Genomic DNA, 55,852 nt, shown 5'->3' on the forward strand with positions numbered 1-55,852 from the left:
CTTGTCGAAGCACTCCCAGGCGCTGCATACAGCCCAGACGTCTCGCTCGACCCCTGCCAGGACTGACAACTGCCAATCCACAGTGCCTATTAGGCCTACAGTTCTCGCGGGTTCCGCGCCTACCTGCGTAAACGCGGGATCGCCCACACCATCCCGGAGAAGGACGACCAGCGCCGGCATCGCCGCAACCGCGGCCGGCGAGGTGGCCGACCGCCAGGCTTCGACCGCGAGACCTACCGCCGACGCAACACCATCGAACGCTGCTTCAACCAGCTCAAGGCCTACCGCGGCATCGCCACCAGATACGAGAAGACCGCCACCTCCTACGAAGCAGCGGTCACACTCGCGTCGCTCCTGCTCTGGGCAAGATCCGTTTGAAGACGGACCCTAGAAGACCGACTCCGCCTCGTCCATCCGGTCCTTCGGCACCGTCTTCAGCTCGGTCACCGCCTCCGCGAGCGGCACCATGACGATGTCGTTGCCGCGCAGCGCGGTCATCCGCCCGAACCGGCCCTGGTGCGCGGCCTCCACCGCGTGCCAGCCGAAGCGGGTGGCGAGCACCCTGTCGTACGCGGTCGGGGTGCCGCCGCGCTGGACGTGGCCGAGGATGACCGGCTTGGCCTCCTTGCCGAGCCGCCGCTCCAGCTCGTACGCCAGTGCCGTACCGATGCCCTGGAAGCGCTCGTGGCCGAACTGGTCGATCTCACCCTTGCCGTAGTCCATGGTGCCCTCGGCGGGGTGGGCGCCCTCGGCGACGCAGATCACCGCGAACTTCTTGCCGCGGGCGAAGCGCTCCTCGACCATCTTCACGAGATCGGCCGGGTCGAAGGGACGCTCCGGCAGACAGATGCCGTGCGCGCCCGCCGCCATGCCGGACTCCAGCGCGATCCAGCCAGCGTGCCGGCCCATGACCTCGACGACCATCACGCGCTGGTGGGACTCGGCGGTGGTCTTGAGGCGGTCCATGGCCTCGGTGGCGACACCCACCGCCGTGTCGAAGCCGAACGTCCGGTCGGTCGACGAGATGTCGTTGTCGATCGTCTTCGGCACGCCGACCACCGGCAGACCGGCGTCGCTCAGCATCCGGGCCGCCGTCAGCGTGCCCTCGCCGCCGATCGGGATCAGCGCGTCGATGCCGAAGTCGCTGACGATGTCGGCCGCGTTCTCGCAGGCCTCGCGCAGGCGGTCGCGTTCCAGGCGGGAGGAGCCGAGGATGGTGCCGCCGCGGGCCAGGATGCCGCTGACCGCGTTCAGGTCGAGGCTGCGGTAGCGGCCGTCCAGCAGGCCCGCGTAACCGTCCTCGAAGCCGATGACCTCGTCGCCGTAGTTGTCGACCGCGCGGTGCACGACCGACCGGATCACGGCGTTCAGGCCGGGGCAGTCGCCACCTGCGGTGAGAACTCCGATGCGCATCGTGCTGTGTCTCCAGGTCGCTGTTGATACCGGTGAGCCACTGCCGATTGTTTCACGTCCCTCAGTCCCTCAGCACGACGACGTCTTGACGGGCGCCTTATCTACGGCCAGAGGTATTGTCAAGAGGGTTCTGCTCACCTCGGTGGGCGATTTTTGTGACGCAGACGAAGACGAAGACGAAACGGAGAGCACGCGTGACGCGCAGCGTGTACGTGACCGGTATCGACCGTGGCGACGGCCGCCAGGTCGTCGAACTGGGAGTCATGGAGCTCCTGACCCGGCAGGTGGACCGCGTCGGCGTCTTCCGCCCCCTCGTCCACGACGGGCCCGACCGCCTCTTCGAGCTGCTGCGCGCCCGCTACCGGCTGTCCCAGGACCCGGCGACGGTCTACGGCATGGACTACCACGAGGCCTCCGCGCTGCAGGCCGAACGGGGGACGGACGAGCTGGTGTCCACGCTCGTCGGCCGGTTCCATCGCGTCGCGCGGGACTACGACGTCGTCCTCGTTCTCGGTACCGACTTCGCCGACACCCAGCTCCCGGACGAGCTGTCCCTCAACGCCCGGCTCGCCAACGAGTTCGGCGCCTCGGTCATCCCCGTCGTGGGCGGGCGGAAGCAGACCGCCGAGTCGGTGCTCGCCGAGACCCGCAACGCCTACCGCGCCTATGACGGGCTGGGCTGCGACGTCCTCGCCATGGTCACCAACCGGGTCGCCCGCGAGGACCGCGACGAGATCGTCCGGCGGCTGACGGACCGGCTGCCCGTGCCCTGCTACGTCCTGCCCGACGAACCGGCCCTGTCCGCCCCGACGGTTGCCCAGATCTCGCAGGCCCTGGGCGGCAAGGTGCTGCTCGGCGACGACTCGGGGCTGGCCCGTGACGCGCTCGGCTTCGTCTTCGGCGGGGCGATGCTGCCGAACTTCCTGGGCGCCCTGACCCCCGGCTGCATGGTCGTCACCCCCGGCGACCGCGCCGACCTGGTCGTCGGATCGCTCGCCGCGCACAGCGCCGGCACCCCGCCGATAGCAGGCGTCCTGCTCACCCTGAACGAGGTGCCGAGCGACGACATCCTCACCCTCGCCGCCCGCCTCGCCCCGGGCACCCCGGTGCTGTCGGTGCCCGGCCTCAGTTTCCCCACCGCCGAGCAGTTGTTCTCCCTGGAGGGCAAGCTGAACGCGGCCACCCCGCGCAAGGCGGAGACCGCGCTCGGCCTGTTCGAGCGGTACGTGGAGACCGGTGATCTGCTGAAGCGGGTGAGCGCCCCGAGCAGCGACCGGGTGACGCCGATGATGTTCGAGCACAAGCTGCTCGAGCAGGCCCGCTCCGACATGCGGCGGGTCGTGCTGCCGGAGGGCACCGAGGAACGCGTGCTGCACGCCGCCGAGGTGCTGCTGCGCCGCCGGGTCTGCGACCTCACGCTGCTCGGCCCCGTCGACCAGATCCGCAAGAAGGCCGCCGACCTCGGCATCGACCTCGGCGACGCCCAGCTGATCGACCCGGCCACCAGCGAGCTGCGCGACGCCTTCGCCGAGAAGTACGCGGCGCTGCGCGCCCACAAGGGCGTGACCGTGGAGCTGGCCTACGACGTCGTCTCCGACGTGAACTACTTCGGCACCCTGATGGTCCAGGAGGGCCTCGCCGACGGCATGGTGTCCGGGTCGGTGCACTCCACGGCGGCCACCATCCGCCCGGCCTTCGAGATCATCAAGACCAAGCCGGACGCGAAGATCGTCAGCTCGGTCTTCTTCATGTGCCTCGCCGACAAGGTGCTCGTCTACGGCGACTGTGCGGTCAACCCCGACCCCAACGCCGAGCAGCTCGCCGACATCGCCATCCAGTCGGCGTCCACGGCCGCCCGGTTCGGTGTGGAGCCGCGGATCGCGATGCTGTCGTACTCCACCGGTACGTCCGGCTCGGGCGCCGACGTCGACAAGGTGCGCGAGGCGACCGAGCTGGTCCGCTCGCGCCGGCCCGACCTGAAGATCGAGGGGCCGATCCAGTACGACGCCGCCGTGGAGCCGACGGTCGCCGCGACCAAGCTGCCCGGGTCCGAGGTCGCGGGGCAGGCCAGCGTGCTGATCTTCCCCGACCTCAACACCGGCAACAACACCTACAAGGCCGTGCAGCGCTCGGCCGGCGCGATCGCCGTCGGCCCGGTGCTCCAGGGTCTGCGCAAGCCGGTCAACGACCTGTCCCGGGGCGCCCTCGTCCAGGACATCGTCAACACCGTCGCCATCACGGCGATCCAGGCCCAGTCCTCCGACCAGAAGGCATCCCAGCTGTGAGCTCCTCCCGCGTCCTCGTCCTCAACTCCGGCTCCTCGTCGGTGAAGTACCAGCTGCTCGACATGCGCGACAGCAGCCGGCTCGCGGTGGGCCTCGTCGAGCGGATCGGCGAGGAGACCTCACGCCTGAAGCACACCCCGACGGGCGCCGAGACCCGGGAGTGGACGGGCCCGATCGCCGACCACGAGGCCGCCCTGAAGGCCGTGTCGGCGGAGCTGGCCAGGGACGGCCTCGGCCTCGACTCGCCCGAGCTGGCGGCGATAGGCCACCGGGTCGTGCACGGCGGGAAGCACTTCACCGAGCCGACGGTCGTCGACGACACCGTGCTCGCCGAGATCGAGCGGCTGATCCCGGTCGCCCCGCTGCACAACCCGGCCAACCTGACCGGCATCCGTACGGCCCAGGCACTGCGCCCCGACCTGCCCCAGGTCGCCGTCTTCGACACCGCGTTCCACACGACGATGCCGGAGTCGGCCGCCCGCTACGCGATCGACGTGCAGACCGCCGACGAGCACCGCATCCGGCGCTACGGCTTCCACGGCACCTCGCACGCCTACGTCTCCCGGGCCACGGCCCAGCTGCTCGGCAGGGCCCCCGAGGACGTGAACGTCATCGTGCTGCACCTCGGCAACGGGGCGTCCGCCTCGGCGGTCAGGGGCGGGAAGTGCGTGGACACCTCCATGGGGCTGACGCCGCTGGAGGGGCTCGTGATGGGTACGCGTTCCGGAGACATGGACCCGGCCGTCATCTTCCATTTGATGCGTGTTGGCGGAATGTCCGCCGACGAGATCGACACTCTTCTCAACAAGAAGAGCGGGCTGATCGGTCTGTGCGGGGACAACGACATGCGGGAGATCCGCCGCCGGATCGACGAGGGTGACGAACAGGCGCAACTCGCCTTCGACATCTACATTCACCGCCTGAAGAAGTACATCGGCGCCTATTACGCGGTACTCGGCCGGGTGGACGCGATCGCGTTCACGGCCGGGGTCGGCGAGAACGCGGCGCCCGTGCGGGAAGCTGCGGTGGCGGGCCTGCAGGAGCTGGGCCTGGCGGTGGACAGCGAGCTGAACGCCGTACGCGGCGACGCACCGCGACTGATCTCGCCCGAGTCCGCCAGGGTGGCCGTGGCGGTCGTGCCGACCGACGAGGAACTGGAGATCGCGACACAGACGTACGCGCTGGTAAAGGGGTCACAGAACCTCACCTGAGCGGCATCCCGCCCTTTTGTATTTTCCGCCAGACGGAATATTCCGCAGCGAAACAAACCGATAGGATCGCCCCCATGCGCCGTTCGAAAATCGTCTGCACTCTCGGCCCCGCGGTCGACTCCCACGAGCAACTGGTCGCGCTGATCGAGGCCGGCATGAACGTGGCCCGCTTCAACTTCAGCCACGGCACGCACGCCGAGCACCAGGGGCGGTACGACCGGGTCCGGGCCGCCGCCAAGGAGACCGGCCGGGCCATCGGTGTCCTCGCCGACCTGCAGGGCCCGAAGATCCGCCTCGCCACCTTCGCCGAGGGGCCGGTGGAGCTGGTGCGCGGTGACGAGTTCACCATCACCACCGAGGACGTCCCGGGCGACAAGACGATCTGCGGGACGACCTACAAGGGTCTGCCCGGCGACGTCGCGCGCGGCGACCAGATCCTGATCAACGACGGCAACGTCGAGCTGAAGGTGCTGGACGTCGAGGGCGCGCGGGTCAGGACGATCGTCATCGAGGGCGGCGTCATCTCCGACCACAAGGGCATCAACCTGCCCGGCGCGGCCGTCAACGTCCCGGCGCTGTCCGAGAAGGACGTCGAGGACCTGCGCTTCGCGCTGCGCATGGGCTGCGACCTGGTGGCCCTGTCCTTCGTCCGGGACGCCAAGGACGTGCACGACGTCCACCGGGTCATGGACGAGGAGGGCCGCCGCGTCCCGGTCATCGCCAAGGTGGAGAAGCCGCAGGCGGTGGCGAACATGGAGGACGTCGTGATGGCGTTCGACGGTGTGATGGTCGCGCGCGGCGACCTGGCCGTCGAGTACCCGCTCGAGAAGGTCCCGATGGTGCAGAAGCGCCTGATCGAGCTGTGCCGGCGCAACGCCAAGCCGGTGATCGTGGCGACCCAGATGATGGAGTCGATGATCACCAACTCCCGGCCGACCCGCGCCGAGGCCTCCGACGTGGCCAACGCGATCCTGGACGGCGCCGATGCGGTCATGCTGTCCGCCGAGTCGAGCGTGGGCGCGTACCCGATCGAGACCGTCAAGACGATGTCGAAGATCGTCCAGGCGGCCGAGCAGGAGCTGCTGTCCAAGGGGCTCCAGCCGCTCGTCCCGGGCAAGAAGCCGCGCACGCAGGGCGGTTCGGTCGCCCGTGCCGCCTGCGAGATCGCGGACTTCCTCGGCGGCAAGGGCCTGGTGGCGTTCACCCAGTCCGGTGACACGGCCCGTCGGCTGTGCCGCTACCGCGCCGCCCAGCAGATCCTGGCGTTCACCACGGACGAGTCCACCCGCAACCAGCTGACGCTCAGCTGGGGCGTCGAGTCGCACGTCGTACCGTTCGTGAACAGCACCGACGAAATGGTCGACCTGGTCGACCAGGAGATCGCCAAGCTCAACCGCTTCGACCCGGGTGACATCATGATCATCACCGCCGGTTCGCCCCCCGGCGTCCCCGGCACCACCAACATGGTCCGCGTCCACCACCTCGGCGGCGGCGACCGCGACTGACGCGCGTACAGCGGCCTCCATACGGCACTGAGGGCGCCCCCTGCGACCAGGGGGCGCCCTCAGTTGTTGCGGCTCCCGAACGGGCTTTGCGGGGCGCTCAGTCGGTGACGTACTGATGCAGCCCGGGCACGTGCAGGGTCCCGCCGAACTGGCCGGCCTGCTGGACCTTCACGTTGGTGAAGTAGATCAGCGGGATGTTCAGCGGCGGCGGGTGCTCCGGGTCGAACGTGACCGGGATCAGGCCCAGCAGGTTGCCGGAGATGCTCTCGGTGTACATCACCGTCTGGCCGTCGCGGATGGTGGACGTCGAGCCCTCGGCCGCCTGCACGTGGTACGTCTTGCCGGACTGCTCGTCCTTCACCGTCTGGTGCAGGTCGCCGATGTCGGTGCCGTCCGATATGACGTACTTCAGGACCTTCTTGACCGTGCCGTTGGCGGTCTTCACCTCGACGATGCCCTGATAGTCGGCGCCCTTCAGCAGCAGCGAACTGGCGTCCAGGAACCAGGGATCGTCGGGCAGCGGCACGGGGTTGTCGACGCCGCCCTCCTCGTCGGTGGCGACCGGGCAGTCGTCCACGTCCGTGGTGGAGCTCGCCGAGGGGCTCGGGGTCGGGGAGGCGGTGGCCTCCTGCGCGGCCTCGCCCGCGTCCTCGGCCGCCTCGGACGCCGTACCGGTGGCGTCCTCGACGGTGTCCTCGACCGTGTCGGTGACCTTGTCGGTGGTCTCCTCGACGGGGTCGGACGTGTCCTTGCCGGCGTCCTCGGTGCTCCCCGAACTCCCCGACGACGGGGCCTCGCTCGCGCTCGGACCCGCCGAGGCGGACGGGGACGGCGTCGGGCTCGCGGTCTCCTGGCCGGCGCCGGTGATGGTGTCGACGACGCCTGTCACCGCGTCGCCGATGGTCTCCAGCACGCCCTTGTCGCTCTCGGACGGCGACGGTTCGGCGGTGGCGCCACCGGCCGGCTCGGACTCCCTGCTCTCCGACGCGGAAGGCGACGGCGTGGGCTCGGCCTCGTCGTCGGCACCTGAATCCGACGAAGAGTCGCTGCCCGAACTCCCTGAAGAGGACGACGAGTCCGAGGATCCCGCGTCCGACGACGCCGACGGGCTCGGCTCCGCCTCGTCCGCGGACGCGCTCTCGCTCGCCGACGCGGAGGGCGACGGCGTGGCCGACTCGGAGGAGCCGTTCTCGGCCTCCTCCAGGGCGGCGACGCAGTCCTTGTACTCGTCGGCCGTCAGGCTCCGGGAGGCCGGCTGGTCCTCGGCGAGGGCGAGCTTCGGTGTGAACCCCATCCCCATGAGGACCGCCGTGGGCATCGCCGCGAGGGCTATCGCCTTGCCGGCCGGCATGTGGAACCTGGTGAACAGCGGCTTCTTGGGTGCCGCGTGGCGCGGCCCGGTTCTCACACGGGACTCGTCCACTTCAGTCCCGTGGGTCACCTCGTCAGCCGGCACTGTGCCTCCCGTTCGCCTCGTTGCCGGGGCTCGTTCCTGACAGATCGTTGGACTTGTCCACCCCGTCCGCGACTGCGGTGCCCGGCGCTACCGCGCCCTCGGGGGCACCGCCCGTTCCCTTGGTGTCCGCCTGCGCCTGCTCCGGCGCGGGCGGCGCGCCCTCGACCCATGCCACGGCCATCGCGCCGCCGACGAGGGCCAGCAGGAAGCCGATGAGGAAACCGCCGAGGTTGGACACCGGGATGGACACCAGCGCCAGCAGGATCGCCGCGACACCCGCGAAGGTGCGGACGTGCTTCTGGAACCAGAGGCTGAAGCCCAGGACGACGAGCAGCACGCCGATGATCAGGGATCCGGCACCCGCGGTGGTGGCCATCGCCAGCGTCAGGTGGCCGATCTGGAGGTTTGCGTACGGGAAGTAGGCGATGGGGAGTCCGCCGAGCATGACGAACAGGCCGGCCCAGAAAGGCCTTGTGCCCCGCCAGGCGCGGAAGTTCCGCCGAAAGACCCGGAGGTAGTGCTCGTCGTGGCCGGGCGCGGCAGGAGTCTCGGCGCTCATGGAAAACAGCTCCCTGGAACGGCGTTGCTGTGGTGGAGAGATGTACTGCGTGCAGATGCGGTGCAGTGGGGGCGGAGAGTGGACGGGCGGGGGCGCCATCGGCTCCCCCGCCCGTCAGAGAGTGCCTAGTAGCACTCCTTGACACCCGTCGACAGCGACATCTTCAGGCCGCTGAGCTTGAAGGTTCCGGCGGTGGTCGCCCACGCCGTCTGCTTCACGTCGGTCAGGGTGACCGAGTCGGCCTGCTGGGCGAACCCGTAGGGGTTCGACTGCTCGCCGCCGCCCTTCATGCCCGGACCCTTGCTGGCGTCCTTGGCGGCCACACCGATGTCGATGCCCCGGAACGTCGCGTCGGCCTCGAGCTGGGCGACGTCGATGTACAGGTTCTCGGCCTTGACCGGAGTGGCACCGTCGCCGGCCCGCAGGATCAGGCTGACGTTCCCGAGCACCGGAATGTTCGGGGTGACGACCGACTGGCACAGGCTCTTGATGGTCGCCTGCTTGAACGCCGAGACGGCGACGGGGTGAACCGTCTTCTTGCCGTCGAGCGTGTAGCCCTCGTCAAGGGCGCCGTACTGCGAGAAGCCCGTACCGTCGAGCTGCTTGGTCGTGACCTTGAACGACTGGCCGGAAACGCTGAACGACGCGGCCAGAGCGCCCTGAGCGAGTGCGACACCTATGCATGCCGTGGCGGCAACGCTGGGCACCATGACCACAGCGAACCGCTTCCATCTGGTCCCACCACGCACCTGGGACTCCATATTTCCTCCTTCTCGGACGTACATCTCCTGGCACCCGGCTCGCCCTCGGACGACGGCTCAGCGGGGCAGGGATGGGAGAAGTGCTACGTCCTCGGGAAGGAGAGCGCCTGCGCTCGGCGGCGCGAACCGCGCCCGAATCACCGGCGATCACCCCCGAGCGACAACCACTGGTCGCGCCTGACACGCATCACGCACAACCTTGCTGGACAGGCTTCGCGGTGGGCGAAGACCCCCCTGTCCAAGAGCCGGCGCCACTGCCGTCGACTCTGCTCGGTGGGGACCCAGGAAATCCCGTGACCCGACCGGCTGTCGGGGTGCGGGAATGGACCGAGCGTCGCCGATCGTGGTGCATTCTCGCCGCCCGCACAAGGGGGTTCGTTACTCACTAGTAACGGCCGGATAACCGAACAACGACCCCTCGGTCTCGCTCAGCGACGCTGGGTGGCAACCAGGGCGAGGACAAAACTATTGATCGCTGGACAGAATCCGACAGATCAACGCCCGCGACTTACTCGCAGTAACAGCGGCCGCGATTACCAAGATTTGGTAAAGCGCGGCCGCAGTGGTCCTCCGTCGGCAGTTCCGTCACTCGGGCACCAGCCGCCTCATGGCGCCGGGAGGCCCGTGGAACGGGTCCTCCGCCCCGCTTAGAACAGGGCGCGGGCAAGCGCCCGGCGGGCCGCGGTCACCCGCGGATCGTCGGCGCCGACCACCTCGAACAGCTCAAGCAGCCGCAGGCGTACGGCATCCCGGTCCTCGCCCGCCGTACGCCGCACGGTGTCGATGAGCCGCCCGAACGCGTCCTCGACATGACCGCCCACCAGGTCCAGGTCGGCGGCGGCGATCTGCGCCTGCGCGTCGGCCGGCTTCTCGGCCGCCTCCTTGCGCACCCGCTGCGGGTCCAGGCCCTGCACCCGCTGGAGCAACTCCGCCTGCGCCAGGCCGAGTTTGGCCTCCGGGTTGCCGGGGTCGTCGGCGAGCACGTTCCTGTACGCCTGGACGGCCCCGCCCAGGTCGCCCGCGTCCAGCGCCTGCGCCGCCGCGTTCAGCAGGGCGTCGTACGGCCCGGCCGGCACCTGCGCGGGAGCGGCCTGGCCACCCGGCTCGGCCTCCGGGTCGACGGTCAGGCCGGTCAGCCCGAAGCGCTGCTCGGCGACCGTCACCAACTGGTCGAGGGTCTGCCGGATCTGCGCCTCACCGGCCGCCCCCTGGAAGAGCGGCAGCGCCTGGCCCGCGACGACGGCGAAGACCGCCGGGATCCCCTGGATCCCGAACTGCTGCATCAGCATCTGGTTGGCGTCGACGTCGATCTTGGCGAGGACGAAGCGGCCGTTGTACTCGACGGCGAGCCGCTCCAGGACGGGGCTGAGCTGCTTGCAGGGCTGGCACCACTCGGCCCAGAAGTCGATGACGACCGGGACCTCGGCGGAGCGCTGCAGGACGTCTTGCTCGAATCCGGCCTCGTCGACGTCGATGACGAGATCGGCCGGGGAGACGGCCCCGCCCCCGCCCTTCCGGGCCGCTTCGGCGCGCGCCTGCTCCGCCTTCGCCTTGGCCTCTTGGGCCGCCTTCATCGCGGCGAGGTCGACGACGCCGCTCATGGACATGTTCCGTGGCTGCATGCGTCTATCCTCCCCCGTTCCCGCGCGTGTGTGAAAAACGCTGTGAAAGCCGGACCCGGAAGGGTGGCCGACTGCGTGGTCTGCGGCGCCGGGTCCCCACCCCACGCCCTGTGGTCGTCGCTCGCGTACGCCGTCCACGAGCTTTCGCTACGAGTCGTAGCGTAATGCCACGCAGGGCCCCCGCGGCACCACCGCCCGGTGATCTCCCTCACTACCCTGCAGAACCGGCCAGTTAGGGTCGGGGGATGCAGAGCCGCACCCCCGCCAGCCGCACCGGACGCCCGCGCAGCGTCGCCGCCGACACCGCGATTCTGGCCGCAACCCGGGCGGCTCTGGTCGAACTGGGCTGGTCCAAGCTCACCTTGGGAGATGTGGCGACGCGGGCCGGGGTTGCGAAGACGACGCTGTACCGCCGCTGGGCAGGCAAGAACGAACTGGTCGTCGACGCGGTGGCGGAACTCTTCGACGAACTGCGCCTGCCCGACCGCGGTTCACTGGCCGCCGACATCGAGGGCGTCGTCCTGCAGTTCGCCGCGATCCTGGCCCGCCCGGAGGCCAAGAGCGGCCTGATGGCGGTGGTCGCGGAGTCGACGCGCGACGAGGCGCTGCGCGAGCGCATCCGCACGTCGATCGTCGACCGCCAGAAACGCCTGGTCCTGGAGGGCCGCGCCCGCGCCCAGGCACGCGGCGAACTCCCCCCGGAGACGGACCCGGCGGAATCGGCCCGCACGGCGGACCTGATCTTCGACATGGTCGCGGGCGCGGTGGTCCACCGCACCCTGGTGAGCGCAGAACCGGCGGACGAGGAATGGGTCCAAACCTTCACACGGGTGCTGCTGCACGGCCTGACGCCGTAGCCGTACGTAGCTGCGGGCAGTCGTGCCTCCCCCAGTGCCTTAAGGGCCTGGGGGGACCCCCAGGGCGGCACGGGTGGGCGCAGCGGCACCCCGCAACGCCGGGCTGCGCACCCCACCCCCGCCCAGCCCCAACGCCGGGAACCTCAGAAGCCGGCAGGCTCGGTGTACACCCCCCACTCATCCCGCAGCACCCCACAGATCTCCCCCAGCGTCGCCTCCGCCCGCACAGCATCCAGCATCGGCTCGATCATGTTGGCCCCGCCCCGCGCAGCCGCAACCATCGCGTCCAGCGCGGCACGCACGCCCGCATCGTCCCGTCCCGCACGCCGCGCGCCGAGCACCCGCACCTGCTCCCGCTCCACCTCATGGCTCACCCGCAGAATCTCCAGATCCCCGGTGACAGACCCGGTGTGGACATTCACGCCCACCACCTTCTTGTCCCCCTTCTCCAGAGCCTGTTGGTACCGGAACGCGGACTCCGCGATCTCCCCGGTGAACCACCCGTCCTCGATCCCCCGCAGAATCCCGGAGGTGATCGGCCCGATCGGGTGCCGCCCGTCGGGGTGCGCCCGCAGCCCCCGCTCCTTGATCTGGTCGAAGATCTTCTCCGCGTCGGCCTCGATCCGGTCGGTCAGCTGCTCGACGTACCACGAACCGCCCAGCGGATCGGCCACGTTGGCGACGCCGGTCTCTTCCATGAGCACCTGCTGGGTACGCAGCGCGATCTCCGCCGCCTGCTCACTCGGCAGCGCAAGCGTCTCGTCGAGCGCGTTGGTGTGCAGCGAGTTCGTGCCGCCGAGCACCGCCGCCAGCGCCTCCACGGCCGTACGGACGACGTTGTTGTACGGCTGCTGGGCGGTCAGCGAGACTCCGGCGGTCTGCGTGTGGAAGCGCAGCCACTGGGCCTTCTCGGACTTCGCCCCGTACACGTCCCGCATCCAGCGCGCCCAGATCCTGCGCGCCGCCCGGAACTTGGCGATCTCCTCGAAGAAGTCGACGTGCGCGTCGAAGAAGAAGCTCAGCCCCGGCGCGAAGACGTCCACGTCCAGCCCGCGCGACAGCCCCAGCTCCACGTACCCGAAGCCGTCCGCCAGCGTGTACGCCAGCTCCTGCGCGGCCGTCGACCCGGCCTCCCGGATGTGGTAGCCGGAGACGGACAGCGGCTTGTAGGCGGGGATGCGCTCGGCGCAGTACTCCATCAGGTCGCCGATGAGGCGCAGATGCGGCTCGGGCTGGAAGAGCCACTCCTTCTGCGCGATGTACTCCTTGAAGATGTCCGTCTGCAGCGTGCCGTTGAGGACGCCGGGGTCGACGCCCTGGCGCTCGGCGGCGACCAGGTACATGCAGAAGACGGGGACCGCCGGACCGCTGATCGTCATCGAGGTGGTGACGTCGCCGAGCGGGATATCCTTGAACAGCACGTCCATGTCGGCCGCAGAGTCGATCGCCACCCCGCAGTGGCCGACCTCGCCGAGCGAGCGCGGGTCGTCGGAGTCGCGGCCCATGAGGGTCGGCATGTCGAAGGCGACCGAGAGCCCGCCTCCGCCGTTGCCGAGGATCATCTTGTAGCGCTCGTTGGTCTGCTGCGCGTTCCCGAACCCGGCGAACTGCCGGATGGTCCACGTACGCCCCCGGTAGCCGGTCGGATAGAGGCCGCGCGTGAAGGGGTACTCCCCCGGCCAGCCGATCCGCTCGAAGCCTTCATAGGTGTCCCCGGGCCGGGGACCGTACACCGGCTCCACGGGGTCCCCGGAGAGCGTGGTGAAGTCGGCCTCGCGCTTGCGCGCGGCGTCGTACCGGGCCTGCCAGCGTCGGCGGCCCTCCTCGATGGCGTCAGCGTCCATACCCTCCAATTTACTTGGACGTCCTAGTAAATGTCGACGGCAGCGGGAGGATTCAGCGGAACGCCCTGGTAACCCGGGGGAAAGGGGCCGCCGTACGCGCGGGCGTACGGCGGGGTGCTCACGCCTTCGCGGGCGCCGGCGCGTCCTGGGCGACCTCGGCCTCCAGCTCGCCCGAGATCTTCCGCTCGACGAAGAAGGCGGCCGTCGGGATCGTGCCCGCCAGCAGGACCCACAGCTGCTTGCCGACCGGCCACTTCGCCTTGGAACCCAGGTCGAAGGCGAAGACCAGGTAGACGACGTAGAGCCAGCCGTGCGCGATGGAGACGACACGGGTGGCGTCCGCGGCACCGTCGATGTCCAGCACGTACTTGCCGATCATGCACAGGCACAGCAGAACCAGGAGCACACCGGTGACGTAGGCCATGACGCGGTAGCGGGTCAGCACGCTCTTTTTCATGCGGTCGAGCGTATCCGCCCGTTCCGGGCGATCTTTCCCCGGGTCACTGCTCCTCGAAGTCGTGCGCGGCGATCCGCAGCGGGCGCAGCATCGCGAAGATCTCGTTGCACTCCTCGGCGTCGTACACGCCGAGTCCGAAGTCCATCGCCATCAGGTCGCGGGTGGCCGCCTCGACGACCTCGCGGCCCTTGTCCGTGATGACGGCGAGCGTGCCGCGGCCGTCGTTGGGGTTGGGGCGCCTGTCCACCAGGCCGGACTTCACCAGGCGGTCCACGGTGTTCGTCACGGACGTCGGATGCACCATGAGGCGCTCGCCGATCTTCGACATCGGCAGCTCGCCGGCCTTGGAGAAGTTGAGCAGCACCAGCGCCTCGTAGCGCGCGAAGGTCAGCCCGTACGGCTTGACGACCGCGTCGACCTCGGCGAGCAGGATCTGGTGCGCCCGCATGATCGAGGTGATCGCAGCCATGGACGGCACGTTGCCCCAGCGCTGCTTCCAGAGCTCGTCGGCGCGGGCGATGGGATCGAAGGGAAGGCTGAGCGGCTTCGGCACGACACCAGACCTTACCGGCCGGTCATATCACGGTCAGCCCCGTCTCGCCCTTCGGTCGAACTCGTCAGCCCGCGGGCACGTACCGCGTCGAGCCACGGGCAGTCGTGCCGCCGTAGCTGCGGGCAGTCGTGCCTCCCCCCAGTGCCTTAAGGGCCTGGGAGGTGCCCCCAGGGCGGCACGGGTGGGCGCAGCGGCACCCCGTCAGCGCCGGGCTGCGCCACCCACCCCCGGCCAGCCCCCACGCCGCACAGCAAACACGGTCAGCGGCGGCCCGTCGCCCGACGGCTATTCCGCGAGGTACCGCTCCACCGTCTCCACCTTGGACGTGAGTCCGTCCGTCACTCCCGGCCGGATGTCCGCCTTGAGCACCAGGGACACGCGCGGCGCCCGCTCCTCCACGGCAGCGACAGCCCGCCTGACGACGTCCATGACCTCGTCCCACTCACCCTCGACCGACGTGAACATCGCGTCGGTACGGTTCGGCAGCCCCGACTCACGGACCACCCGGACCGCCTCGGCGACATGCTCCCCGACGTCCTCGCCGACCCCCAGCGGCGTCACGGAGAAGGCGACGATCACGCGTTCACGGTCCCTTCCTTGCGGGCGCGGGACGCGATCACGGCGTTCTCGGCCTCACGCTTGAGCATGCGCTCGGCGAAGAAGCCGCCGGTGGGCAGCACGGAGAGGACGAAGTAGAGCGCAGCCCGGCCGAAGGGCCACTTCGCGCGGTTCCAGGCGTCCGCCCAGAACAACACGTACAGGATGAAGAGGAAGCCGTGGACCGCGCCCATCAAGGGCACCGCGTTGAAGTCCGTGGTCCGCTTCAGCACCGAGCAGACGAGCAGGATGAGGAAGGACACGGCCTCCGGAGCCGAGACCAGACGGAGGCGGCGGAGGGCGGTGGCGGTCTTGAGGTCCACGGGTCACCTTCGGTGGGAGAGTCTTCGTCGCTTTGTGAACGGACGCACAAACGCTCGGCCATTGTGGCAAACGCCGTCCGGACGCCGGATTGGGGGGCCGCCCCCTAAGGGGCCCGCCGGGTCGTCTCACTCCACAGGCCCTGTCGGCAGGTCCCCTCGGCGGTTACCGTCCAAGCGTGGCGATGTTCCGACTTCAAGGCAGCAAGGTGCTCGCCGTCGACATGACCGGGGACGCCGTGAGGGCGAAGAACGGCTCGATGGTCGCGTACGACGGACAGATGGCCTTCAAGAAGATGAGCGGCGGCGGTGAGGGCATCCGGGGGATGGTGACCCGGCGGATCACCGGTGAACAGATGACCATGATGGAGGTGAAGGGGCACGGGACCTGCTGGTTCGCCGACCGTGCCTCCGAGATCAACCTCGTCGGCCTCCGGGGGGAGAAGCTGTACGTGGAGTCGAGCAATCTGCTGGCGACCGAGGCCGGCCTGCGCACGGGCACGTCGTTCACGGGGCTGCGCGGCGCCTCACAGGGCAACGGGCTGTTCACGACCACCGTCGAGGGGCACGGTCAGGCGGCGATCATGTCGGACGGGCCGGCGGTCGTGCTGCGCGTGAGCTCGCAGTACCCGCTGACCGTCGACCCGGGCGCGTATGTCGCGCATCAGGGGAACCTGCGGCAGTCCTTCCAGTCCGGTGTGACATTCCGCACGTTCATGGGGGAAGGCGGCGGCGAGGCCTTCCAGATCCGGTTCGAGGGGGACGGGCTCGTCTACGTCCAGCCGAGCGAGCGGAACACGATCGCGGGAGACGTGTGACATGGCCTTCCGTGAGATCAACTCCAGGATGGTCGAGGCGACCGTCATGCCGGGGCAGCGGCTGTTCAGTCAGCGCGGCGCCATGCTCGCCTACAAGGGCGAGGTGACCTTCACGCCCAACATGAGCGGCGGCCAGGGCGGGATCATGTCGATGATCGGGCGCCGGGTCGCCGACGAGGACACCCCGCTCATGACCGTCGAAGGCAGCGGCACCGTGCTCTTCGGGCACGGTGGCCACCACGTCCAGGTGATCAACCTCGCCGGCGACACCCTCTACGTCGAGGCAGACCGGCTCCTCGCCTTCGAGGGCACCCTCCAGCAGGGCACCATGTTCATGGGCTCGCAGGGCGGCGTCATGGGCATGGTCCGGGGGCAGGTCACCGGGCAGGGGCTGTTCACCACCACCCTCAAAGGGCACGGGTCCGTCGCTGTCATGGCCCACGGCGGCGTGTTCGAGGTCCCGATCACCCCGCAGCGTCCCGTGCACGTCGACCCCCAGGCCTACGTCGCCCACCACGGCGACGTGCGCAACAAGCTGTCGACCGCGCTGGGCTGGCGGGACATGGTGGGCCGTGGCTCCGGCGAGGCGTTCCAGCTGGAGCTGAGCGGCAGCGGTGCGGTGTACGTCCAGGCGTCGGAGGAGAAGCTTTGACCACCCATCCCGGAACCGGTCCCGTCGTCCACGACCCGGCGACCCTGCCCGCCGACGACAACGTCAACGCGTACACCTTCTGCGTGGAGCTCAAGGGGACCCAGTGGTTCCTGCAGAAGGGGAAGATGATCGCCTACTACGGCTCGATCGACTTCAACGGCATCGGGCACGGCCGACTCGACCGACTTGTCCGTACGTCCTTTCATTCGCCTCTGCACGCGAGCGACTGGGTGGTGGCGGAGGGCTCGGGCAAGATGCTCCTCGCCGACCGGGCCTTCGACGTGAATTCGTATGACCTGGAGGACGGCAATCTGACCATTCGCTCGGGCAACCTGCTCGCTTTTCAGCCAACTCTCGCACTCAAGCAGTCGATCGTGCCGGGCTTTCTGACACTCATCGGAACCGGAAAGTTCGTGGCCGCATCTAACGGTCCGGTGGTGTTCATGGATCCCCCGATCCGGGTGGATCCGCAGGCGCTCGTCGGCTGGGCCGACTGCCCGTCTCCGTGCCACCACTACGACCATGGCTACATGACGGGCGTAATGGGCGGTCTACGTGCACTGACGGGCCTCGGCGGGGCCTCTGGAGAGGAGCATCAGTTCGAGTTCGTGGGAGCCGGCACCGTGCTGCTCCAGTCGTCCGAGGCACTGATGGCGGAGCAGGCCACGGGGGCGACTCCGCAGCAGGCCGGGGTACCTGGTGGCGGCGGGGTGACCGGAGGGCACGGATCGCAAGGCGGCGCACCGCGTTTTCCCGGACAGCTCGGAGACCTCCAGCGTCGCTTCGGGCTGTGAGCGGTAGTCTGCGGAGTGTGACGTCGAACGCGTGCGCACCGTCACACCACCCTCATTAGTTCGCCTTTCAACTTTCTTAGGTAGACTTCATTCATGGAGACCGAAACGGCCACGCGCTGGCTGACCGATGCAGAGCAGTGTGCCTGGCGCACCCACCTGGAGGTCAACAGGCTGTTGACGTACCAGCTCGAAAAGGACCTGCAGCCGTTCGGCCTGACGATGAACGACTACGAGATTCTGGTGAATCTCTCCGAGTCGGAGGACTTCCGGATGCGGATGAGCGACCTCGCCTCCGCCACCCTCCAGTCCAAGAGCCGTCTCTCGCACCAGATCACCCGCATGGAGAACGCCAACCTGGTGCGCCGGGAGAACTGCGAGTCCGACCGGCGCGGACTGTACGCGGTCCTCACCGAGCACGGCATGGAGACGATGCAGAAGGTCGCGCCCCACCATGTGGCGTCCGTGCGCAGGCACTTCATCGACCTGCTGTCACCCGAGGCACTGACGGAGCTCGACAAGGCCCTCAAACCCATCGCGGAACACCTGCGCGGGCACCGCGGCCGCCCCTGACCGGGAGGCGTCACCGGGCGAGCGGCAGGCGGAGTTCGAACTGGGCTCCGCCTGCCGGTGCGTCCTGGACCGTGAGCGTGCCGCCGTGGCGGGTGGCGACATCGCGGGCGATGGCCAGGCCCAGCCCCGCGCCGCCCTCGTCCCGGCTGCGGGCCGCGTCCAGGCGTACGAACCGCTCGAAGATCCGCTCCCGGTCCGCCGCGGGCACCCCGTCGCCGTCGTCGGCCACCTGCAGCACGGCCCGGTCCCCCTCCCGGCGTACGACCACGGTGACCGCAGAGCGGGCGTGCCGCTGGGCGTTGTCCAGCAGATTGGCCAACACGCGCCCCAGTTGACCGCGGGATCCGGCCACTTCGAGGGACCCGGCCCGGACCGTCACGTTCTTCCGGCCCGCGGCCTCCTCCCGTGCCAGCGCGGCGAGATCGACCCGGGCGTCGCTGATGGGCCGCTCCCCCGCGTCCAGCCGGGCGAGCAGCAGCAGATCGGCGGCGAGCCGCTGGAGCCGTACGGTGTCCGCCACGGCCCCGTCGAGGTCCAGCAACTCCGGATGCGCGGCGGCCACTTCGAGCTGGGTGCGCAGGGACGCGATGGGGCTGCGCAGCTCGTGCGAGGCGTCGGCGACGAACCGCCGCTGGCGTTCCACCGAGGTCTCCAGCGCGGCCAGCGTCTCGTTGGTGGTGCTGGCGAGCCGGGCGACCTCGTCGTGGGTGTCCGGTTCGGGGACCCGCCGGGAGAGGTCCTCGGAGGCGGTGATTTCGGCCATCTCGCGCCGGATGCCCTCGACCGGTCGGAGCGCGCGCCGGGTGACCAGCCAGGTCACGCCTGCGACGACCCCGAGCAGCAGTGGGAAGCCGATCAGCATGGCGGTCAGCGCGGTGTCGACGGCGTTCTGTTCGGCGGCCAGCGGGGCACCGGCGTACACGGTGAACGTGCCCCGGTCGGGCACCTCGACCGGCACGGCGGCGAAGCGGTAGTCCGCCGTGGTGCCGTCGACCGTCGCCGAGCCGTCGGTGAGGCTCGCCTCCTCGCCGATCTCACCCGGACGGAGGGTGGCGCTCCCCGTCGAGCCGTCGTCGTCATCGTCGTCGTCATCCTCGTCGTCGCCGGGGGCGCTGGTCGTCGGGGCCGACGGCCGGGGCTGCGGGCGCACCGCCCCGGTTCCCGTGCCGCTGATCCGCTCCAGGTCCTCGGTGGCCGCGACCAGCGTGCCGTCCTCGGCGACGACCTGGACCGGCCGGTCGTCGTCGTCCAGCGACAGCTGGTCGGAGGTCCTGCCGCCCGCGAGGTCGGCGGCGACCTCGCGGGCCGTGCGCTCCGCCTCGGTCCCGGCCTGCTCGGTCAGGTTGGAGTACAGGGAGATCAGTACGGCGGCCCCCGCGGCGACCAGGGCCAGGGCGACGACGAGCGTGGCGGCGAGCGTGGCCCGGACCCGTACGGAACCGAACAAACGCCTCATCTCGGCGCCTCCAGACGGTAACCGGCGCCGCGGACCGTGCGGATGAGCCCGGCGCCCAGCTTGCGGCGCAGGGCGCTGACGTACACCTCGACGATGTTCGGATCGCCCTCGTACGCGAAGTCCCAGACGTGCTCCAGGATCCCGGCCTTGGACACCACCTCACCGGCCCGCACCGCCAGGTGCTCCAGGACGGCGAACTCCTTGGCCGTCAGGGCGATCTCGTCCCCGTCCAGGGCGACCCGGCGGGCGGCGGTGTCGACGCGGAGGGCACCGAGGTCGAGGACGGGCGAGGCGCCGTGCCGGCCGCGGCGGCGCAGCAGCGCCCTGACCCGGGCGACGAGGACGACGTACGAGAACGGTTTGGTCAGGTAGTCGTCGGCGCCGGTGTCCAGGCCCTCGGCCTCGTCGTACTCGCCGTCCTTGGCGGTGAGCATGAGGATGGGCACGTCGTTGCCGGCGGCGCGCAGGGCGGAGCAGACGCGGTAGCCGTTCATGCCGGGGAGCATGATGTCGAGCACGATCAGGTCGTACGGCGACTCGCTCGCCCGGTGCAGTCCTTCCAGGCCGTCGTGGACGACGTCCACCGCGTAGCCCTCCGCCGTCAGACCCTTGGCCAGGGACAGGGCGAGGCGTTTTTCGTCCTCGACGATCAGTAGGCGCATGCCCCCCAGGGTCGCAAACCGAACCTGAAGCGATCTTCAGGGAGCTTCAGGCGGGCTTCAGCTTCCGTGGCGCAGGTTGGTCCATGTCGGAAGAGCGCAAGCCCAATTGGGGGAGGAACAGCCATGAAGCGCAACATTGTCATCGCGGCCGTGACCGCAGCCGCCGTGGTCGGTGGTGGGTCCGCACTGGCCTTTGCGGGCGGTGGTGGGGGCGGCGCCTCGGCCACGCCGACGGCACCGGCCTCGGTCACGGTGAACGGCTCGAGCACCGGCGGGGTCGACGACGACCGGGGGGACGACCGGGACGACGACGCGGCCAAGGGGGGCGGCAGGCTCACCGCCGCGCAGGTGATCGACGCCGCGTTGAAGGCGGCGCCGGGGACGGTTGTGTCCGTCGACCTCGACGACGATGACGACGACGGGGACGACCGCCGTGGCTGGGAGGTCGAGGTCCTTGGTCGGGGTACCACCTCGTACACCGTGAACGTGGATGCGTCGACGGGCCGGATTCTCGGCACCCACACCGCCGACGACGATGCCGACGACCGCGCGACGGTCAGGGGCGCCGCCGTCACCGCCAAGGAAGCCGCCGAGGCGGCGTCTGCCAAGGGGGTCGTCACGTCGGTCGACCTGGACGACGACGGGGCGGTGAGCTGGGACGTGGAGGCCACCGACTCCTCGGGCATGGAGCGGGACTGGAACGTCGACCTGAAGAGCGGGGCGGTTACGGCGGATCTGGGGGACGGGGACGACCGGGACGAGCGTTCCGGTCACGACCGGGTCCAGGGGGACGACGACCACGACGATGACGGCGACCGGGGCGACGACCGCGACGACGACTGACGGGCGTGGGGTGCGGGGGCTTGCGAGGTGTGTTCGCCCCCGCCGCCCCTGTCCTTCCCGTCCCTGGGGGCTGCGCCCCCAGACCCCCGCTTCGGCCTGAACGGCCTCGTCCTCAAGCTCCCCCGGAGGGGGCACCCCCAACGGGCTGGGTGTCACGTTGCGGTCGTCAGGCCGCGCACCAGTTCGTCCGCCGCTCGGTACGGGTCCAGCTCCCCGGCGACGATGCGTTCCGCCAGTGTGCTCAGGCGGTGGTCGCCGTGGAGGTCGCCGATGCGTTCGCGGAGGGCTGTGACGGCGATGGTCTCCACCTCGCGCGCGGCGCGGGCCAGGCGGCGTTCGGCCAGGACGCCTCGCTCCTCCATCCATGCGCGGTGCTTCTCCAGGGCCTCGACGACCTCGTCGATGCCCTCGGCGCGGGCGGCGACCGTCTTGACGATCGGGGGCCGCCAGTCGCCGGGGCCGCGGGACTCGCCGAGGCCCAGCATGTGGTTCAGTTCCCGGGCGGTGGCGTCGGCGCCGTCCCGGTCTGCCTTGTTGACGACGTACACGTCGCCGATCTCCAGGATTCCGGCCTTCGCCGCCTGGATGCCGTCGCCCATGCCGGGGGCCAGGAGGACGACGGAGGTGTCGGCCTGGGAGGCGATCTCGACCTCCGACTGGCCCACGCCGACCGTCTCGACCAGGATCACGTCGCAGCCCGCCGCGTCCAGGACGCGGATCGCCTGCGGCGCGGCCCAGGCGAGGCCGCCCAGGTGACCGCGGGTGGCCATCGAGCGGATGTAGACGCCGGGGTCCGAGGCGTGCTCCGACATGCGGACGCGGTCGCCCAGCAGGGCGCCCCCGGAGAAGGGGGACGACGGGTCGACGGCCAGGACGCCGACCCGCTTGCCCTGCTTGCGGTAGGCGGTGACGAGGGCCGACGTGGAGGTCGACTTACCGACTCCCGGCGAGCCCGTGAGACCGACGACGTATGCGTTGCCGGTCAGCGGGGCCAGTGCCGCCATGACCTCCCTGAGCTGCGGGGACGCCCCCTCCACCAGGGAGATCAGCCGGGCCACGGCCCGCGGCCGGCCTTCCCTGGCCTGGGCCACCAGTGTGGAGACGTCCTGCATCACAGCTCCGTTCACGAGACAGTCGGCGACCAGCCGCTCAGGCCTTCGGTACCCGCACGATCAGCGCGTCACCCTGACCGCCGCCACCGCACAGGGCAGCCGCGCCGACCCCGCCGCCGCGCCGCTTCAGCTCCAGCGCCAGGTGCAGCACCAGACGGGCACCGGACATCCCGATCGGGTGACCCAGGGCAATGGCGCCGCCGTTGACATTCACCTTTTCGGTGGATACCCCAAGGTCCTTCATTGACTGCACCGCGACGGCGGCGAAGGCCTCGTTGATCTCGATCAGGTCCAGGTCGGAGACCTCCAGGCCCTCCTTCTTCAGGGCGTGGAAGATGGCGTTGGAGGGCTGGGACTGGAGGCTGTTGTCCGGACCGGCCACGTTGCCGTGCGCGCCGATCTCCGCGATCCACTCCAGGCCGAGCTCCTGCGCCTTGGCCTTGCTCATGACGACGACCGCGGCCGCGCCGTCCGAGATCTGCGACGACGAACCCGCCGTGATCGTGCCGTCCTTCGAGAACGCCGGCCGCAGCTTCGCCAGCGACTCGGCCGTCGTCTCCGCGCGGATGCCCTCGTCCTTGCTGAAGACGACGGGCTCGCCCTTGCGCTGCGGGATCTCCACCGGGGTGATCTCGGCCTCGAAGATGCCGTTCTTCTGGGCGGCGGCTGCGCGCTGGTGGGACAGGGCGGCGATCTCGTCCTGCTCGGGGCGGGCGATGCCGAGGCGCGTGTTGTGCTTCTCGGTCGACTCGCCCATGGCGATGCCCTCGAAGGCGTCGGTCAGGCCGTCGTACGCCATGGCGTCGAGCATCTCCACCGCGCCGTACTTGAAGCCCTCGCGGGACTTCGGCAGCAGGTGGGGGGCGTTGGTCATGGACTCCTGGCCGCCGGCGACGATCACGTCGAACTCGCCGGCGCGGATCAGCTGGTCGGCGAGCGCGATGGCGTCGAGGCCGGACAGACACACCTTGTTGACGGTGAGCGCCGGGACGTTCATCGGGATACCGGCCTTGACGGCGGCCTGGCGGGCCGGGATCTGCCCCGCCCCCGCCTGGAGCACCTGGCCCATGATCACGTACTGCACCTGGTCGCCACCGATCCCCGCACGGTCGAGGGCGGCCTTGATCGCGAAACCGCCGAGGTCGGCTCCGGAGAAGGTCTTCAGCGAGCCGAGCAACCGCCCCATGGGCGTCCGCGCGCCCGCGACGATCACCGAGGTCGTGCTGTTCGTTCCAGTCATGAGCTGCGATCCCCTTACCGGCCTGCACGGGCCGAGGAGTGAACGAGGGTTTACTTCGAATGTACTGACCAGTACTTAACCCGTCATCGGCCTTTCGGTGTGATCGCGCGCACGTTGCGTAACCACCTCCGGCGCGCTGCACTGATTCCATGCTGACGCGAATCGACCACATCGGGATTGCCTGCCACGACCTCGACGCGACCGTCGAGTTCTACCGGGCCACCTACGGCTTCGAGGTGTTCCACACCGAGGTCAACGAGGAGCAGGGCGTGCGCGAGGCCATGCTCAAGATCAACGATACGTCCGACGGCGGCGCTTCGTACCTGCAGCTCCTGGAACCGACCCGGGAGGACTCCACCGTCGCGAAGTGGCTCGCCAAGAACGGCGAGGGTGTCCACCACATCGCCTTCGGTACGGCAGATGTCGACGGCGAGGCCGCGGACATTCGCGACAAGGGCGTACGCGTTCTGTACGAGGAGCCGCGGCGCGGCTCCATGGGGTCACGGATCACCTTCCTGCACCCCAAGGACTGTCATGGCGTACTGACAGAACTGGTCACTTCGGCGCCTGTTGAGTCACCTGAGCACTGACCCTCGTACATATGGGCCGGTAGGGTTGGGGGGCGGTCGCCGCTCTGTCCAGGGTGACCGCCATGTCCGGGGTCCGGGTTTCGGGGGACGAGCGTCGGGGCAGCAGCCCATGCTCCGTCGTTGATCTGACACCATTCCCCGGGGGCCCCGTTCGGCGGATGGACGGAGCTCGTTTGGAGAGACTTGCGACCAGGGGACGGATGGGACCGCGCAGTGCGGGGCTACGAGAGCCAGGAGCGAGAGCCGGCGGCTGACGTCGACCACCTCACTCGGTTCGAAGCCGAGATGAAACGGCTGAAGACCGAACGGGAAAAGGCGATCCAGCACGCCGAGGACCTCGGCTACCAGGTCGAGGTACTGCGCGCCAAGCTGCACGAGGCGCGGCGCACGCTCATGACCCGGCCTGCCTATGACAGCGCCGACATCGGCTATCAGGCCGAACAGTTGCTGCGCAACGCCCAGATGCAGGCCGACCAGATCCGTGCCGACGCCGAGCGCGAGCTGAGCCAGGCCCGGGCGCAGACCCAGCGCATCCTCCAGGAGCACGCCGAGCAGGCAGCCCGGTTGCAGGCCGAGCTGCACGCCGAGGCGGTGGCCCGCCGTCAGCAGCTGGACCAGGAGCTCGCGGAGCGCCGGCAGAACGTCGAGTCGCACGTCAACGAGAACGTGGCCTGGGCCGAGCAGCTGCGCGCCCGCACCGAGCAGCAGGCCCGTCGTCTGCTGGAGGAGTCCCGCGCCGAGGCCGCGCAGGCCATGACGGCCGCCCGCGCGGAGGCCGAGCGGCTGGTCGCCGAGGCACGGCAGCGGCTGCAGAGCGAGGCCGAGTCGGCCCGCGCGGAGGCAGAGCAGCTGCTGCGCCGGGCTCGTACGGATGCCGAACGGCTGCTGAACGCCGCCTCCACGCAGGCGCAGGAGGCCACCGACCACGCCGAGCAACTGCGCAGCTCCACCGTCACCGAGTCCGACGCCGCGCGCCGCCAGGCCGCCGAGCTGAGCCGGGCCGCCGAGCAGCGCATGGCGGAGGCCGAGGAAGCGCTGCGCAAGGCGCAGTCCGAGGCGGAGAAGCTCGTCACCGAGGCCAAGGAGGCCGCGGCCAAGGCGCTGGCCGGCGCCGAGGCGGCGAACGAGACCCGCACCCGGACGGCGAAGGAGCAGGTCGCCCGGCTGGTCAGCGAGGCCACCAAGGAGGCCGAAACCACCAAGGCGGAGGCCGAGCAGGTCGTCGCCGACGCCCGCGCCGAGGCGGAGAAGATCGTCGCGGAGGCCGCCGAGAAGGCCCGTACGATCACGGCCGAGGAGACCGCCGGCCAGTTGTCCAAGGCGGCCAGGACCGCCGAGGACGTGCTCAACAAGGCGTCGGAGGACGCCAAGAACACCACCAAGGCCGCCGCCGAGGAGGCCGAGCGGATCCGCCGGGAGGCCGAGGCGGAGGCGGACCGGCTGCGGGCCGAGGCGCACGACATCGCCGAGCAGCTCAAGGGCGCGGCGAAGGACGACACCAAGGAGTACCGCGCCAAGACGGTCGAGCTGCAGGAGGAGGCGCGCCGGCTGCGCGGCGAGGCCGAGCAGCTGCGGGCCGACGCGGTCGCCGAGGGCGAGAAGATCCGCGCCGAGGCCCGCAAGGAGGCCGTCCAGCAGATCGAGGAGGCGGCCAAGACCGCCGAGGAGCTGCTGGCCAAGGCCAAGGCGGACGCGGACGAGCTGCGGCAGAAGGCCACGACGGACAGCGAGAAGGTCCGTACGGAGGCCATCGAGCGGGCGACGACGCTGCGCCGGCAGGCCGAGGAGACTCTCCAGCGCACCCGCCAGGAAGCCGAGCGGCACCGCGAGGAGGTCATCGAGCAGGCCGAGGGCATCAAGGCCGACGCCGAGCGCGCCGCACGGGAGCTGCACGAGGAGACCGAGCGTGCCGTGGAGGCCCGCCGTGCTCAGGCCGCCGACGAGCTGACCCGGCTGCACACCGAGGCCGAGCAGCGGCTCGCCGCCGCCGAGCAGGCACTGACCGACGCCCGCGAGGAGGCCGCGCGGATCCGCCGCGAGGCGGCCGAGGAGACCGAGCGGCTGCGCGCCGAGTCGGCCGAGCGGATCCGCACGCTCCAGGCGCAGGCCGAGGCGGAGGCCGAACGGCTGCGCGACGAGGCCGCGTCGGACGCGTCCGCCTCCCGCGCGGAGGGCGAGGCCGTCGCCGTACGCCTGCGGTCGGAGGCGGCGACGGAGGCCGAGCGGCTGAAGTCGGAGGCGCAGGACACCGCCGACCGGCTACGGGCCGAGGCGCAGGCCGCGGCCGAGCGGCTGGCGCAGGAGGCGTCCGAGACGCTGGCCGCCGCGCAGGAGGAGGCCGCCCGGCGCCGCCGCGAGGCCGAGGAGTTCCTCGGTTCGGCCCGCCAGGAGGCCGACCAGGAGCGCGAGCGGGCCCGGGAGCAGAGCGAGGAACTGCTGGCCGTGGCGCGGGCCCGCGTGGAGGAGGCGCAGACCGAGGCCCTGCGCCTGGTCGAGGAGGCCGACCGGCGCGCCACCGAGATGGTCTCGGCCGCCGAGCAGCACGCCCAGCAGGTCCGGGACTCCGTGGCCGGGCTGCACGAGCAGGCGCAGGAGGAGATCCAGGGCCTGCGTTCCGCCGCCGAGCACGCGGCGGACCGTACCCGGCGCGAGGCGCAGGAGGAGGCGGACCGGGTCCGCGCCGACGCCTACGCCGAGCGGGAACGGGCCACCGAGGACGCCAACCGTGCGCGGCGCGAGGCGAACGAGGAGGCGGAGGCCGCCAGGGCGCTCGCCGAGCGCACCATGGCGGAGGCGATCGCCGAGTCCGAACGGCTGCGCGCCGAGGCGACCGAGCACGCCCAGCGGGTGCGTACGGAGGCCTCGGACAGCATCGCGCAGGCCGAGCAGGACGCGTCGCGCACCCGCGCGGACGCCCGCGCGGACGCCAACCGGATCCGTTCGGACGCGGCGACGCAGGCGGACACGCTCATCACCGAGGCGCGCTCCGAGGCGGAGCGGCTCACCTCGGAGACGGCCGCGGAGGCCGAGCGGGTGCGGGCCGAGTCGGTCGCCAAGGCCGAGCAGCTGATCGGGGATGCCACCGGGGACGCGGAGCGGCTGCGCGCGGAGGCCGCCGAGACGGTCGGGTCGGCGCGGCAGCACGCCGAGCGGATCCGGGCGGAGTCGGAGCGGGTCCGGGCCGATGCGGCCGCGGAGGCCGAGCGGGTGACGGCGGCGGCGCGCGAGGAGGCCGAGCGGACCCTCGACGAGGCCCGCAAGGAGGCCAACAAGCGGCGCTCCGAGGCGGCCGAGCAGGTCGACAAGCTCATCACGGAGACCACGGCGGAGGCGGACAAGCTGCTCACCGAGGCCCAGCAGCAGGCGCTCAAGACCACCGCGGACGCCGAGGCGCAGGCCGACACCATGGTGGGCGCGGCCCGCAAGGAGGCCGACCGGCTGGTCTCCGAGGCGACGGTCGAGGGCAACTCCCGGGTGGAGAAGGCCCGTACGGATGCGGACGAACTGCTGGTCGGCGCGCGCCGGGACGCGACCGCGATCCGGGAGCGGGCGGAGGAGCTGCGCGAGCGGATCACGACCGAGATCGAGGAGCTGCACGAGCGGGCCCGCCGTGAGGCCGCCGAGACGATGAAGTCGACCGGTGACCGCTGCGACGCGCTCATCAAGGCCGCCGAGGAGCAGCTCGCCAAGGCTCAGGCGAAGGCCAAGGAACTGGTGTCGGAGGCCAACTCCGAGGCCGGCAAGGTGCGGATCGCCGCCGTGAAGAAGGCCGAGGGACTTCTGAAGGAGGCCGAGCAGAAGAAGTCGGCGCTCGTCAAGGAGGCCGAGGAGATCAAGGCCGAGGCGGTCCGCGAGGCCCGGCGCACGGTCGAGGAGGGCAAGCGCGAGCTCGAGATCCTGGTGCGGCGCCGCGAGGACATCAACGCGGAGATCTCCCGTGTCCAGGACGTGCTGGAAGCGTTGGAGTCTTTTGAGGCCCCGTCATCCGGCAAGGACGGCGGAGTCAAGGCGGGCGCCGCGGTGGGCGCGCAGCGTTCGGGTGGCAAGTCGTCGGACGGGTAGTCAGGAGATCTGGTTCGGGTACCTTCTGACCTTTTGGCCAAGTCTTTCGCAAGCAGTCCGACGGTTAGCCACTCAAAAGGGGTGTCATTCTCCAGATCAAACACGCATCCGCTCGATGACACGCCGCCTTGGCCCCTAGGATTCCACCTATCACCTCACCGGTCTCATTCGACAGGAACCCCATGAGCGACACTTCCCCCTACGGCTTCGAGCTTGTGCGGCGTGGGTACGACCGCGCTCAGGTGGACGAACGTATCTCCAAGCTCGTCTCCGACCGTGACAGCGCTCTCGCCCGCATCACCGCTCTGGAAAAGCGCATCGAGGAGCTCCACCTCGAAACGCAGAACGCCCAGGCCCAGGTGAACGACGCCGAGCCGTCGTACGCCGGTCTCGGCGCGCGTGTCGAGAAGATCCTCCGCCTCGCCGAGGAGGAGGCCAAGGACCTGCGCGAGGAGGCCCGTCGCGCGGCCGAGCAGCACCGTGAGCTCGCCGAGTCGGCGTCCCAGCAGGTGCGCAACGACGCCGAGGCGTTCGCGGCGGAGCGCAAGGCCAAGGCCGAGGACGAGGGCGTCCGGATCGTCGAGAAGGCCAAGAGCGACGCCTCCCAGCTGCGCGCCGAGGCGCAGAAGGACGCGCAGTCCAAGCGGGAGGAGGCCGACGCGCTCTTCGAGGAGACCCGCGCCAAGGCCGCGCAGGCCGCCGCCGACTTCGAGACGAACCTCGCCAAGCGCCGCGAGCAGTCCGAGCGCGATCTGGCGTCCCGTCAGGCCAAGGCCGAGAAGCGCCTCGCCGAGATCGAGCACCGGGCCGAGCAGCTGCGCCTGGAGGCCGAGAAGCTGCGCACGGACGCCGAGCGCCGCGCCCGCCAGACGGTGGAGACGGCCCAGCGCCAGGCCGAGGACATCGTGGCCGACGCCAACGCCAAGGCCGACCGGATCCGTTCGGAATCCGAGCGCGAGCTGGCCGCCCTCACCAACCGCCGCGACTCCATCAACGCGCAGCTGACCAATGTGCGCGAGATGCTGGCGACCCTCACGGGCGCCGCGGTGGCAGCGACCGGCGCCCCGGCGACGGAGGACGAGCCGATCTCCCGCGGGGTTCCGGCGCAGCAGACCCGGTAACCGGTCGGAATACGCCGTCTGAACATCTGCGAAGCCCTCTGCCACTCCGGTGGCAGGGGGCTTTGCACCGTTTTAGCGTTGCCGCATGATCGAGCTTGAGGGACTGACCAAGCGTTACGGCGAAAAGGTCGCGGTCAACAACCTCACCTTCACCGTCAGACCCGGCATGGTCACGGGCTTCCTCGGCCCCAACGGCGCCGGCAAGTCGACCACCATGCGGATGATTCTCGGCCTCGACCGCCCCACCGCCGGCGACGTCCGCATCGACGGCAAGCACTACGACCAGCTCAAGGACCCGCTGACGTACATCGGCGCCCTGCTGGAGGCCAAGGCCTGGCACGGCGGGCGCAGCGCCTATAACCACCTGCTGTGCCTCGCGCAGAGCAACGGCATTCCGAAGCGGCGGGTGCGCGAGGTGCTGGAGGCCGTGGGGCTCACGGCGGTCGCGCGGAAGAAGACCAAGGGCTTCTCGATGGGCATGGGCCAGCGGCTCGGCATCGCCGGCGCGCTGCTCGGCGATCCGCGGATCCTGATGTTCGACGAGCCGGTCAACGGGCTCGACCCCGAGGGCATCCACTGGATCCGGAATCTCATGAAGTCCCTTGCCGCGCAGGGGCGGACCGTCTTCGTCTCCTCGCACCTCATGAGCGAGATGGCGCTGACCGCCGACCACCTGGTCGTCATCGGGCAGGGCCGGCTGCTCGCCGACACGACCATGGCCGACTTCATCGAGCGGAACTCGAAGTCGTACGTCCGAATCCGCACCCCGCAGCGGGAGCGGCTGCTCGACGTGCTGCACACCGCCGGGATCACGGCCGTGGAAACGGGCAACGGCACACTCGAGGTCGACGGCGGCAAGGCGGAGCAGATCGGGGAGCTGGCGGCACGGCATGGGATCGTGCTACATGAGCTGAGCCCGCAACAGGCCTCGCTGGAGGAGGCGTTCATGCAGCTGACCGCGGAGTCGGTGGAGTACCACGCGCACTCCGAGGCACCCCCTGCCGAGCAGCGGCAGTGGGGCGAAGGCTGGAGGAGGAGCTGAACATGGCAGCCACCCAGGTCCTCCGCTCCGAATGGACCAAGATCCGGTCCGTCGCCTCCACCGTGTGGACCCTCTCCCTCGCCGTGGTGGTCACCATCGCCCTCGGCATGCTGATCTCGGGCCTGTCGGCGAACGAGTTCGACAACATGAGCGAGCGGGACAGGCTCTCCTTCGATCCGACCTTCATCAGCTTCGCCGGGATGAGCCTCGGTCAGCTCGCGATGATCGTGTTCGGGGTGCTAGTCGTCTCCAACGAGTACAGCACCGGCATGATCCGCAGCTCGCTGGCCGCCGTACCGCAGCGCGGCATCTTCCTGTTCAGCAAGATCGCGGTGGCGACCGGTCTCGCGCTCGTCGTCGGCCTGGCCACCGGCTTCATCGCCTTCTTCCTCGGGCAGGCGATGCTCGGCGACCTGAGCGCCCGGATCGGCGATCCGGGTGTGCTGCGCGCGGTGATCGGCGGCGGCGTCTACATGACCCTCATCGCGATGTTCTCGATGGGCGTCGCCGCGATGCTGCGCTCGCCGATGCTGTCGCTGGGCATCCTGATGCCGTTCTTCTTCCTGATCTCCAACATCCTGGGCAATGTCTCGGCCACCAAGAAGATCGGCCAGTTCCTGCCCGACCAGGCCGGCAGCAAGATCATGCAGGTGGTCGTCCCGGTCGACGACGACGCTCCGTACGGCCCCTGGGGCGGACTCGGGATCATGGTGCTGTGGGTACTGGCGGCGCTTGTCGGCGGTTATGCGGTGCTGAAGAAGCGGGACGCGTAATCGTGGAAGGTTTTTTACCCGCTCTTGGAGGGAACCGTCAGCGACTCGATATCCTCCTAACCCTTACGGGGGGCGTGTGCCCCGCTGTCCTGAACCTTTCGATGGGTGCGGAGCATGATCGAGGCAGTCGGCCTGACCAAGCGCTACGGCGACAAGACCGCTGTGCACAATCTTTCCTTCCAGGTGCGGCCCGGTGCCGTCACCGGCTTCCTCGGGCCCAACGGCTCGGGCAAGTCGACGACGATGCGGATGATCGTCGGGCTGGACAACCCCACCTCCGGGCATGTGACCATCGGCGGCTACCCCTACGCCAAGCTGCCGAACGCGCCCCGCCAGGTCGGCGCCCTGCTGGACGCCAAGGCGGTGCACGGCGGCCGCTCGGCCCGCAACCATCTGCTGTCGCTGGCCCAGCTGTCCGGCATCCCGGCCCGCCGGGTGGACGAGGTGCTCGGCGTGGTGGGCCTGCAGGACGTGGCCAGGCGGCGATCCAAGGGCTTCTCCCTGGGCATGGGCCAGCGGCTCGGCATCGCGGCCGCGCTGCTCGGCGATCCCCAGGTGCTGCTGTTCGACGAGCCGGTCAACGGCCTCGACCCGGAGGGCATCCTCTGGGTGCGGAACCTGATGAAGTCGCTGGCTGCGGAGGGCCGTACCGTCTTCGTCTCGTCGCACCTGATGAGCGAGATGGCGCTGACCGCCGACCACCTGATCGTCATCGGGCGGGGGCAGCTGCTCGCCGACGGCAGTGTGCAGGACTTCATCGCGGCGAACTCGGCCGGCTTCGCACGCGTACGGACGCCCGACACCGAGCCGCAGCTGCGCGAGAAGCTGGCGTCCGCGCTGACCGAGGCCGGCGCGCACGTCCTGCCCGAGCAGGACGGCGCGCTGCGGGTGACCGGGCTGCCGCTGCCCCGCATCAGCGACATCGCGCACGACACGGACGTACGGCTGTGGGAGCTGTCACCGCACCAGGCCTCGCTGGAGGAGGCGTACATGCGGATGACGCAGGGGGCCGTCGACTACCGCTCCACGATCGACCAGAAGGCCGGGCTGCAGCAGCCGCTGCCGCCGGGCGCACAGCCGCCGATGCCGGTGCCGGGGCAGGGCCAGCCGGGCTGGTACGCCCCGCCGCCGCCCCAGCAGGGCGGGCAGCCGTTCGCGATGCCGCAGGGGCAGCCGGGAGCGGCGCCGTCGGGACCGTACGGCGCCCCCTCCGCGCCCGGCACGGGCCCGGCCAACCCGTACGCGCAGCCGGCGCCGCAGGCGGCCCCTGAGGCGCCCCAGGCTCCGCAGGCGTCCGCGCAGCCGGCGCCGGGCCAGGCTCCGGTCGTCGCCCCGCCCGCGCCCGCCGCCCCCGCGCAGCCCGCCTCCGCCCCTGCCGACCCGACCAAGCCCGAGGACGCCCGATGAGCACGCCCCAGCCCCCGATGCCGCAGGCCGCACCCGCATGGCAGGCGGCGCCCGGCCCGTCGTACCCCAACTACACCTCGCCGATCCCGGTCGTCCGCACGCACCTCGGGCATGCCCTCGCCTCGGAGTGGACGAAGATCAGGTCGGTGCGCTCCACGATGTGGACGCTGGGCGTGTTCGTCCTGCTCGTCGTCGGCATCGGGCTGTCGGCCGGCGCGCTGGTGGCGAACTCCGGGGCGGAGGGTGAGCTGGGCGACGAGAACCCGCTGTCCCTCGGCTTCTTCGGGCTGCTGCTCGGCAGCATGTGCATCATCACGCTGGGCGTGCTGACGACGGCCTCGGAGTACGGCACCGGAATGATCCGGACCACCATGACCGCCTGCCCCACACGCGGGCGGGTGCTCGCGGCGAAGTCGGTCGTGTTCTTCACGGTCGCCTTCGTGGTCACCCTGGTCGCCGCCGGGTTCGTCGCCTTCGCGCAGGTCGGCATGTTGAGCGACGCCCGGGAGCCGTCCGGGGAGGAGTGGCTGAAGGGCACGGTCGGCATCTCGCTCTACATCGCGCTGCTCGGACTGCTCTCGCTCGTCGTCGGCTCGATCGTCCGGCACTCGGCGGGCGCCATCACCATCATGATCGCCGCGGTGCTCGCCCCGCTGGTCATCGCGATGTTCATGTTCTCGTCGTCGCTGGAGGACGTGCAAACGGCGCTGTTCGAGTACTCGATCCCGAACCAGCTGAGCATCTTCTACTCCAACTCACTCACCGGGTCGGGCCCGTCCGGCTGGGACCCGCTGTGGATCATGCTCGGCGTCACGGCCGCCGCGTTCATCGGCGCCTACGCACTGCTGGAGAAGCGGGACGTGTAACCCAACTAGAACTTCGGCGCGTTCCGGGACCGCTGCACCCTCGTGGTGCGGCGGTCCCGTGCGTTCCAGCAGGCCTTGTGCCAGTGCCGGCGGTCGTCGACGCCCGCGTGCTCGGGCCAGGCCACGACGTGCGGTACACCGGAGGGGATCAGCTGGTCGCAGCCTGGGCAGCGGTACGTCTTGCCCTCGGAGCTCGCCCCCGCCACATGGCGTACGCTCCAGGTCTCGCCCTGCCAGTCCTCCGCCGACTGCCAGCCGCCGTAGCGGCCCGGGCGGTCGTCCTCGGCGCTCCCGCCGGACACGGCGGCCCCCTTCGGGCCCTTGGCTCGGTTGCGACGCGGGGACACGGGACACCTCTCGGAGCTATACAGGTAACGGGTCGTGTCCAGCCTACGTGGGCCGGACAGGGGTACGCGCAAAGCAGCGATCTCCACAAGTCCCCCTCTCCGACCACCGATTCTGCCGACAATCCGCAAATCCCTTCGCCAGGCCGTGTCCTCGGCACGTGTCAGACGGTTATGCCGAGTGGGGGAGCTCCGTGTCGGAGCCAAGGAAGCAGGAAGAGCAATGCGCGTAGGAAGTTTCGTGTTGGCGGCCCAGTTCCCGGGTCAGGGTCAGGGGGAGGCGCTGCACCGCGCGGTCCGCTCGGCGGAGGTGGCCGAGGAGGCGGGGCTCGACTCGGTCTGGCTGGCCGAGCACCACTTCGTGCCGTACGGCACCTGCCCGTCGGCGATCACCCTGGCCGCGTTACTGCTCGGCCGCACCCGCCGCATCCGGGTCGGTACGGCGGTCAGTGTGCTGCCCACCACCCACCCCGTGGCGCTCGGTGAGCAGGCCGCGCTGCTGCATGTGACAAGTGGCGGACGCTTTTCACTGGGTGTGGGGCGCGGCGGGCCGTGGGTGGACCTGGAGGTGTTCGGGACGGGCCTGGAAGCGTACGAGAAGGAGTACCCGGAATCACTCGATCTGCTGGTGCGCTGGCTGCGCGAGCCCGCGGTCGCGGGCTCCGGCGGCCGCTTCGCCTTCCGTGAAGTTCCCGTCGTACCAAGGCCGTCGGAGTCCCTGTCGGAAACCGAGGGGCCGGAGATGCTCGTCGCCTGTACGTCCCCGGCGAGTGTGCGCATGGCGGCCGAGCGCGGGCTGCCGATGCTGCTGGGCATGCACGTGGGGGACGAGGAAAAGGCCGAGATGATCGCCCTGTGGCGGCAGCATGCGCGAGCCGCCGGGCGGCCGGCGGACGAAGTCCTCGGCGCGGGTCATGTGTCGGCCGGTGTCTGCCAGATCGCGGACCGGCGCACCGACGCGGCGGAGACACTGCTGAAGGCGATGCCGGGCTGGCTGAAGCAGGGCCTGGACGCCCATGTCACGGTGGACGGTCGCGAGCGCCGGATGCGCGATCCGCTGGCGTACACCGAACTGCTCTGCGGACTGCACCCGGTGGGCACCCCACGGCTGTGCGCCGACCGGCTCGCCGCCACCAGCGAGCGCACCGGCGTCTCCCGCTTCGCGCTGCTCGTCGAGGGTTCCGGCGACCTGGCGGCGACGGAGGAGAACGTACGGCGGCTGGGGGCCGAGGTGCTCCCCCAGCTGACGTGAACGGCCCCGTCGTGCGGGAGGCCTGCCGCTCCGGTACAGATCGCACCTCCCGCGTACGGAGCGGCAAGCAAGCGGTTCAGCGCCTCAGCAGTCCCGCAGCTCCGGAGACTGGTTCAGCAGCTGGCCCCGGATCGAGGTGAAGCGGGCCAGCCTCTCGTCCGCCGAGGCGTCCAGCGGGAACACCGCCACCCGGTGGCAGTTCTGGAAGGCCAGCCGCACACCGAAGTGCCGCTGCAGCGCGCCGCGTATGGCGTCACTCGCGAGCGCACGCAGCAGCTGACCACGCGCCTGCTCGTCCGGCGGAGGCGTCTGGTTGTCGGCGAACTCTCCGCCGTCCACCTTCAGCTGGGCCACCAGGGAGCTGATCATCTCCCATGCGTAGGGCAGGGAGGTCCGGACGCAGTCGACGAAGTCAGCTTCGTCGACCTCGCCTCGCTCGGCCTGTTCGAGTAGGGCCGGTGAGACGTCGAGCGACATGGGTTCTCCTCTCGCACCCCCAACCAGCAGGGGTTGCCGGACAGATGAGGGAGTGCGCGATCGTCAACACGCTGAGTACACATATCGCGACCTCCCGTTTAATACGGTAGGCAACAGACGGTGACGGCACCAGAAGAATGCGAATACAGGCCGATCCCAATAGGCACACAATCGGCCACGAAACAACATGTGACTTCCAGGGCGAATCGCGTGCACCGGTGCCCGTCGAGTAGCGTTGCCGACCATGCGTCTCGTCATTGCCCGCTGCTCCGTCGACTACGCCGGCCGGCTCACCGCCCACCTCCCCACCGCCCCCCGTCTCATCCTGGTGAAGGCGGACGGCAGCGTCTCGATCCATGCGGACGACCGGGCCTACAAGCCCCTGAACTGGATGTCGCCGCCCTGCACGCTGAAGGAGGGGACCGACGAGGAGGCCGGTGTCTGGACCGTCATCAACAAGGCGGGCGAGAAGCTCATCATCACGATGGAGGAGGTCCTCCACGACTCCACGCACGAACTCGGCGTGGACCCCGGCCTGATCAAGGACGGCGTGGAAGCACACCTTCAGGAACTGCTCGCCGACCGCATCGAAACGCTCGGCGAGGGCTACACGCTGATCCGCCGCGAGTACATGACGGCCATCGGCCCGGTCGACATCCTCTGCCGGGACGCCGACGGACAGACCGTCGCCGTCGAGATCAAGCGGCGCGGTGAGATCGACGGCGTGGAACAACTCACGCGCTATCTGGAGCTGTTGAACCGCGATCCCCATCTCGCGCCGGTGCGGGGCATCTTCGCCGCACAGGAGATCAAACCGCAGGCCCGCGTCCTGGCCACGGACCGTGGCATCGGCTGCCAGGTGCTCGACTACGACGCGCTGCGGGGGATCGAGGACGACAAGTTGCGGCTGTTCTGAGAGGCAGTGGTACGACGGTGAGGGCCGGGTCCGGCGGACGGACCCGGCCCTCCCGCTTGTACGGCCCTCAGATCACCGGACCCGAACCCGAGCTGCTCTCAGTCCCCGCACTGCTGCTCTCCGGCGCACTCGCGCTCGTGCTGGCCGGAGCGCTGGAGGAGATCGGGGCGCTCGCCGAGTCCGAGATGGACGGGGTTTCCGTCGGGGTCGCGGTGGGCGTCTCCGTCGGGGTTTCCGTGGGTGTCTCCGTCGGCTCTTCGGTCTCGGTCGGCGTCGGAGACGTCTCGGTGGGCTTCGACGTCGACGAAGGCGGCCTCGTCGGGGACTTGGTCGGCGAGCTGGAGTTCGTCGGGGAGTCGCCGCCGGGATCCCGCGTACCGCTCGGGTCGTCGGACGGCTCGTCCGTCTCCGTTGCCGTCGGCGTCGGATCGTCCGCGGTGCCGAACGTACCGTCCGGCCCCGGATCCGTCGGCCGGCTCGTCGCCGGGCCGGTGTCGCCGCCGCCGTCCTGCTCTGCCTTGTCGGCGCCCAGGCCCTCCTCGCCGACGCCCTGGCTGGCGGACGGGTTGACGCCGACCTGCTCGGAGGGGTTCTCGGCGTCGTTGCTGGAGGTGGCGCCGAGCGTCACGACCGTACCGAGCACCGCCACCAGCACTGCGCCCGCGCCGGCCGCGACGAGGTTGCGCTTGGCCAGGCCACGCAGGCCGCCCCGGTCGCGGTGCTGCGTCGCACCGGGCGTCGAGCGGCGGGTGACGAGGGTCGACGTGTCGTCGGGCCGCTGCAGGGGCGGGAACTCCGCAAGCGCCGCGGGGACCCCGCCGGGCGGCGACGCCGACTCCTCGTAGCGGGCGGCGGGCACCTCCTCACCGGTGGTGGAGCCGAGCACGGGCGTGGCACCGAGCGCCGGCGAGGCGCCGGGCGTGGACGCGGGCCCCGGTGCCGTGCCCGCGCGGTCGGTGACCAGGGCCAGGGCGCGGCGGCCGGCGACCGTGCCGCGCTTGTCGGCGACGGCGCCGCGCAGCCCGATGGACGCCTCCAGTTCGGCGCGGGCCCGGTCCGTCCGGCCCTCGCACAGCGCGAGGATGCCCAGCTCGTGGTGGAAGTAGGCCTGTTCGGTGACGTCCCCGGCGAGCCGGGCGGCTTCCACGCCGGAGCGCAGCGCCCGCTCCCAGGCACTCCAGTGCAGTCCGGCGGCGAACGCGGGAGCCGCCGTGCGGGCCAGCTGCACGGCGGCGCTCTCCTCGCCCTCGCCCTGCGGTGTCGTCGCCGGTACGAGGGCGGCAAGGGCGGTGATCAGGGCGTCCGCCTCGGCGCACACGCGCTCGGGAGTGACCGAGGGGTGTCCGGCCCACCAGGCGTAGTGCCGGGCGGCGGTCAGGACATGACTGGCCGGGTCGTCGGCGTACCCGGCGGCCTCCAGCTGGGTCTGCACCCCGGCGGCGAGCCGGTAGCGGGAGCCGACGGGTGAGACCAGCGCGCAGCTGAGCAACTCGCCCAGCGCGGCGTCCGCGTGGGTGTCGCCGACCAGGGCGGGCAGGTGCGCCTGGTGCGGCACCTCGCCGCCGAGCGCCACGGCGATGCGCAGGGTGGCGCGCGCGGAGGCGCTCAGCCGGGAGGCGAGCAGCGCGGCCGGCGCGGCTCCCTCCGCCAGCGAGGGCAGCGGTACTTCGGCGGACGCTCCGGGGACGGCGTCGAAGGGCGCATCGGCCGGGAGTTCCTGGAAGACGCCGAACTCGTCGAAGGCGTCCACGCCCGCCCGCATCCGGTCACGCTGCCGCAGCAGGGCGCCGGCCTGCACGAACCGCAGCGGCAGGCCCTCGGACTCGAACCAGAGGTCGCCGGCCCAGTTGGCCTCGTCCTCGGTGAGGGAGCGGCCGACGGCGTGCTCGAGGAGATCCAGGCCGCCGGCGCGGTCAAGACCGTCGAGGAAGACCTCCTCGATCGCCGCGTCGGCGGACGGCGCGGGCACATCCGGGGTGGCACCGATCACGAAGGCGCACTCCGGGGTGGCCGCCAGCAGTTCGTCGAGCGCGGCGCCGCCGAACTCGATGTCGTCGAGGACGACGACCGCGCCGATCTCCCGGACGTGTTCGAGCAGTTCGTCCCGTTCCGGCCGGTACAGGGGTGCGCCGTACACGGCGTAGAAGAGCTCGTACAGCAGGTCGTTCGCGGTGCGGTGGAAGCCGGTGAGCCGGACCACGCCGTCGGGGGCGAGGTCCGCACAGTCCTCGGCGACCGTGTCGAGCAGGCGGGTGCGGCCCGAGCCTCCCGGGCCGGTCAGGCGCACGGAGCGGCCGCGGGCGAGCAGTCGCACCAGGCGCTCGCGCTCGTCCTGGCGGCCGAGGAGCGGCAATCCGGGCCGGCCCGGCCCCGGCGGGACGGGCGGCGCGGCGGCGCGGTCGACCTCGGCGCGCTGGGCCGCGGTCAGCTTCTGCGGGCGTCCGGGCCGCTCCCCCGGCGGGCACAGTTCGATCTCGCTGCCGTCGACGGGGTTGACGGTGAGCAGGAAGTCGCCGGAGACCAGTTGCACCGTGCGGGCGAGTGCGGGCGCGTGCTGGCCGAAGTCGGATGTCAGGGAGTCCCTCGGCGGGCGCTGGCGCGGCGAGTTGCCGTCACCGTCATGGCCGTAGTCCTCGGGTCCCGGGTTGTTCGGGTCCATAGGTTCAAGCCCCCCAAAAGCGTCGAGTGCGTCGAGCCCCTCCCGGCCTTGCCGCACACCGCGCTGTCGCTTCTGGTCCGGGCCCGCTCGAGGGTGGAACAGATGCGGGCGACCGAACCCTAAACCTTCGCTCAGTATCTACGACAGTCCGGGGTGCCGCCCGGTCCGAGACGTCACAGTCTCGTGAGGATTGTGCGCGTCGGGCGTTTCGCCGTGAGGTGCCCGGGTCCCGCCCGTCCCGCCGGATCACCCCCGCGCCGGGAGTCACACCCGGGGCAGCGACTCCAGCCCGATGCCGCCCTCGACCGCCAGGATCCGGTGCAGCCGGGTGGCCACCAGCAGGCGCTGCATCTGCGGCGGTACACCGCGCAGCACCAGCCGTCGGCCGCAGCGGCCGGCCCGCCGGTGGGCGCCCATGATGACCCCGAGTCCGGTGGCGTCCCAGGAGTCCAGCTCGGACAGGTCGAGGATGAGGTCGCCGGCCCCGTCGTCGACGGCCGAGTGCAACACCGCACGGGCGTCCGCCGCGCTGCGGACGTCGAGACGGCCCCCGACGACCACCTCGTCGTGGTCGCCCCTGATGTGCATATGCGCTCCCCGTGCGTGCGTCGTGTGCTCCGCGATGAAAGATGATGCCGGTGATGCAACCTCTGACGGTGTTGAGCGGCCAGAGGTTGCCGTCCGTAAGCGAACCGATACCGAATTCACTCCGAGGTGTGATGTCCCTCGAGGCGTGTGCGGTTTCAGTGCTTGTAGAAGCCCTGCCCGCTCTTGCGTCCGATGTCACCGGCGTCAACCATTCGGCGCATCAGCTCCGGCGGAGCGAACTTCTCATCCTGGGTCTCGGTGTAGATGTTGCCGGTGGCGTGCAGCAGGATGTCGACGCCGGTGAGATCCGCGGTGGCCAGCGGTCCCATGGCGTGCCCGAAGCCGAGCTTGCAGGCGAGGTCGATGTCCTCGGCGGTCGCGACGCCCGACTCGTACAGCTTGGTCGCCTCGACGACGAGCGCGGAGATGAGCCGGGTCGTCACGAAGCCGGCCACGTCGCGGTTGACGACGATGCAGGTCTTGCCGACGGACTCGGCGAACTCCCGCGCGGTGGCGAGGGTCTCGTCGCTGGTCTTGTAGCCCCGGACGAGTTCGCACAGCTGCATCATCGGGACCGGCGAGAAGAAGTGGGTGCCGACGACGCGCTCCGGGTGCTCCGTCGCGGCCGCGATCTTGGTGATCGGGATGGCGGAGGTGTTGGAGGCGAGTACGGCCTCCGGGCGCACGATCTTGTCGAGCGCGCGGAAGATCTCGTGCTTGACTTCGAGCTTCTCGAAGACGGCCTCGACGACGATGTCCGCGTCGGCGGCGGCGTCCAGGTCGGTGGTCGCGGTGATACGGGCGAGAGCGGCGTCGGCGTCGTGCGCCTCCAACTTGCCCTTGGCGACGAACTTGTCGTACGAGGCCTTGATGCCGTCGGTGCCGCGCCTGAGCGCCTCGTCGGTGACATCGCGCAGGACGACGTCCCAGCCCGCCTGGGCGGAGACCTGGGCGATGCCGGAACCCATGAGACCGGCCCCGATGACGGCGAGCTTCCGTGCCACTGACGACTCCCCTGAGATGCTTACTCGCTGTTTACGTATGTTCTCTCCGGCGGACCCTAGCGCTCGTGAGGGGCTGTGTGACCGGTAAGTAACGCGCGTCACGTCTCACATGACGGACATCACACCGGCACGGCTCACTAGGCTGGCCACATGGTCAATCTGACGCGCATCTACACCCGCACCGGCGACCAGGGCACCACCGCCCTCGGCGACATGAGCCGGGTCGCCAAGACCGACCTGCGGATCTCCGCGTACGCGGACGCCAACGAGGCGAACGCGGTGATCGGCACGGCGATTGCGCTGGGCGGGCTGGACGAGGAGATCGTCAAGGTCCTCACCCGTGTACAGAACGACCTGTTCGACGTGGGCGCGGACCTGTCGACGCCGGTGGTGGAGAACCCGAAGTTCCCACCGCTCAGGGTGGAGCAGTTCTACGTGGACCGCCTGGAGGCGGACTGCGACCGCTTCAACGAGCGCCTCGAGAAGCTCCGTTCGTTCATCCTGCCCGGCGGCACCCCGGGCGCCGCCCTGCTCCACCAGGCCTGCACGGTGGTCCGCCGCGCGGAGCGCTCGACGTGGGCGGCCTTGGAGGTGTACGCCGAGACGATGAACCCCCTCACCGCGACCTATCTCAACCGCCTGTCGGACCTGCTGTTCATCCTGGCCCGGACGGCCAACGGGGCCGCGGGCGACGTCCTGTGGGTGCCCGGCGGCGAACGCTAGGTTCGTTCCTTCACCCGCGTTTCCGGAGCCTCGGAGAGCCCGGCCGGGGCCCTCTTCGGCCAGATGAAGTACGCGAGGGCGACCAGGCCGTGGATGCCGGCGGCCCGGAGCGCCGCTCCCTGGAAGGCCCGCAGGGACGAGATGTCGCCGTCCTGCCCGACGTACCAGACCGCGCCCTGGAGCAGCGCGCACGCCACGGCTGCCGCCAGCACGGTCCGCAGCCACAGCCGGCCCTCGTGCCGGGCGCGCGCCATACCGTGGCGCGGCGGCCCCACGGGCTTCGGCGCCCCCGCCAGCCGGTGCGCGGCGTGGCCGTCGAGCCAGCGGATCGTGTAGTGGCCGTACGCGACGGTGTAGCCGATGTACAGCGCCGCCAGGCCGTGCTCCCAGCTCGGCTCGGCGCCGTTCTTCAGGTCGATCGCCGTGACCGTGAACAGGATCAGTTCCAGGACCGGCTCGCACAGCAGCAGGACCACACTGGTGCGGCGCCACCTCAGCAGGTAGCGCGCGGCCAGGCCGAGCGCCAGCAGCACCCAGAAGCCGACCTCACAGGCGATGATCAACGCGACGACCACGACTCGCTCCTTTCGGTCACCGTCCCAAGGCTCCCGTCCGGCCGAGCAGCCCGCGTCGTCGCCGGTGACGAAACCGCGGTACATCGAAAGTTGCAGTCCGGGACCCTTCCCGGGGATCAGGCGAGCGCGGCACGCGCCGTGTTGGATGGTGTCATGGCTGTACGACTCCCCCGCCCGCACCGCTTCGACGTGTACGTCGCGGCGGCCGGCCTGCTCGGCGGGCTGCTGCTGTGGGGGATCGGCCTGGGCTCGCGGCCGGCCGGCGAGCCGATCGTGCTGTGGGACGGGCGCTGGCCGATTCTGGTGCCGCTCACCGTGATGGCGGGGTGCGAGCTGCTGCGCCGGTCCGCCCCGCGGATCGCGCTGCCGACCGCCACGGCCGCGATCGTCCTGGACCTTCTGACGCAGGGAAACCTCGTCACGATCCTGATGTTCACCGACGTGATGTACGCGGCCGTCCTGTACGGCACCCCCGCCTCGGCCCGCCGTATCCCGCGGATCACCGGGCTGCTCACGGCGGCGGGGACGATCGTGCCGTTCGCCGTGTGGCGGGTGCCCGAGGCGCTGCTGATCGGCGTGGCCGTCGGCGTCGTGGCGTTCGGCCCCGCGTCCACCGGGCTGATCGTCCGCAACCACCGCGACGCCGCCGAGGCAGCCCGGCTGCGCGCCGAACAGACCGCGCTGCTCGCCGAGATGGACCGCACCCAGGCCGTCACCGCCGAACGCGCGCGCATGGCCAGGGAACTGCACGACATGGTCGCCAATCACCTCTCCGCGATCGCCATCCACTCCACGGCCGCGCTCTCCCTCGACGACCCCGGCACCACTCGTCAGGCCCTCGGCGTCATCCGCGAGAACAGCGTCGAGGGACTTGCGGAGATGCGTCGGCTGATCGGGCTTCTGAGGGATTCCAGCGGCGACACCGAGCCCACCGCCGCGCCCACCCTCGACAGCCTCGGCGCTCTGGTCGACACGGCCCGCGGCAACGGCCTCGACATCACCCTCGACGCCGAGCACGGCGAGGGGCTGCCCGCGCCGGTGGAGCTCGCCGCGTACCGGATCGTGCAGGAGTCCCTGACCAACGCCCTCAAGCATGCCGGCCCCGGCCGGGTCACGATCGCGCTGCGGCAGCACGACGGCTCGCTGAACATCGTCGTGACCAGCCCGTACGGTGACCGCGACGGTCCTCGGGCGCCCGGCTCCGGTGCCGGTCTGGTCGGCATGCGGGAGCGGGCCGCGCTGCTGGGCGGCAGCTTCGAGGCCGGTCCCGAGGACTGTGCCCAGGGGAAGATCTGGGCGGTGCGCGCCACGCTGCCGCTCGTCGACGTCGAAGGAGTGATCAAATGATCCGCGTGCTCGTCGCCGAGGACCAGTCCGCCGTCCGCGCCGGGCTCGTCCTCATCCTGCGCAGCGCGCCCGACATCGAGGTGGTCGGTGAGGCGGCCGACGGTGAACAGGCGGTGGCGCTCGCCCGTGAGCTGCGGCCGGACCTGGTGCTGATGGATGTTCAGATGCCGCGTCTGGACGGGGTGTCGGCGACCCGGCAGGTGGTCGCCGAGGGGCTCGCCGACGTACTGGTCCTGACGACCTTCGACCTGGACGCGTACGTGTTCGGCGCGCTGCGCGCGGGTGCGTCCGGCTTCCTGCTCAAGAACACCGACGCCAAGGATCTGCTGGAGGCGGTACGGACGGTGGCGCGCGGGGAGGGTCTGATCGCGCCGGCCGTGACGCGTCGGCTCATCGCCGAGTTCGCCGCCAAGCCCGTACGGGAGTCCAGGGCCGACCCCTCCGTCCTGGACGGCCTCACCCGGCGTGAGCGGGAGGTCCTGTCCTGCCTGGGCGAGGGCCTGTCCAACGCCGACATCGCCGCCCGCCTCGACATGGCGGAGACCACGGTGAAGACGCACGTCAGCCGGCTGCTGGGGAAGCTGGAGCTGCGCAGCCGGGTGCAAGCGGCGGTGCTGGCACAGGAGTTGGGGATCTAGGGGACTTTTCGGGGCAGTGGTCCAGACCTATTGACCCGTGGTCCAGACCTTTCTATTCTCGCGGCACTGTGGGCCTGATGGCTCAGTCATGCCCCCGACAACAACCCCACAAGGAGGCGCAGCATGCGCTTCAGACACAGAGCCTTGGCAGGCTTCGCGACCCTGCTGCTCCCGCTGGCCGGACTCGTCGCCCTCGCCGGCCCCGCCCAGGCCGCCACCGAAGCCACCGCCACCTACAGCAAGACCCAGGACTGGGGCACCGGCTTCGAAGGCAAGTGGACCGTCAAGAACACCGGCACCACCACCATCAACGCATGGACCGTCGAGTGGGACTTCCCCTCCGGCACGTCCGTCACCTCCGCCTGGGATGCCGACGTCACCTCCTCCGGCACCCACTGGACCGCCAAGAACAAGTCCTGGAACGGCACCCTCGCCCCCGGCGCCTCCGTCTCCTTCGGCTTCAACGGCTCCGGCTCCGGGGCTCCTGCCAACTGCAAGCTCAACGGCGGCAGTTGTGACGGCGGCACCACCGTCCCCGGCGACAACCCGCCGAGCGCCCCCGGTACCCCCACCGCCTCCGACATCACCAACACCTCGGTGAAGCTCACCTGGAGCGCCGCCACCGACGACAAGGGCATCAAGAACTACGACGTCCTGCGCGGCGGCACCAAGGTCGCCACCGTCACCGGCACGACCTACACGGACACCGGCCTGACCGCCGGCACCGACTACTCGTACACCGTCCAGGCCCGGGACACCGCCGACCAGACCGGCCCGGTCTCCGGCGCCCGCGCGGTCCGCACCACCGGCGGCACCGACCCCGGCCCGCAGCCCGGCTCGAAGGTCAACCTCGGCTACTTCACCGAGTGGGGCGTCTACGGCCGCAACTACCACGTCAAGAACCTGGTGACCTCGGGCTCCGCGTCCAAGATCACCCACATCAACTACGCGTTCGGCAACGTCAAGAACGGCCAGTGCGTGCTCGACGACGCCTACGCCGCCACCGACAAGGCCTACACCGCCGACCAGTCCGTCAGCGGCGTCGCCGACACCTGGGACCAGCCGCTGCGCGGCAACTTCAACCAGCTGCGCCAGCTCAAGGCCAAGTACCCGCACATCAAGGTGCTGTGGTCGTTCGGCGGCTGGACCTACTCCGGCGGCTTCGGCCAGGCCGCCCAGAACCCGGCCGCGTTCGCCAAGTCCTGCAAGGCCGTCGTGGAGGACCCGCGCTGGGCCGACGTCTTCGACGGCATCGACATCGACTGGGAGTACCCGAACGCCTGCGGCCTGACCTGCGACACCTCCGGCCCGGCGGCGTTCAGGAACCTGATGTCGGCGCTGCGCACCGAGTTCGGCCCGAACTACCTCGTCACCGCCGCCATCACCGGCGACGGCTCCTCCGGCGGCAAGATCGACGCAGCCGACTACGGCGGCGCATCCTCGTACGTCGACTGGTACAACGTGATGACGTACGACTACTTCGGCGCCTGGGCGAACACCGGCCCGACCGCCCCGCACTCGCCGCTGACCTCGTACTCCGGCATCCCGACCGCCGGCTTCAACTCCGCCGACGCGATCGCCAAGCTCAAGGCCAAGGGCGTCCCGTCCGCCAAGCTCCTGCTCGGCATCGGCTTCTACGGCCGCGGCTGGACCGGCGTCACCCAGTCCGCCCCCGGCGGCACGGCGACCGGCGCGGCACCCGGCACCTACGAGGCGGGCATCGAGGACTACAAGGTCCTGAAGAACTCCTGCCCGGTCACCGGCACCGTCGCGGGCACCGCGTACGCGCACTGCGGCAGCAACTGGTGGTCGTACGACACCCCGTCGACGATCGCCGGGAAGATGACCTGGGCCAGGAACCAGGGCCTGGGTGGCGCGTTCTTCTGGGAGTTCAGCGGCGACACCAGCAACGGTGAGTTGGTGAGCGCCATCAGCAGCGGCCTGTCGTAAACAAGTTCAACTACTGACCCACATCACGCAACGTTGACACTCTCCCCCGGACTTCGTCCGGGGGAGAGTGAATGTGGCTACGCCACATTCACTCGCTGTCCGGGCGGGGCTGCCTCAAGCCACGCGAGGAACCCGGTCAGCGCGTCTTCGCTCATGGCGAGTTCGAGACGCGTCCCCCGGTGCAGACAGACCAGGATCACCGCGTCGGACAGCAGCGCCAGCTCCTCCTCGCCCTCGGGGACGCGGCGGCCGGCCACCTCGATCTGGGAGCGTTCCAGGATGCGGCGCGGGCGGGGGGCGTAGGAGAAGACCCGGTACCACTCCACCCGGTCGCCGTTGTAGCGGGCCACGCCGTAGGCCCAGCCCTTGCCGCCGGTGTCGGGTTTCTCGGGGACGTCCCAGCGCAGGCTGCAGTCGAACGTGCCGCCGGAGCGCTGGATGAGTCTGCGGCGCAGGCCGAAGACGAACAGACCCACCACCACGAGGGCCACGACAATTCCGCACACAGTCAGAGCGAGGACCATCGGCACCGACCTCCTCGTCTCCTAGGTAACGGAACGTAAAAAACACCCACATCTGGCTCAGCCGCGACCGGATCCGGATTGCTCCGGTTCCAGCCGCGGCTGAGTGACGTCATCGCACGACGCGTGCTCTGGTCAGCGCGCCGTCGCCGCACGCAGTCGGACCTCCGCGCGACGCTCGGCGAAGGCATCCTCCTCCGACTTCGCGCGCTCGAGCGCCCGCTCCGCGCGCTGGACATCGATCTCGTCCGACAGCTCGGCGATCTCGGCCAGCAGCGACAGCTTGTTGTCCGCGAACGAGATGAAACCGCCGTGCACCGCGGCGACGACCGTCCCACCATCACTCGTACGGATGGTCACCGGGCCCGACTCCAGCACACCGAGCAGCGGCTGGTGACCGGGCATGACGCCGATGTCGCCGGACGTGGTGCGCGCGACGACCAGGGTTGCCTCGCCGGACCAGACCTCTCGGTCGGCCGCGACCAGCGCGACGTGCAGCTCAGCAGCCAAGGGTGGCTCCTCGGGTCACCACCCGGCGGTAGTGCCGGGTGTTGGGTCAATTCTAATGGGCGTGAGAGAGGGGGCGGGACGCGCCCGCCCCCTCCTCAAGAGCACGACGTCAGGAGACGCCCAGCTCCTTCGCGTTCTTCTTCAGGTCCTCGAGACCACCGCACATGAAGAACGCCTGCTCGGGGAAGTGGTCGTACTCACCGTCGCAGATCGCGTTGAACGCGGCGATCGACTCGTCCAGCGGCACGTCCGAGCCGTCCACGCCGGTGAACTGCTTGGCGACGTGGGTGTTCTGGGACAGGAAGCGCTCCACACGACGGGCACGGTGGACGACGAGCTTGTCCTCCTCGCCGAGCTCGTCGATACCGAGGATCGCGATGATGTCCTGGAGGTCCTTGTACTTCTGCAGGATCGTCTTGACGCGCATGGCGGCGTCGTAGTGGTCCTGCGCGATGTACCGCGGGTCCAGGATGCGGGACGTGGAGTCCAGCGGGTCCACGGCCGGGTAGATGCCCTTCTCGGAGATCGGACGGGACAGAACCGTCGTCGCGTCGAGGTGGGCGAACGTGGTGGCCGGGGCCGGGTCGGTCAGGTCGTCCGCGGGGACGTAGATCGCCTGCATCGAGGTGATCGAGTGACCGCGGGTCGAGGTGATGCGCTCCTGGAGGAGACCCATCTCGTCGGCCAGGTTCGGCTGGTAGCCCACCGCGGAGGGCATACGGCCGAGCAGGGTCGACACCTCGGAACCGGCCTGGGTGAAGCGGAAGATGTTGTCGATGAAGAACAGCACGTCCTGCTTCTGCACATCGCGGAAGTACTCCGCCATGGTCAGACCGGCGAGGGCCACGCGCAGACGGGTGCCCGGGGGCTCGTCCATCTGACCGAAGACCAGCGCGGTCTTGTCGATGACGCCCGAGTCCGACATCTCCTCGATGAGGTCGTTGCCCTCACGGGTGCGCTCACCGACACCGGCGAACACGGAGACACCGTCGTGGTTGTTGGCGACGCGGTAGATCATCTCCTGGATGAGCACCGTCTTGCCGACGCCGGCACCACCGAACAGACCGATCTTTCCACCCTTGACGTACGGGGTGAGAAGGTCGATGACCTTGACGCCGGTCTCGAACATCTCGGTCTTCGACTCGAGCTCGTCGAAGTTCGGGGCCTTGCGGTGGATGGACCAGCGCTCGCCGTCGTAGGTCTCGTCGACGTTCAGCACCTCACCGAGGGTGTTGAACACCTTGCCCTTGGTGAAGTCGCCGACCGGGACGGTGATGCCCGTACCGGTGTCGGTGACCGGGGCCTGGCGGACCAGACCGTCGGTGGGCTGCATGGAGATCGCGCGGACCAGGCCTTCACCCAGGTGCTGGGCGACCTCGAGGGTCAGGATCTTCTTCTCGCCCTGGTTGGCCGGGTCGGACACCTCGACGTGGAGGGCGTTGTAGATCTCCGGCATCGCGTCGACGGGGAACTCCACGTCGACGACCGGGCCGATGACCCGGGCGACGCGGCCCGTAGCCGTCGCGGTCTCAACAGTGGTGGTCATTAGTAGTCACTCCCCGCGGTCGCGTCGGCCAGGGCGCTCGCGCCACCGACGATCTCGCTGATTTCCTGGGTGATTTCGGCCTGGCGGGCCGCGTTGGCAAGCCGGGTGAGGTTCTCGATGAGCTCACCGGCGTTGTCAGTGGCCGACTTCATCGCGCGCCGCGTGGCGGCGTGCTTGGAGGCGGCCGACTGGAGCAGCGCGTTGTAGATACGGCTCTCCACATAGCGCGGCAGCAGGGCGTCGAGGACGTCCTCCGCCGACGGCTCGAAGTCGTACAGCGGAAGGATCTCGCCCTTCGGCTGCTCCTCCGCGACCTCTTCGAGGCTGAGCGGCAGCAGGCGGGAGTCGACCGCCGTCTGCGTCATCATCGACACGAACTCCGTGTAGACGATGTGGAGTTCGTCCACGCCGCCGTCCGCGGTGTCCTTCTCGATGGCCTCGATCAGGGGCGCCGCGACCTTCTTGGCGTCCCCGTACGTGGGCTCGTCGGTGAAGCCGGTCCACGACTCCGCGATCTTGCGCTCACGGAAGTTGTAGTGGGCCACACCGCGCCGGCCGACGATGTACGTGTCGACCTGCTTGCCCTCGCGCTCGAGGCGCTCGGTCAGCTGCTCCGCCGCCTTGATGGCGTTGGAGTTGAAGGCACCGGCGAGACCACGGTCGCTCGTCAGCAGCAGCACCGCGGACCGGGTGACCGTCTCGGCCTGGGTGGTCAGCGGGTGCTTGGTGTTCGACCCGGTACCGACCGCCCTGACCGCGCGGGTCAGTTCCTGCGCGTACGGCGTGGAGGCCGCCACCTTGCGCTGCGCCTTGACGACGCGCGAGGCGGCGATCATCTCCATCGCCTTGGTGATCTTCTTGGTCGCGGTGACGGATCGGATGCGACGCTTGTAGACCCGGAGCTGGGCTCCCATGAGTCAGGTCCCTTCCTTACGTCACTTGGCGGCCGCGGTCGCCTTCGGCGCGGCCGGGGCTTCCTCGCCGAGCAGCTTGCCGTCCGAGGTCTCGAACTGCTTCTTGAACTCCGCGACGGCGTCGTCGATCGCCTGGATGGTGTCGTCCGACATCTTGGCGCCCTCCTTGATGGAGGTCATGAGGCCCTGCTCCTTGCGGTGCAGGTACTCGAGGAGCTCCTTCTCGAAGCGGCGGATGTCGGCGACCGGCACCTCGTCCATCTTGCCGTTGGTGCCGGCCCAGATGGAGACGACCTGGTCCTCGGTGGCCATCGGCTGGTACTGAGCCTGCTTGAGCAGCTCGACCATGCGCTGACCGCGCTCCAGCTGCGCCTTCGACGCGGCGTCCAGGTCGGAACCGAAGGCGGCGAACGCCTCCAGCTCACGGAACTGGGCGAGGTCGACACGCAGACGGCCGGAGACCTGGCGCATCGCCTTGTGCTGCGCGGAACCACCGACTCGGGAGACGGAGATACCAACGTTCAGCGCGGGGCGCTGACCGGCGTTGAACAGGTCCGACTCCAGGAAGCACTGGCCGTCGGTGATGGAGATGACGTTGGTCGGGATGAACGCCGAGACGTCGTTGGCCTTGGTCTCGACGATCGGCAGACCGGTCATCGAGCCGGCACCCATGTCGTCGGAGAGCTTGGCGCAGCGCTCCAGCAGACGGGAGTGCAGGTAGAAGACGTCACCCGGGTAGGCCTCACGGCCCGGCGGGCGGCGCAGCAGCAGCGACACGGCGCGGTAGGCGTCGGCCTGCTTCGACAGGTCGTCGAAGATGATCAGGACGTGCTTGCCCTCGTACATCCACTGCTGGCCGATGGCCGAGCCGGTGTACGGCGCCAGGTACTTGAAGCCAGCCGGGTCGGACGCCGGAGCAGCGACGATCGTCGTGTACTCCAGGGCGCCGGCGTCCTCCAGCGCACCGCGCACGGACGCGATGGTGGAGCCCTTCTGGCCAATGGCGACGTAGACGCAGCGGACCTGCTTCTTCGGGTCGCCCGAGCGCCAGTTGTCGCGCTGGTTGATGATCGTGTCGACGGCCAGGGCGGTCTTGCCGGTCTGGCGGTCGCCGATGATCAGCTGACGCTGACCACGGCCGATCGGGGTCATCGCGTCGACGGCCTTGTAGCCGGTCTCCATCGGCTCGTGCACCGACTTGCGCTGCATGACCGTGGGGGCCTGCAGCTCGAGGGCGCGGCGGCCGGACGTCTCGATCTCGCCGAGGCCGTCGATCGGGTTGCCGAGCGGGTCGACGACGCGGCCGAGGTAGCCCTCGCCCACTGCCACGGAGAGAACCTCACCGGTGCGCTGCACCGGCTGCCCCTCCTCGATGCCGCTGAACTCACCGAGGACGATGGCACCGATCTCGCGCTCCTCGAGGTTGAGGGCGAGGCCGAGGGTGCCGTCCTCGAACTTCAGCAGTTCGTTGGCCATGGCCGAGGGAAGACCCTCGACCTTCGCGATGCCGTCGCCGGCAAGGGTGACCGTACCGACCTCCTCGCGCGAGGCCGCGTCCGGCTTGTACGACTGGACGAAGGTCTCCAGTGCGTCCCGGATCTCCTCCGGCCGGATCGTGAGCTCCGCCATCTGGGTTCCCTGCTCTCCTTGTTGGGCCCGAAGTTTCACTTTGGGGGTCTGGGGGCGACCCCCAGGAATCCTCTGCACGGCCCAACATGGGCCGTAAGTACGTACTGCGTGTTCAGTTGCGGCTAGCTCGCCAGCCGACGCTCGGCGTCCGCGATGCGGTCCGCGAGGGAGCCGTTGATGACCTCGTCACCGACCTGCACCCGGATCCCGCCGACGACATCGGGGTCGACGTCGAGGTTGAGGTGCATCTGACGGCCGTAGAGCTTCGCCAGGGCGGCGCCGAGGCGCTGCTTCTGTACGTCACTCAGCGGCACCGCCGAGGTGACGACGGCGACCATGCGGTCCCGGCGCTCGGCGGCGAGCTTGGACAGGGACTCCAGTCCCGCTTCCAGGCTACGTCCCCGCGGCGCGGTCACAAGGCGCGTCACCAGACGTTCGGTCTGGGCCGCGGTCCGGCCGCCGAGGAGGCTGCGCATCAGCTCCCTCTTGGCCGAGACGGTGGCCTTCCGGTCGGTCAGCGCGGCCCGCAGCTCGGTGCTGGACGAGACGATCCGGCCGAACCGGAACAGCTCGTCCTCCACGTCGTCGAGCGTGCCGGCCCGCTGCGCGGCGGTGAGATCGGCGGTGTTCGCCAGCTCCTCCAGGGCGTCCACCAGGTCGCGCGACTGCGACCAGCGGGAACGCACCATGCCGGACACCAGGTCCGCGGTCTCGCCGCCGACCTGCGTGCCGAGCAGGCGCTGGGCCAGCTCGGCCTTGGCCTCACCGGCCTGCGCCGGGTCGGTGAGGACCCGACGCAGCGACACCTCGCGGTCGAGCAGCGCGGTCACCGCGGCCAGCTCGTCGGCGAGCCGCGCCGCGTCCACGGACGTGTTGTCCGTCAGCGCGTCGAGACGCTCACGTGCGGCTGCCAGGGCCTCGCGGCTCGCTCCGTTCATCGAGACGCCTCGGCCTTCTCCTCGAGCTCGTCGAGGAAGCGGTCGATCACACGGCTCTGGCGGGCGTGGTCCTCGAGGGACTCACCGACCAGCTTGCCGGCCAGCTCGGTGGCGAGCTTGCCGACGTCCTGCCGCAGCGCGGCCGAGGCGGCCTTGCGGTCGGCCTCGATCTGGGTGTGACCGGCGACGACGATCTCCTCGCGCTGCCGCTGGCCCTCCGCGCGCATCTCGGCGATGAGCGCGGCACCCTGCTCCTGCGCCTCCTGGCGCAGTCGCGCGGCCTCGTGCCGGGCCTCGGCGAGCTGGGCCTTGTACTGCTCCAGGACGCTCTGGGCCTCGGTCTGAGCGGCCTCGGCCTTCTCGATACCGCCCTCGATGGCCTCGCGACGCTCTTCCAGAACCTTGTTGATGTTCGGGAGAAGCTTCTTGGCAAGGAAGCCGAAGACGATGACGAAGGCGAGCAGGCCGATGACGAGCTCAGGGATCGGCGGGACGAGGGGATTCTCCATCTCCCCCTCGGCCGCGATGATGAGCAGCTGGCTCATGTCAGTGCCTTTCGTCTAGTGGGCTGGTCGTGAATCAGATGATCACTGGCCGTAGACGAACGGCATGACCAGACCGATGAGGGCGAGCGCCTCACAGAAGGCGAAGCCGAGGATCTGGTTGGCACGGATCAGACCGGCAGCCTCGGGCTGACGGGCCAGGGCCTGGGTGCCGTTACCGAAGATGATGCCGACGCCGACGCCGGGACCGATGGCAGCGAGGCCGTAGCCGATGGAGCCGAGCGAGCCGGTGACAGCGGCAAGGGTCTGGGACATGCCAGTTCTTCCTTCTCTTTCAAGGACCGGTGGGGGTTGGCCACCGGACGTCTCGGGGTTTGTGTAAGGCGTGCGCGCTCAGTGGTGCTCGGCGAGCGCGCCCTGGATGAAGGTGCAGGTCAGGAGCACGAAGACGTACGCCTGAAGGGCCTGGATGAAGAGCTCGAAGGCCGTCATCACAATGACCATGATGAAAGAGACACCGGCGTAGGCGATCCCGATGCCGTTGAGCAGGTACCAGCTGGCAATCGTGAAGAGGAGCAGCAGCGTGTGTCCCGCGAACATGTTCGCGAAGAGTCGCACCGCGTGCGTGAACGGGCGGACCAGCAGGTTCGAGAAGAACTCGATGGTCATGGCCAGCGGCAGCACCGGGCCGAGCGACTTGTCGTAGCCCGTGAAGTTCTTGAACGCGCCGACGAAGCCGTGCCGCTTGAAGGTCAGCGAGACCCACAGGATGTAGACGATCAAGGCGAGCACCACCGGGTAGGCGATGATCGAGGTGACCGGGAACTGGGCGACCGGAATGATCGACCAGAGGTTCATCATCCAGATGAAGAAGAACAGCGAGACGACGAGCGGGACGTACTTCTCGCCTTCCTTCTTGCCGATCGTCTCGTAGACGACGCCGCGCCGGATGAAGTCGTAGCCCGCCTCGGCGACCATCTGCAGCTTGCCGGGGACGACCTTCGGCTTGCGGAAGGCGGCCCAGAAGAAGCCGATGACGATGATCGAGCCGAGCAGCGCCAGCAGCATCGTCTTGTTGAAGTACAGGTTGCTGTCCGCGTCGCCCCAGAGGGGCTCGAACAGGAACGAGTGCAGGCCGGGAGCCGGGAAGCCACAGCCGTCGAAGATGTGGCAGTCGGTCTCGAAGGCGAGCACCTGCGTCGGGTCAGCACTCACCGCGGGCTCCTTCAGCGTGGCGCATGGGTACGGCAACCTCGTTGTGTCGGCGCGGCGCGCAGCCGCGGTTCGGCACTGGACTGGTGTTACGGATGTGGGGGCGGCGGTTCGGCGTCGAGCCTCGCGATGGAACAGGCGTCAGCTCGGATGCCCGCGCCCGCAGTGCCGCAGTTGGCACCGGACGATAGCAGCTTGTCGAACGCGTCTTTATCCCGGCCCTACCCCTCACGACGACGGACCCGTCTTCTCGGGCTTGCTGCCCGCGGAGTCGGGTTCGACGTAGAGGATCTTGGACTTCATGTGCGCGATCGTCTGTGCGCCGATCCACGCGAGCGTGGTCGCGATGAGCGTGATCGCGAAGGCCCTGGGATTGAACAGCGTCGTGTTCTTGAACACGGCAAGGAAGACGAACAGCAGCAGGATCTGCGCCGCGTAGAGCATCAGGCCCATCGCCTGGAACAGGTGCGGCAGCGATTTGGCGGTGCGCTGGAGTACAAGCAGACCGATGCCCATGAAGAGGATCGTCACCAGCGCGGCCACGAGGGACCCGACTGCACCCTTGCCGCCGGCCACCACACCACTGACGACGGCGGCAACAGCGCCGACGGCAGCTGTGGGCACAGCAGCCTGGGCCAGGATCCGGACGTCATTGGACGGCATGGCGGCAACTCCGCTTTCACAGGGGGCAGGGTGTCGTCATGGACGAGCGTAGTCCCGGGTTGAGAGGGAACCTCACGCCAATGGACCGTCGCACTGCGGTCCTTCGGCTCTGTCCGGGGTTCTCGTGAACCGTATCACAAACTATTTGATGAGGTCTTTACCTGGAGGTGTGCTCACTGTCACACATGAGAGTGACCGTGCGCGTCTGTGCAGAAACAGAGCCGACTTGTCTGGTATTGGGGCGCTTCGTTCCCCCATGAATGGGCAATGCTTTAGTCAGATTCTTACCTTGTGAGGCGCGAGCGGGGGCCGATGGCGGTCGCCCCGTTGACTCCTGATACTCCCGCGGCGACCGGAGTGCGCTGTTCCTCCTCGGCCGGGGCGCTCTGCTCCGGGGCCTCGTCGACTGCGGGCGCGGTGAGGACCGTGCGGCGCCGGTAGCGCGGGGGCACGAAGTGCTCGGCCCACCTCGGGGCGCGCGGGGTGAAGCGCGGCAGCAGGAGCAGGACGAGGCCGATGGCGCTGAGAATCACGATGCCGAGCACGATCCACATGGACGCCGAGTTCACCGAGTAGGCCAGGGCGCCGAACGCGATCAGCGCCGACCAGAAGTACATGATCAGGACGGCCCGGCTGTGGGAGTGGCCGATCTCCAGCAAGCGGTGGTGGAGGTGGCCCCGGTCCGCCGCGAACGGGGACTGGCCACGCCAGGTGCGCCGCACGATCGCCAGCACCAGGTCGGCGGCCGGGATCGCGATGATCGTCAGCGGCAGCAGCAGCGGGATGTAGACCGGCACCGTCTGGTGCACGGCCTCCTTCTCGGAGCCGGCGAACAGCTTCAGCGCGTCCGGGTCGACCTGTCCCGTGATGGAAATCGCGCCCGCGGCGAGCACCAGGCCGATCAGCATCGAGCCGGAGTCACCCATGAAGATCCGCGCCGGGTGCATGTTGTGCGGCAGGAAGCCCAGGCACATGCCCATCAGGATCGCCGCGAACAGCGTGGCCGGGGCGGCGGCCTCGATGCCGTACGACACCCAGACCCGGTAGGCGTAGAGGAAGAACGCGGCGGAGGCGATGCACACCATGCCCGCCGCGAGGCCGTCCAGGCCGTCGACGAAGTTGACCGCGTTGATGGTGATGACGACCAGGGCGACGGTCAGCAGGGTGCCCTGCCACTGGGTCAGCGCGACGTTGCCGACGGTGGGGATGGGCAGCCACAGGATCGTCAGACCCTGCATGACCATGACGCCGGCGGCGATCATCTGGCCGCCCAGCTTGATCAGGGCGTCGATCTCGAACTTGTCGTCCAGCACACCGATGAGCCAGATCAGCGCCGCGCCGGACAGCAGCGCCCGCGGCTCGTTGGAGTTCTCGAAGACGTGGCTGAGGTTGGTCAGATGGTCGGCGACCAGCAGGCCCGCGCACAGGCCGAAGAACATCGCGATCCCGCCGAGCCGCGGAGTGGGTTCCCGGTGCACATCACGCGCCCGGATCT

53 protein-coding genes and 1 pseudogene (1 of these 54 cut by a window edge) are annotated in these 55,852 nt (G+C 69.9%); 23 read left to right on the top strand and 31 right to left on the bottom strand.

Translation table 11 applies throughout. The features are described 5' to 3' along the window. Positions 1-105 precede the first annotated feature (105 nt). Positions 106-378 (top strand): annotated as a pseudogene (locus ACFVJQ_RS35485) (transposase); the annotation flags it as partial. Between the two features lie 9 nt (positions 379-387). Here the strand turns inward: ACFVJQ_RS35485 and ACFVJQ_RS35490 are convergent. Next, positions 388-1,413, bottom strand: coding sequence for an ATP-dependent 6-phosphofructokinase (locus ACFVJQ_RS35490; protein ID WP_385515258.1), 1,026 nt, complete (start codon positions 1,411-1,413; stop codon positions 388-390). Between the two features lie 194 nt (positions 1,414-1,607). Here ACFVJQ_RS35490 and pta point away from each other — a divergent pair, with 194 nt between their 5' ends. From pta to pyk, 3 genes are all read left to right on the top strand, one after another. Next, positions 1,608-3,698: a phosphate acetyltransferase gene (gene pta / locus ACFVJQ_RS35495; RefSeq protein ID WP_385789762.1), complete on the top strand. Its 2,091-nt coding sequence runs from the start codon at positions 1,608-1,610 to the stop codon at positions 3,696-3,698. Beyond that, the gene (locus ACFVJQ_RS35500; RefSeq protein ID WP_385515256.1) at positions 3,695-4,909 is read left to right on the top strand and encodes an acetate kinase; all 1,215 of its coding nucleotides are present in this window, start codon (positions 3,695-3,697) and stop codon (positions 4,907-4,909) included. The genes pta and ACFVJQ_RS35500 overlap by 4 nt, the downstream gene beginning before the upstream one ends. Positions 4,910-4,983: 74 nt before the next feature. Next, positions 4,984-6,414 (top strand): pyruvate kinase, encoded by a 1,431-nt coding sequence (gene pyk, locus ACFVJQ_RS35505; RefSeq protein WP_385515255.1) that lies wholly within the window; start codon positions 4,984-4,986, stop codon positions 6,412-6,414. A gap of 97 nt (positions 6,415-6,511) precedes the next feature. Here the strand turns inward: pyk and ACFVJQ_RS35510 are convergent, their stop codons facing one another. From ACFVJQ_RS35510 to ACFVJQ_RS35525, 4 genes are all read right to left on the bottom strand, one after another. After that, positions 6,512-7,870, bottom strand: a complete 1,359-nt coding sequence (locus tag ACFVJQ_RS35510; protein ID WP_385789764.1) for a hypothetical protein — start codon at positions 7,868-7,870, stop codon at positions 6,512-6,514. Next, on the bottom strand, positions 7,860-8,429 hold the full coding sequence (locus ACFVJQ_RS35515; protein WP_385515253.1) for a DUF6114 domain-containing protein: 570 nt from the start codon (positions 8,427-8,429) through the stop codon (positions 7,860-7,862). The genes ACFVJQ_RS35510 and ACFVJQ_RS35515 overlap by 11 nt, the downstream gene beginning before the upstream one ends. Before the next feature lie 125 nt (positions 8,430-8,554). Beyond that, positions 8,555-9,190: a DUF6230 family protein gene (locus ACFVJQ_RS35520; RefSeq protein WP_224735155.1), complete on the bottom strand. Its 636-nt coding sequence runs from the start codon at positions 9,188-9,190 to the stop codon at positions 8,555-8,557. Positions 9,191-9,837: 647 nt separating this feature from the next. Beyond that, a complete protein-coding gene (locus tag ACFVJQ_RS35525) occupies positions 9,838-10,812 on the bottom strand; it encodes a tetratricopeptide repeat protein (protein ID WP_385515252.1) in 975 nt (324 codons plus the stop codon). 245 nt (positions 10,813-11,057) lie between these two features. On the opposite strand from ACFVJQ_RS35525, the gene ACFVJQ_RS35530 reads away from it, so the two are divergent. Then, positions 11,058-11,669 (top strand): TetR/AcrR family transcriptional regulator, encoded by a 612-nt coding sequence (locus ACFVJQ_RS35530; protein ID WP_385515251.1) that lies wholly within the window; start codon positions 11,058-11,060, stop codon positions 11,667-11,669. Positions 11,670-11,812: 143 nt separating this feature from the next. On the opposite strand, the gene ACFVJQ_RS35535 is transcribed toward ACFVJQ_RS35530, so the two are convergent. From ACFVJQ_RS35535 to ACFVJQ_RS35555, 5 genes are all read right to left on the bottom strand, one after another. Beyond that, complete coding sequence (locus ACFVJQ_RS35535) at positions 11,813-13,513, bottom strand: methylmalonyl-CoA mutase (RefSeq protein ID WP_385515250.1); 1,701 nt, start codon at positions 13,511-13,513, stop codon at positions 11,813-11,815. Positions 13,514-13,631: 118 nt separating this feature from the next. Further along, entirely contained in the window at positions 13,632-13,970 is a 339-nt protein-coding gene (locus ACFVJQ_RS35540) for a DUF3817 domain-containing protein (protein ID WP_224735352.1), read from the bottom strand. Between the two features lie 43 nt (positions 13,971-14,013). Continuing rightward, the gene (locus ACFVJQ_RS35545; RefSeq protein WP_224735351.1) at positions 14,014-14,523 is read right to left on the bottom strand and encodes a MarR family winged helix-turn-helix transcriptional regulator; all 510 of its coding nucleotides are present in this window, start codon (positions 14,521-14,523) and stop codon (positions 14,014-14,016) included. A 285-nt stretch (positions 14,524-14,808) separates the two neighbouring features. Continuing rightward, entirely contained in the window at positions 14,809-15,102 is a 294-nt protein-coding gene (locus tag ACFVJQ_RS35550; protein ID WP_385515248.1) for an MTH1187 family thiamine-binding protein, read from the bottom strand. After that, entirely contained in the window at positions 15,099-15,443 is a 345-nt protein-coding gene (locus ACFVJQ_RS35555; protein ID WP_385515247.1) for a DUF3817 domain-containing protein, read from the bottom strand. The genes ACFVJQ_RS35550 and ACFVJQ_RS35555 overlap by 4 nt, the downstream gene beginning before the upstream one ends. Positions 15,444-15,625: 182 nt before the next feature. On the opposite strand from ACFVJQ_RS35555, the gene ACFVJQ_RS35560 reads away from it, so the two are divergent. The 4 genes from ACFVJQ_RS35560 (at position 15,626) to ACFVJQ_RS35575 (ending at position 18,274) form a co-directional block, all read left to right on the top strand. Further along, entirely contained in the window at positions 15,626-16,258 is a 633-nt protein-coding gene (locus ACFVJQ_RS35560) for an AIM24 family protein (protein WP_385515263.1), read from the top strand. A 1-nt stretch (position 16,259) separates the two neighbouring features. Beyond that, positions 16,260-16,910 carry an AIM24 family protein gene (locus ACFVJQ_RS35565; RefSeq protein ID WP_385515246.1) on the top strand — a complete coding sequence of 217 codons (651 nt, stop codon included), beginning with the start codon at positions 16,260-16,262 and terminating at the stop codon, positions 16,908-16,910. Next, positions 16,907-17,704 (top strand): AIM24 family protein, encoded by a 798-nt coding sequence (locus tag ACFVJQ_RS35570; protein WP_385515245.1) that lies wholly within the window; start codon positions 16,907-16,909, stop codon positions 17,702-17,704. The genes ACFVJQ_RS35565 and ACFVJQ_RS35570 overlap by 4 nt, the downstream gene beginning before the upstream one ends. A 93-nt stretch (positions 17,705-17,797) precedes the next feature. After that, positions 17,798-18,274 (top strand): MarR family winged helix-turn-helix transcriptional regulator, encoded by a 477-nt coding sequence (locus ACFVJQ_RS35575; RefSeq protein ID WP_224735346.1) that lies wholly within the window; start codon positions 17,798-17,800, stop codon positions 18,272-18,274. 10 nt (positions 18,275-18,284) lie between these two features. Here the strand turns inward: ACFVJQ_RS35575 and ACFVJQ_RS35580 are convergent, their stop codons facing one another. Both ACFVJQ_RS35580 and ACFVJQ_RS35585 read right to left on the bottom strand, forming a co-directional pair. Further along, positions 18,285-19,730, bottom strand: a complete 1,446-nt coding sequence (locus ACFVJQ_RS35580; protein WP_385789769.1) for a sensor histidine kinase — start codon at positions 19,728-19,730, stop codon at positions 18,285-18,287. Further along, complete coding sequence (locus tag ACFVJQ_RS35585) at positions 19,727-20,392, bottom strand: response regulator transcription factor (protein ID WP_385515243.1); 666 nt, start codon at positions 20,390-20,392, stop codon at positions 19,727-19,729. The genes ACFVJQ_RS35580 and ACFVJQ_RS35585 overlap by 4 nt, the downstream gene beginning before the upstream one ends. A 123-nt stretch (positions 20,393-20,515) precedes the next feature. On the opposite strand from ACFVJQ_RS35585, the gene ACFVJQ_RS35590 reads away from it, so the two are divergent. Next, positions 20,516-21,235: a PepSY domain-containing protein gene (locus tag ACFVJQ_RS35590; RefSeq protein ID WP_385515242.1), complete on the top strand. Its 720-nt coding sequence runs from the start codon at positions 20,516-20,518 to the stop codon at positions 21,233-21,235. A gap of 152 nt (positions 21,236-21,387) precedes the next feature. On the opposite strand, the gene meaB is transcribed toward ACFVJQ_RS35590, so the two are convergent. After that, positions 21,388-22,347 (bottom strand): methylmalonyl Co-A mutase-associated GTPase MeaB, encoded by a 960-nt coding sequence (meaB, locus tag ACFVJQ_RS35595; RefSeq protein WP_385515241.1) that lies wholly within the window; start codon positions 22,345-22,347, stop codon positions 21,388-21,390. A 37-nt stretch (positions 22,348-22,384) separates the two neighbouring features. Further along, the gene (locus tag ACFVJQ_RS35600; protein WP_385789772.1) at positions 22,385-23,587 is read right to left on the bottom strand and encodes an acetyl-CoA C-acetyltransferase; all 1,203 of its coding nucleotides are present in this window, start codon (positions 23,585-23,587) and stop codon (positions 22,385-22,387) included. Between the two features lie 149 nt (positions 23,588-23,736). On the opposite strand from ACFVJQ_RS35600, the gene mce reads away from it, so the two are divergent. From mce to ACFVJQ_RS35635, 7 genes are all read left to right on the top strand, one after another. Continuing rightward, the gene (gene mce, locus ACFVJQ_RS35605; RefSeq protein WP_224740236.1) at positions 23,737-24,177 is read left to right on the top strand and encodes a methylmalonyl-CoA epimerase; all 441 of its coding nucleotides are present in this window, start codon (positions 23,737-23,739) and stop codon (positions 24,175-24,177) included. A gap of 213 nt (positions 24,178-24,390) precedes the next feature. Next, on the top strand, positions 24,391-28,239 hold the full coding sequence (gene scy, locus ACFVJQ_RS35610; protein ID WP_385789774.1) for a polarized growth protein Scy: 3,849 nt from the start codon (positions 24,391-24,393) through the stop codon (positions 28,237-28,239). Between the two features lie 182 nt (positions 28,240-28,421). Continuing rightward, a complete protein-coding gene (locus ACFVJQ_RS35615; protein ID WP_224740238.1) occupies positions 28,422-29,360 on the top strand; it encodes a cellulose-binding protein in 939 nt (312 codons plus the stop codon). Between the two features lie 85 nt (positions 29,361-29,445). After that, positions 29,446-30,402: an ABC transporter ATP-binding protein gene (locus ACFVJQ_RS35620; RefSeq protein WP_385515239.1), complete on the top strand. Its 957-nt coding sequence runs from the start codon at positions 29,446-29,448 to the stop codon at positions 30,400-30,402. Further along, positions 30,399-31,175: an ABC transporter permease gene (locus tag ACFVJQ_RS35625; protein WP_385515262.1), complete on the top strand. Its 777-nt coding sequence runs from the start codon at positions 30,399-30,401 to the stop codon at positions 31,173-31,175. Before ACFVJQ_RS35620 ends, ACFVJQ_RS35625 begins: the two co-directional genes overlap by 4 nt. A gap of 114 nt (positions 31,176-31,289) precedes the next feature. Continuing rightward, a complete protein-coding gene (locus ACFVJQ_RS35630) occupies positions 31,290-32,582 on the top strand; it encodes an ABC transporter ATP-binding protein (RefSeq protein WP_385789777.1) in 1,293 nt (430 codons plus the stop codon). Next, positions 32,579-33,448: an ABC transporter permease subunit gene (locus tag ACFVJQ_RS35635; RefSeq protein WP_385789779.1), complete on the top strand. Its 870-nt coding sequence runs from the start codon at positions 32,579-32,581 to the stop codon at positions 33,446-33,448. The genes ACFVJQ_RS35630 and ACFVJQ_RS35635 overlap by 4 nt, the downstream gene beginning before the upstream one ends. 5 nt (positions 33,449-33,453) lie before the next feature. Here ACFVJQ_RS35635 and ACFVJQ_RS35640 read toward each other — a convergent pair whose 3' ends face one another. After that, positions 33,454-33,795 (bottom strand): ATP/GTP-binding protein, encoded by a 342-nt coding sequence (locus ACFVJQ_RS35640; protein WP_385515236.1) that lies wholly within the window; start codon positions 33,793-33,795, stop codon positions 33,454-33,456. Between the two features lie 220 nt (positions 33,796-34,015). Here ACFVJQ_RS35640 and ACFVJQ_RS35645 point away from each other — a divergent pair, with 220 nt between their 5' ends. Continuing rightward, on the top strand, positions 34,016-35,044 hold the full coding sequence (locus ACFVJQ_RS35645; RefSeq protein ID WP_385515235.1) for an LLM class flavin-dependent oxidoreductase: 1,029 nt from the start codon (positions 34,016-34,018) through the stop codon (positions 35,042-35,044). An 84-nt stretch (positions 35,045-35,128) separates the two neighbouring features. Here ACFVJQ_RS35645 and ACFVJQ_RS35650 read toward each other — a convergent pair whose 3' ends face one another. Next, positions 35,129-35,521, bottom strand: coding sequence for an SCO5389 family protein (locus ACFVJQ_RS35650; RefSeq protein WP_141313205.1), 393 nt, complete (start codon positions 35,519-35,521; stop codon positions 35,129-35,131). Between the two features lie 244 nt (positions 35,522-35,765). On the opposite strand from ACFVJQ_RS35650, the gene nucS reads away from it, so the two are divergent. Further along, entirely contained in the window at positions 35,766-36,437 is a 672-nt protein-coding gene (nucS, locus tag ACFVJQ_RS35655) for an endonuclease NucS (protein ID WP_385789782.1), read from the top strand. Between the two features lie 67 nt (positions 36,438-36,504). Here the strand turns inward: nucS and ACFVJQ_RS35660 are convergent, their stop codons facing one another. The 3 genes from ACFVJQ_RS35660 to ACFVJQ_RS35670 form a co-directional block, all read right to left on the bottom strand. Continuing rightward, a complete protein-coding gene (locus tag ACFVJQ_RS35660; RefSeq protein WP_385789784.1) occupies positions 36,505-39,096 on the bottom strand; it encodes an ATP-binding protein in 2,592 nt (863 codons plus the stop codon). 264 nt (positions 39,097-39,360) lie between these two features. Beyond that, positions 39,361-39,684, bottom strand: a complete 324-nt coding sequence (locus tag ACFVJQ_RS35665; protein WP_129800538.1) for an STAS domain-containing protein — start codon at positions 39,682-39,684, stop codon at positions 39,361-39,363. A gap of 155 nt (positions 39,685-39,839) precedes the next feature. Then, positions 39,840-40,688, bottom strand: a complete 849-nt coding sequence (locus tag ACFVJQ_RS35670; protein ID WP_129800539.1) for a 3-hydroxyacyl-CoA dehydrogenase family protein — start codon at positions 40,686-40,688, stop codon at positions 39,840-39,842. Positions 40,689-40,838: 150 nt separating this feature from the next. On the opposite strand from ACFVJQ_RS35670, the gene ACFVJQ_RS35675 reads away from it, so the two are divergent. After that, positions 40,839-41,411 (top strand): cob(I)yrinic acid a,c-diamide adenosyltransferase, encoded by a 573-nt coding sequence (locus ACFVJQ_RS35675; protein ID WP_385515232.1) that lies wholly within the window; start codon positions 40,839-40,841, stop codon positions 41,409-41,411. Here the strand turns inward: ACFVJQ_RS35675 and ACFVJQ_RS35680 are convergent. Next, on the bottom strand, positions 41,408-41,986 hold the full coding sequence (locus ACFVJQ_RS35680; RefSeq protein ID WP_385515231.1) for a hypothetical protein: 579 nt from the start codon (positions 41,984-41,986) through the stop codon (positions 41,408-41,410). The two genes, ACFVJQ_RS35675 and ACFVJQ_RS35680, sit on opposite strands and share 4 nt — an antisense overlap. Positions 41,987-42,139: 153 nt before the next feature. Between ACFVJQ_RS35680 and ACFVJQ_RS35685 the strand changes: the two genes are divergently transcribed. From ACFVJQ_RS35685 to ACFVJQ_RS35695, 3 genes are all read left to right on the top strand, one after another. Next, positions 42,140-43,333: a sensor histidine kinase gene (locus tag ACFVJQ_RS35685; RefSeq protein WP_385789787.1), complete on the top strand. Its 1,194-nt coding sequence runs from the start codon at positions 42,140-42,142 to the stop codon at positions 43,331-43,333. Continuing rightward, on the top strand, positions 43,330-43,971 hold the full coding sequence (locus tag ACFVJQ_RS35690; RefSeq protein WP_385515229.1) for a response regulator: 642 nt from the start codon (positions 43,330-43,332) through the stop codon (positions 43,969-43,971). Before ACFVJQ_RS35685 ends, ACFVJQ_RS35690 begins: the two co-directional genes overlap by 4 nt. 123 nt (positions 43,972-44,094) lie before the next feature. Next, a complete protein-coding gene (locus ACFVJQ_RS35695; RefSeq protein ID WP_385789790.1) occupies positions 44,095-45,921 on the top strand; it encodes a glycosyl hydrolase family 18 protein in 1,827 nt (608 codons plus the stop codon). Positions 45,922-45,998: 77 nt separating this feature from the next. Here ACFVJQ_RS35695 and ACFVJQ_RS35700 read toward each other — a convergent pair whose 3' ends face one another. From ACFVJQ_RS35700 to ACFVJQ_RS35750, 11 genes are all read right to left on the bottom strand, one after another. Beyond that, on the bottom strand, positions 45,999-46,445 hold the full coding sequence (locus tag ACFVJQ_RS35700; RefSeq protein ID WP_129800547.1) for a DUF2550 domain-containing protein: 447 nt from the start codon (positions 46,443-46,445) through the stop codon (positions 45,999-46,001). 132 nt (positions 46,446-46,577) lie between these two features. Next, positions 46,578-46,952 (bottom strand): F0F1 ATP synthase subunit epsilon, encoded by a 375-nt coding sequence (locus ACFVJQ_RS35705; RefSeq protein ID WP_129800548.1) that lies wholly within the window; start codon positions 46,950-46,952, stop codon positions 46,578-46,580. Positions 46,953-47,061: 109 nt separating this feature from the next. After that, the gene (gene atpD / locus ACFVJQ_RS35710; protein WP_385515227.1) at positions 47,062-48,498 is read right to left on the bottom strand and encodes a F0F1 ATP synthase subunit beta; all 1,437 of its coding nucleotides are present in this window, start codon (positions 48,496-48,498) and stop codon (positions 47,062-47,064) included. Continuing rightward, on the bottom strand, positions 48,498-49,412 hold the full coding sequence (locus ACFVJQ_RS35715; protein WP_385789793.1) for a F0F1 ATP synthase subunit gamma: 915 nt from the start codon (positions 49,410-49,412) through the stop codon (positions 48,498-48,500). Before ACFVJQ_RS35715 ends, atpD begins: the two co-directional genes overlap by 1 nt. A 21-nt stretch (positions 49,413-49,433) precedes the next feature. Further along, positions 49,434-51,041 (bottom strand): F0F1 ATP synthase subunit alpha, encoded by a 1,608-nt coding sequence (gene atpA / locus ACFVJQ_RS35720; RefSeq protein WP_385515225.1) that lies wholly within the window; start codon positions 51,039-51,041, stop codon positions 49,434-49,436. A gap of 122 nt (positions 51,042-51,163) precedes the next feature. Beyond that, on the bottom strand, positions 51,164-51,979 hold the full coding sequence (locus ACFVJQ_RS35725) for a F0F1 ATP synthase subunit delta (protein WP_385271778.1): 816 nt from the start codon (positions 51,977-51,979) through the stop codon (positions 51,164-51,166). Further along, the gene (locus ACFVJQ_RS35730; protein WP_385789795.1) at positions 51,976-52,524 is read right to left on the bottom strand and encodes a F0F1 ATP synthase subunit B; all 549 of its coding nucleotides are present in this window, start codon (positions 52,522-52,524) and stop codon (positions 51,976-51,978) included. Before ACFVJQ_RS35730 ends, ACFVJQ_RS35725 begins: the two co-directional genes overlap by 4 nt. A gap of 42 nt (positions 52,525-52,566) precedes the next feature. Beyond that, a complete protein-coding gene (atpE, locus tag ACFVJQ_RS35735; RefSeq protein ID WP_250967599.1) occupies positions 52,567-52,797 on the bottom strand; it encodes an ATP synthase F0 subunit C in 231 nt (76 codons plus the stop codon). Positions 52,798-52,875: 78 nt separating this feature from the next. Then, positions 52,876-53,697 carry a F0F1 ATP synthase subunit A gene (atpB, locus tag ACFVJQ_RS35740; RefSeq protein ID WP_385271782.1) on the bottom strand — a complete coding sequence of 274 codons (822 nt, stop codon included), beginning with the start codon at positions 53,695-53,697 and terminating at the stop codon, positions 52,876-52,878. Between the two features lie 225 nt (positions 53,698-53,922). Continuing rightward, entirely contained in the window at positions 53,923-54,357 is a 435-nt protein-coding gene (locus ACFVJQ_RS35745; protein ID WP_224736565.1) for a hypothetical protein, read from the bottom strand. A 284-nt stretch (positions 54,358-54,641) separates the two neighbouring features. Further along, a protein-coding gene (locus tag ACFVJQ_RS35750; protein ID WP_385515222.1) for an MraY family glycosyltransferase crosses the window boundary here: on the bottom strand, positions 54,642-55,852 show its 3' portion. The gene runs 100 nt beyond the window's last position; the window shows 1,211 of its 1,311 coding nt (coding positions 101-1,311); its start codon lies off the right edge, out of view — the gene reads right to left on this strand; its stop codon occupies positions 54,642-54,644.

Origin of the sequence: Streptomyces sp. NPDC127197 (assembly GCF_042672405.1) — a bacterium.
GTDB lineage: Bacteria > Actinomycetota > Actinomycetes > Streptomycetales > Streptomycetaceae > Streptomyces > Streptomyces flavusporus.

What these genes read in the sequence shown, in the direction of transcription:
- ACFVJQ_RS35490 (WP_385515258.1), bottom strand. Translation starts at nt 1,413, where the DNA reads ATGCGCATCGGAGTTCTCACCGCAGGTGGCGACTGCCCCGGCCTGAAC.
- pyk (WP_385515255.1), top strand. Translation starts at nt 4,984, where the DNA reads ATGCGCCGTTCGAAAATCGTCTGCACTCTCGGCCCCGCGGTCGACTCC.
- ACFVJQ_RS35515 (WP_385515253.1), bottom strand. Translation starts at nt 8,429, where the DNA reads ATGAGCGCCGAGACTCCTGCCGCGCCCGGCCACGACGAGCACTACCTC.
- ACFVJQ_RS35520 (WP_224735155.1), bottom strand. Translation starts at nt 9,190, where the DNA reads ATGGAGTCCCAGGTGCGTGGTGGGACCAGATGGAAGCGGTTCGCTGTG.
- ACFVJQ_RS35525 (WP_385515252.1), bottom strand. Translation starts at nt 10,812, where the DNA reads ATGCAGCCACGGAACATGTCCATGAGCGGCGTCGTCGACCTCGCCGCG.
- ACFVJQ_RS35530 (WP_385515251.1), top strand. Translation starts at nt 11,058, where the DNA reads ATGCAGAGCCGCACCCCCGCCAGCCGCACCGGACGCCCGCGCAGCGTC.
- ACFVJQ_RS35535 (WP_385515250.1), bottom strand. Translation starts at nt 13,513, where the DNA reads ATGGACGCTGACGCCATCGAGGAGGGCCGCCGACGCTGGCAGGCCCGG.
- ACFVJQ_RS35540 (WP_224735352.1), bottom strand. Translation starts at nt 13,970, where the DNA reads ATGAAAAAGAGCGTGCTGACCCGCTACCGCGTCATGGCCTACGTCACC.
- ACFVJQ_RS35560 (WP_385515263.1), top strand. Translation starts at nt 15,626, where the DNA reads ATGTTCCGACTTCAAGGCAGCAAGGTGCTCGCCGTCGACATGACCGGG.
- ACFVJQ_RS35565 (WP_385515246.1), top strand. Translation starts at nt 16,260, where the DNA reads ATGGCCTTCCGTGAGATCAACTCCAGGATGGTCGAGGCGACCGTCATG.
- ACFVJQ_RS35575 (WP_224735346.1), top strand. Translation starts at nt 17,798, where the DNA reads ATGGAGACCGAAACGGCCACGCGCTGGCTGACCGATGCAGAGCAGTGT.
- ACFVJQ_RS35580 (WP_385789769.1), bottom strand. Translation starts at nt 19,730, where the DNA reads ATGAGGCGTTTGTTCGGTTCCGTACGGGTCCGGGCCACGCTCGCCGCC.
- ACFVJQ_RS35585 (WP_385515243.1), bottom strand. Translation starts at nt 20,392, where the DNA reads ATGCGCCTACTGATCGTCGAGGACGAAAAACGCCTCGCCCTGTCCCTG.
- ACFVJQ_RS35590 (WP_385515242.1), top strand. Translation starts at nt 20,516, where the DNA reads ATGAAGCGCAACATTGTCATCGCGGCCGTGACCGCAGCCGCCGTGGTC.
- meaB (WP_385515241.1), bottom strand. Translation starts at nt 22,347, where the DNA reads ATGCAGGACGTCTCCACACTGGTGGCCCAGGCCAGGGAAGGCCGGCCG.
- ACFVJQ_RS35600 (WP_385789772.1), bottom strand. Translation starts at nt 23,587, where the DNA reads ATGACTGGAACGAACAGCACGACCTCGGTGATCGTCGCGGGCGCGCGG.
- mce (WP_224740236.1), top strand. Translation starts at nt 23,737, where the DNA reads ATGCTGACGCGAATCGACCACATCGGGATTGCCTGCCACGACCTCGAC.
- ACFVJQ_RS35615 (WP_224740238.1), top strand. Translation starts at nt 28,422, where the DNA reads ATGAGCGACACTTCCCCCTACGGCTTCGAGCTTGTGCGGCGTGGGTAC.
- ACFVJQ_RS35620 (WP_385515239.1), top strand. Translation starts at nt 29,446, where the DNA reads ATGATCGAGCTTGAGGGACTGACCAAGCGTTACGGCGAAAAGGTCGCG.
- ACFVJQ_RS35630 (WP_385789777.1), top strand. Translation starts at nt 31,290, where the DNA reads ATGATCGAGGCAGTCGGCCTGACCAAGCGCTACGGCGACAAGACCGCT.
- ACFVJQ_RS35635 (WP_385789779.1), top strand. Translation starts at nt 32,579, where the DNA reads ATGAGCACGCCCCAGCCCCCGATGCCGCAGGCCGCACCCGCATGGCAG.
- ACFVJQ_RS35645 (WP_385515235.1), top strand. Translation starts at nt 34,016, where the DNA reads ATGCGCGTAGGAAGTTTCGTGTTGGCGGCCCAGTTCCCGGGTCAGGGT.
- ACFVJQ_RS35650 (WP_141313205.1), bottom strand. Translation starts at nt 35,521, where the DNA reads ATGTCGCTCGACGTCTCACCGGCCCTACTCGAACAGGCCGAGCGAGGC.
- nucS (WP_385789782.1), top strand. Translation starts at nt 35,766, where the DNA reads ATGCGTCTCGTCATTGCCCGCTGCTCCGTCGACTACGCCGGCCGGCTC.
- ACFVJQ_RS35660 (WP_385789784.1), bottom strand. Translation starts at nt 39,096, where the DNA reads ATGGACCCGAACAACCCGGGACCCGAGGACTACGGCCATGACGGTGAC.
- ACFVJQ_RS35665 (WP_129800538.1), bottom strand. Translation starts at nt 39,684, where the DNA reads ATGCACATCAGGGGCGACCACGACGAGGTGGTCGTCGGGGGCCGTCTC.
- ACFVJQ_RS35675 (WP_385515232.1), top strand. Translation starts at nt 40,839, where the DNA reads ATGGTCAATCTGACGCGCATCTACACCCGCACCGGCGACCAGGGCACC.
- ACFVJQ_RS35685 (WP_385789787.1), top strand. Translation starts at nt 42,140, where the DNA reads ATGGCTGTACGACTCCCCCGCCCGCACCGCTTCGACGTGTACGTCGCG.
- ACFVJQ_RS35690 (WP_385515229.1), top strand. Translation starts at nt 43,330, where the DNA reads ATGATCCGCGTGCTCGTCGCCGAGGACCAGTCCGCCGTCCGCGCCGGG.
- ACFVJQ_RS35695 (WP_385789790.1), top strand. Translation starts at nt 44,095, where the DNA reads ATGCGCTTCAGACACAGAGCCTTGGCAGGCTTCGCGACCCTGCTGCTC.
- ACFVJQ_RS35700 (WP_129800547.1), bottom strand. Translation starts at nt 46,445, where the DNA reads ATGGTCCTCGCTCTGACTGTGTGCGGAATTGTCGTGGCCCTCGTGGTG.
- atpD (WP_385515227.1), bottom strand. Translation starts at nt 48,498, where the DNA reads ATGACCACCACTGTTGAGACCGCGACGGCTACGGGCCGCGTCGCCCGG.
- ACFVJQ_RS35715 (WP_385789793.1), bottom strand. Translation starts at nt 49,412, where the DNA reads ATGGGAGCCCAGCTCCGGGTCTACAAGCGTCGCATCCGATCCGTCACC.
- atpA (WP_385515225.1), bottom strand. Translation starts at nt 51,041, where the DNA reads ATGGCGGAGCTCACGATCCGGCCGGAGGAGATCCGGGACGCACTGGAG.
- ACFVJQ_RS35725 (WP_385271778.1), bottom strand. Translation starts at nt 51,979, where the DNA reads ATGAACGGAGCGAGCCGCGAGGCCCTGGCAGCCGCACGTGAGCGTCTC.
- ACFVJQ_RS35730 (WP_385789795.1), bottom strand. Translation starts at nt 52,524, where the DNA reads ATGAGCCAGCTGCTCATCATCGCGGCCGAGGGGGAGATGGAGAATCCC.
- atpE (WP_250967599.1), bottom strand. Translation starts at nt 52,797, where the DNA reads ATGTCCCAGACCCTTGCCGCTGTCACCGGCTCGCTCGGCTCCATCGGC.
- ACFVJQ_RS35745 (WP_224736565.1), bottom strand. Translation starts at nt 54,357, where the DNA reads ATGCCGTCCAATGACGTCCGGATCCTGGCCCAGGCTGCTGTGCCCACA.